At 72.4% G+C, this 56,701-nt stretch carries 50 protein-coding genes, 3 pseudogenes and 1 riboswitch (1 of these 54 cut by a window edge); of the genes and pseudogenes, 19 read left to right on the forward strand and 34 right to left on the reverse strand.

Annotation, left to right across the window (positions count from 1 at the left end; all coding sequences use genetic code 11):
• Positions 1–216 precede the first annotated feature (216 nt).
• Positions 217–747, reverse strand: a complete 531-nt coding sequence (locus tag ABZ261_RS14740; RefSeq protein WP_356859021.1) for a GntR family transcriptional regulator — start codon at positions 745–747, stop codon at positions 217–219.
• Between the two features lie 564 nt (positions 748–1,311).
• Here ABZ261_RS14740 and ABZ261_RS14745 point away from each other — a divergent pair.
• The 4 genes from ABZ261_RS14745 to ABZ261_RS14760 are packed head-to-tail and all read left to right on the forward strand — an operon-like array spanning position 1,312 to position 4,766.
• Positions 1,312–1,761, forward strand: coding sequence for a helix-turn-helix transcriptional regulator (locus tag ABZ261_RS14745; RefSeq protein ID WP_356859023.1), 450 nt, complete (start codon positions 1,312–1,314; stop codon positions 1,759–1,761).
• On the forward strand, positions 1,762–2,370 hold the full coding sequence (locus ABZ261_RS14750; RefSeq protein WP_356859025.1) for a hypothetical protein: 609 nt from the start codon (positions 1,762–1,764) through the stop codon (positions 2,368–2,370).
• A 2-nt stretch (positions 2,371–2,372) separates the two neighbouring features.
• Positions 2,373–3,524, forward strand: a complete 1,152-nt coding sequence (locus ABZ261_RS14755) for an MAB_1171c family putative transporter (RefSeq protein WP_356859027.1) — start codon at positions 2,373–2,375, stop codon at positions 3,522–3,524.
• A gap of 6 nt (positions 3,525–3,530) precedes the next feature.
• Positions 3,531–4,766 carry an amidohydrolase family protein gene (locus ABZ261_RS14760; protein WP_356859029.1) on the forward strand — a complete coding sequence of 412 codons (1,236 nt, stop codon included), beginning with the start codon at positions 3,531–3,533 and terminating at the stop codon, positions 4,764–4,766.
• A 94-nt stretch (positions 4,767–4,860) separates the two neighbouring features.
• Here the strand turns inward: ABZ261_RS14760 and ABZ261_RS14765 are convergent, their stop codons facing one another.
• The 8 genes and pseudogenes from ABZ261_RS14765 to ABZ261_RS14800 all read right to left on the reverse strand — a co-directional run bounded on the left by ABZ261_RS14765 (position 4,861) and on the right by ABZ261_RS14800 (position 14,098).
• On the reverse strand, positions 4,861–5,073 hold the full coding sequence (locus tag ABZ261_RS14765; protein ID WP_356859031.1) for a hypothetical protein: 213 nt from the start codon (positions 5,071–5,073) through the stop codon (positions 4,861–4,863).
• Positions 5,074–5,484: 411 nt separating this feature from the next.
• Positions 5,485–6,248: pseudogene (locus ABZ261_RS14770) on the reverse strand (DUF4839 domain-containing protein).
• A gap of 142 nt (positions 6,249–6,390) precedes the next feature.
• A complete protein-coding gene (locus ABZ261_RS14775) occupies positions 6,391–6,840 on the reverse strand; it encodes a tyrosine-type recombinase/integrase (protein WP_356859033.1) in 450 nt (149 codons plus the stop codon).
• Positions 6,723–7,202, reverse strand: coding sequence for a hypothetical protein (locus ABZ261_RS14780; RefSeq protein WP_356859035.1), 480 nt, complete (start codon positions 7,200–7,202; stop codon positions 6,723–6,725). Before ABZ261_RS14780 ends, ABZ261_RS14775 begins: the two co-directional genes overlap by 118 nt.
• A 279-nt stretch (positions 7,203–7,481) precedes the next feature.
• Positions 7,482–7,688, reverse strand: a complete 207-nt coding sequence (locus ABZ261_RS14785) for a helix-turn-helix domain-containing protein (protein WP_215176221.1) — start codon at positions 7,686–7,688, stop codon at positions 7,482–7,484.
• 704 nt (positions 7,689–8,392) lie between these two features.
• A pseudogene (locus ABZ261_RS14790) lies at positions 8,393–8,725 on the reverse strand (putative dsRNA-binding protein); the annotation flags it as partial.
• 1,613 nt (positions 8,726–10,338) lie between these two features.
• Positions 10,339–11,667, reverse strand: coding sequence for a TRAM domain-containing protein (locus ABZ261_RS14795; RefSeq protein ID WP_356859037.1), 1,329 nt, complete (start codon positions 11,665–11,667; stop codon positions 10,339–10,341).
• 382 nt (positions 11,668–12,049) lie between these two features.
• The gene (locus ABZ261_RS14800) at positions 12,050–14,098 is read right to left on the reverse strand and encodes an APC family permease (RefSeq protein ID WP_356859039.1); all 2,049 of its coding nucleotides are present in this window, start codon (positions 14,096–14,098) and stop codon (positions 12,050–12,052) included.
• A 161-nt stretch (positions 14,099–14,259) separates the two neighbouring features.
• On the opposite strand from ABZ261_RS14800, the gene ABZ261_RS14805 reads away from it, so the two are divergent.
• From ABZ261_RS14805 to ABZ261_RS14815, 3 genes are all read left to right on the forward strand, one after another.
• Positions 14,260–14,397, forward strand: coding sequence for a hypothetical protein (locus tag ABZ261_RS14805; RefSeq protein ID WP_356859041.1), 138 nt, complete (start codon positions 14,260–14,262; stop codon positions 14,395–14,397).
• A gap of 63 nt (positions 14,398–14,460) precedes the next feature.
• The gene (locus ABZ261_RS14810) at positions 14,461–15,132 is read left to right on the forward strand and encodes a TrkA family potassium uptake protein (RefSeq protein WP_225827021.1); all 672 of its coding nucleotides are present in this window, start codon (positions 14,461–14,463) and stop codon (positions 15,130–15,132) included.
• Positions 15,132–15,803 (forward strand): TrkA family potassium uptake protein, encoded by a 672-nt coding sequence (locus tag ABZ261_RS14815; RefSeq protein WP_356859043.1) that lies wholly within the window; start codon positions 15,132–15,134, stop codon positions 15,801–15,803. Before ABZ261_RS14810 ends, ABZ261_RS14815 begins: the two co-directional genes overlap by 1 nt.
• 74 nt (positions 15,804–15,877) lie before the next feature.
• Here the strand turns inward: ABZ261_RS14815 and ABZ261_RS14820 are convergent, their stop codons facing one another.
• From ABZ261_RS14820 to ABZ261_RS14840, 5 genes are all read right to left on the reverse strand, one after another.
• Positions 15,878–16,645: a DUF3159 domain-containing protein gene (locus ABZ261_RS14820; protein ID WP_356859045.1), complete on the reverse strand. Its 768-nt coding sequence runs from the start codon at positions 16,643–16,645 to the stop codon at positions 15,878–15,880.
• Positions 16,646–16,648: 3 nt separating this feature from the next.
• Complete coding sequence (locus ABZ261_RS14825) at positions 16,649–17,047, reverse strand: OB-fold nucleic acid binding domain-containing protein (protein WP_093474051.1); 399 nt, start codon at positions 17,045–17,047, stop codon at positions 16,649–16,651.
• An 873-nt stretch (positions 17,048–17,920) separates the two neighbouring features.
• Positions 17,921–18,679: a DUF3710 domain-containing protein gene (locus tag ABZ261_RS14830; protein ID WP_356859047.1), complete on the reverse strand. Its 759-nt coding sequence runs from the start codon at positions 18,677–18,679 to the stop codon at positions 17,921–17,923.
• 1 nt (position 18,680) lies between these two features.
• On the reverse strand, positions 18,681–19,247 hold the full coding sequence (dut, locus tag ABZ261_RS14835) for a dUTP diphosphatase (protein WP_356859049.1): 567 nt from the start codon (positions 19,245–19,247) through the stop codon (positions 18,681–18,683).
• Positions 19,244–19,828 carry a PaaI family thioesterase gene (locus tag ABZ261_RS14840; RefSeq protein WP_356859051.1) on the reverse strand — a complete coding sequence of 195 codons (585 nt, stop codon included), beginning with the start codon at positions 19,826–19,828 and terminating at the stop codon, positions 19,244–19,246. The genes dut and ABZ261_RS14840 overlap by 4 nt, the downstream gene beginning before the upstream one ends.
• A gap of 58 nt (positions 19,829–19,886) precedes the next feature.
• On the opposite strand from ABZ261_RS14840, the gene ABZ261_RS14845 reads away from it, so the two are divergent.
• The gene (locus ABZ261_RS14845; protein WP_356859053.1) at positions 19,887–20,351 is read left to right on the forward strand and encodes a DUF3093 domain-containing protein; all 465 of its coding nucleotides are present in this window, start codon (positions 19,887–19,889) and stop codon (positions 20,349–20,351) included.
• Here the strand turns inward: ABZ261_RS14845 and ABZ261_RS14850 are convergent.
• The 4 genes from ABZ261_RS14850 to ABZ261_RS14865 all read right to left on the reverse strand — a co-directional run bounded on the left by ABZ261_RS14850 (position 20,348) and on the right by ABZ261_RS14865 (position 23,872).
• Positions 20,348–21,262, reverse strand: coding sequence for a hypothetical protein (locus ABZ261_RS14850; protein WP_356859055.1), 915 nt, complete (start codon positions 21,260–21,262; stop codon positions 20,348–20,350). The genes ABZ261_RS14845 and ABZ261_RS14850 overlap by 4 nt on opposite strands.
• A 13-nt stretch (positions 21,263–21,275) precedes the next feature.
• A complete protein-coding gene (locus ABZ261_RS14855) occupies positions 21,276–21,572 on the reverse strand; it encodes a DUF4193 domain-containing protein (protein WP_003997302.1) in 297 nt (98 codons plus the stop codon).
• A gap of 392 nt (positions 21,573–21,964) precedes the next feature.
• Positions 21,965–23,212, reverse strand: coding sequence for a HAMP domain-containing sensor histidine kinase (locus ABZ261_RS14860; RefSeq protein ID WP_356859057.1), 1,248 nt, complete (start codon positions 23,210–23,212; stop codon positions 21,965–21,967).
• Between the two features lie 6 nt (positions 23,213–23,218).
• Positions 23,219–23,872 carry a response regulator transcription factor gene (locus tag ABZ261_RS14865; RefSeq protein WP_356859059.1) on the reverse strand — a complete coding sequence of 218 codons (654 nt, stop codon included), beginning with the start codon at positions 23,870–23,872 and terminating at the stop codon, positions 23,219–23,221.
• Positions 23,873–24,287: 415 nt separating this feature from the next.
• Here ABZ261_RS14865 and ABZ261_RS14870 point away from each other — a divergent pair, with 415 nt between their 5' ends.
• Positions 24,288–24,461: a hypothetical protein gene (locus ABZ261_RS14870; RefSeq protein WP_023546087.1), complete on the forward strand. Its 174-nt coding sequence runs from the start codon at positions 24,288–24,290 to the stop codon at positions 24,459–24,461.
• An 86-nt stretch (positions 24,462–24,547) separates the two neighbouring features.
• Here ABZ261_RS14870 and ABZ261_RS14875 read toward each other — a convergent pair whose 3' ends face one another.
• Entirely contained in the window at positions 24,548–25,363 is an 816-nt protein-coding gene (locus ABZ261_RS14875) for an inositol monophosphatase family protein (protein ID WP_356859061.1), read from the reverse strand.
• An 8-nt stretch (positions 25,364–25,371) separates the two neighbouring features.
• The gene (locus ABZ261_RS14880; protein WP_356859063.1) at positions 25,372–26,499 is read right to left on the reverse strand and encodes a ferrochelatase; all 1,128 of its coding nucleotides are present in this window, start codon (positions 26,497–26,499) and stop codon (positions 25,372–25,374) included.
• A 167-nt stretch (positions 26,500–26,666) separates the two neighbouring features.
• On the opposite strand from ABZ261_RS14880, the gene ABZ261_RS14885 reads away from it, so the two are divergent.
• The 3 genes from ABZ261_RS14885 (at position 26,667) to sepH (ending at position 30,687) form a co-directional block, all read left to right on the forward strand.
• Positions 26,667–27,905, forward strand: coding sequence for an MFS transporter (locus tag ABZ261_RS14885; protein WP_356859065.1), 1,239 nt, complete (start codon positions 26,667–26,669; stop codon positions 27,903–27,905).
• Positions 27,865–29,184, forward strand: a complete 1,320-nt coding sequence (locus tag ABZ261_RS14890) for a D-arabinono-1,4-lactone oxidase (protein WP_356859067.1) — start codon at positions 27,865–27,867, stop codon at positions 29,182–29,184. Before ABZ261_RS14885 ends, ABZ261_RS14890 begins: the two co-directional genes overlap by 41 nt.
• Before the next feature lie 462 nt (positions 29,185–29,646).
• Positions 29,647–30,687, forward strand: coding sequence for a septation protein SepH (gene sepH / locus ABZ261_RS14895; RefSeq protein ID WP_356859069.1), 1,041 nt, complete (start codon positions 29,647–29,649; stop codon positions 30,685–30,687).
• A gap of 48 nt (positions 30,688–30,735) precedes the next feature.
• Here sepH and ABZ261_RS14900 read toward each other — a convergent pair whose 3' ends face one another.
• On the reverse strand, positions 30,736–31,587 hold the full coding sequence (locus ABZ261_RS14900; RefSeq protein ID WP_356859071.1) for a sulfurtransferase: 852 nt from the start codon (positions 31,585–31,587) through the stop codon (positions 30,736–30,738).
• A 319-nt stretch (positions 31,588–31,906) separates the two neighbouring features.
• Between ABZ261_RS14900 and ABZ261_RS14905 the strand changes: the two genes are divergently transcribed.
• Positions 31,907–32,698: a VOC family protein gene (locus ABZ261_RS14905; protein ID WP_356859073.1), complete on the forward strand. Its 792-nt coding sequence runs from the start codon at positions 31,907–31,909 to the stop codon at positions 32,696–32,698.
• A gap of 459 nt (positions 32,699–33,157) precedes the next feature.
• Entirely contained in the window at positions 33,158–33,325 is a 168-nt protein-coding gene (locus tag ABZ261_RS14910; RefSeq protein WP_356859075.1) for a hypothetical protein, read from the forward strand.
• Between the two features lie 263 nt (positions 33,326–33,588).
• On the opposite strand, the gene ABZ261_RS14915 is transcribed toward ABZ261_RS14910, so the two are convergent.
• From ABZ261_RS14915 to ABZ261_RS14950, 8 genes are all read right to left on the reverse strand, one after another.
• On the reverse strand, positions 33,589–34,407 hold the full coding sequence (locus ABZ261_RS14915) for a lasso peptide biosynthesis B2 protein (RefSeq protein ID WP_356859077.1): 819 nt from the start codon (positions 34,405–34,407) through the stop codon (positions 33,589–33,591).
• Positions 34,404–36,302, reverse strand: a complete 1,899-nt coding sequence (locus tag ABZ261_RS14920) for an albusnodin/ikarugamycin family macrolactam cyclase (protein ID WP_356859251.1) — start codon at positions 36,300–36,302, stop codon at positions 34,404–34,406. Before ABZ261_RS14920 ends, ABZ261_RS14915 begins: the two co-directional genes overlap by 4 nt.
• A gap of 17 nt (positions 36,303–36,319) precedes the next feature.
• Complete coding sequence (locus ABZ261_RS14925; RefSeq protein WP_356859079.1) at positions 36,320–36,529, reverse strand: hypothetical protein; 210 nt, start codon at positions 36,527–36,529, stop codon at positions 36,320–36,322.
• Between the two features lie 466 nt (positions 36,530–36,995).
• Positions 36,996–38,198 (reverse strand): ROK family transcriptional regulator, encoded by a 1,203-nt coding sequence (locus tag ABZ261_RS14930; RefSeq protein ID WP_356859081.1) that lies wholly within the window; start codon positions 38,196–38,198, stop codon positions 36,996–36,998.
• Between the two features lie 242 nt (positions 38,199–38,440).
• Positions 38,441–39,091 (reverse strand): thymidine kinase, encoded by a 651-nt coding sequence (locus ABZ261_RS14935; protein ID WP_356859083.1) that lies wholly within the window; start codon positions 39,089–39,091, stop codon positions 38,441–38,443.
• A gap of 42 nt (positions 39,092–39,133) precedes the next feature.
• Complete coding sequence (locus tag ABZ261_RS14940) at positions 39,134–40,330, reverse strand: nucleotide pyrophosphatase/phosphodiesterase family protein (protein ID WP_356859084.1); 1,197 nt, start codon at positions 40,328–40,330, stop codon at positions 39,134–39,136.
• Positions 40,330–40,926 carry a DUF5998 family protein gene (locus ABZ261_RS14945; protein WP_356859086.1) on the reverse strand — a complete coding sequence of 199 codons (597 nt, stop codon included), beginning with the start codon at positions 40,924–40,926 and terminating at the stop codon, positions 40,330–40,332. The genes ABZ261_RS14940 and ABZ261_RS14945 overlap by 1 nt, the downstream gene beginning before the upstream one ends.
• Before the next feature lie 336 nt (positions 40,927–41,262).
• A complete protein-coding gene (locus tag ABZ261_RS14950; protein ID WP_356859088.1) occupies positions 41,263–44,133 on the reverse strand; it encodes a GNAT family N-acetyltransferase in 2,871 nt (956 codons plus the stop codon).
• A gap of 178 nt (positions 44,134–44,311) precedes the next feature.
• Here ABZ261_RS14950 and ABZ261_RS14955 point away from each other — a divergent pair, with 178 nt between their 5' ends.
• The gene (locus tag ABZ261_RS14955) at positions 44,312–44,593 is read left to right on the forward strand and encodes an HPr family phosphocarrier protein (protein ID WP_356859090.1); all 282 of its coding nucleotides are present in this window, start codon (positions 44,312–44,314) and stop codon (positions 44,591–44,593) included.
• A 109-nt stretch (positions 44,594–44,702) separates the two neighbouring features.
• On the opposite strand, the pseudogene ABZ261_RS14960 reads toward ABZ261_RS14955, so the two are convergent.
• The 4 genes and pseudogenes from ABZ261_RS14960 to ABZ261_RS14975 form a co-directional block, all read right to left on the reverse strand.
• A pseudogene (locus tag ABZ261_RS14960) lies at positions 44,703–44,882 on the reverse strand (GntR family transcriptional regulator); the annotation flags it as partial.
• A gap of 97 nt (positions 44,883–44,979) precedes the next feature.
• Positions 44,980–45,747, reverse strand: coding sequence for a M23 family metallopeptidase (locus tag ABZ261_RS14965; protein WP_356859092.1), 768 nt, complete (start codon positions 45,745–45,747; stop codon positions 44,980–44,982).
• Positions 45,748–45,759: 12 nt separating this feature from the next.
• Positions 45,760–45,922: riboswitch (cyclic di-AMP (ydaO/yuaA leader) on the reverse strand.
• Between the two features lie 220 nt (positions 45,923–46,142).
• Positions 46,143–47,531 carry a pitrilysin family protein gene (locus ABZ261_RS14970; protein WP_356859094.1) on the reverse strand — a complete coding sequence of 463 codons (1,389 nt, stop codon included), beginning with the start codon at positions 47,529–47,531 and terminating at the stop codon, positions 46,143–46,145.
• Positions 47,528–48,931 carry a pitrilysin family protein gene (locus ABZ261_RS14975; RefSeq protein ID WP_356859095.1) on the reverse strand — a complete coding sequence of 468 codons (1,404 nt, stop codon included), beginning with the start codon at positions 48,929–48,931 and terminating at the stop codon, positions 47,528–47,530. Before ABZ261_RS14975 ends, ABZ261_RS14970 begins: the two co-directional genes overlap by 4 nt.
• A gap of 264 nt (positions 48,932–49,195) precedes the next feature.
• Between ABZ261_RS14975 and ABZ261_RS14980 the strand changes: the two genes are divergently transcribed.
• Positions 49,196–51,655 (forward strand): DNA topoisomerase IV subunit A, encoded by a 2,460-nt coding sequence (locus ABZ261_RS14980; protein WP_356859097.1) that lies wholly within the window; start codon positions 49,196–49,198, stop codon positions 51,653–51,655.
• Positions 51,656–51,749: 94 nt separating this feature from the next.
• Here ABZ261_RS14980 and ABZ261_RS14985 read toward each other — a convergent pair whose 3' ends face one another.
• Positions 51,750–52,835 carry a GTP-binding protein gene (locus ABZ261_RS14985; RefSeq protein WP_356859099.1) on the reverse strand — a complete coding sequence of 362 codons (1,086 nt, stop codon included), beginning with the start codon at positions 52,833–52,835 and terminating at the stop codon, positions 51,750–51,752.
• Positions 52,836–53,070: 235 nt separating this feature from the next.
• Here ABZ261_RS14985 and ABZ261_RS14990 point away from each other — a divergent pair, with 235 nt between their 5' ends.
• The 3 genes from ABZ261_RS14990 to ABZ261_RS15000 all read left to right on the forward strand — a co-directional run.
• Positions 53,071–54,324 carry a citrate synthase gene (locus tag ABZ261_RS14990; RefSeq protein WP_356859101.1) on the forward strand — a complete coding sequence of 418 codons (1,254 nt, stop codon included), beginning with the start codon at positions 53,071–53,073 and terminating at the stop codon, positions 54,322–54,324.
• A 54-nt stretch (positions 54,325–54,378) separates the two neighbouring features.
• Positions 54,379–55,320, forward strand: coding sequence for a sucrase ferredoxin (locus ABZ261_RS14995; RefSeq protein ID WP_356859103.1), 942 nt, complete (start codon positions 54,379–54,381; stop codon positions 55,318–55,320).
• Between the two features lie 119 nt (positions 55,321–55,439).
• Positions 55,440–56,701: the 5' portion of a sensor histidine kinase gene (locus ABZ261_RS15000; protein WP_356859105.1), read on the forward strand. It continues 430 nt past the right edge of the window; the window shows 1,262 of its 1,692 coding nt (coding positions 1–1,262); it begins with the start codon at positions 55,440–55,442; its stop codon lies off the right edge, out of view.

The following is a 56,701-nucleotide window of genomic DNA, read 5'->3' on the forward strand; positions in this document are numbered from 1 at the left end:
GCTGGTTGACCAGTTGACTTGGCCAATCTCGACGGGCGGCGTTCATGGCGTATGAAGTGGAGCCACCGAAGTACGTGCGCCTCGCGCAGACGCTTGACCAACTGGTCGCCGGCACCCGACGGGCATCGAGAGGGACTGGTACGGATCGCCGACCGCGTTGGCACCGGAGACATACGGCGCCACGCACCCCGGAGTTACGGTCGAGCCGCCCCGAGGTCAGGTGAGGGCGGCGCGGGCACCGTGGCCCACCACGGCGCGCGCGGACGCCGCCCGCGGTATGCGCTGCACGGCAGAGATGATCATTGAGCGGGGTATGCCCGAGGCGTCCGCAAGGTTGACCACCGCTTGGAGCTGTTCGGAGATATCGGCGAGACCTACGGGTCGCGCCGAGCGGGTGACGACCGCTCCTCGCCCCCGGCCGAAATCAATTATTCCCTCGCTGCGCAGCATGCGCAGGGCCCGAAGTATCGTGTTCTTGTTCGCTCCGTAGGTGTTCCCCAGCTCACCCGCCGATGGAAGATGACTCCCTTCCGCGTACGCACCGGTCAGTATTTCCCACCGCAGTCTGTTCTTTATTTGAACGTATACCGGCACTTCCGCGTTCGGCGAGTTCCCCTGGTGCGTGAAGGGCGAGGAGTCACGACAGGGACTCGGCGCCCCGTCCGTGCGTAACGCAGGTGGCGCTTTCTTACCGGTACGTCGAAGGTGTTCCGCCTTGGCCTCGGTCTGCCCCAGTGTCGATGTCATTCGCACCTTCCCTCTCACGCCGTTCCCCCAGGGCCCGGCACACCAGGAGACGAGCCACCAGGCGCCTTCCCCCGTGGCACAGGCCCTGCCTCGCACCGTCGCGATGAGTCAGTCGCGACCGGAGGCATGATTCGTGCGATGCCCCAGCATCAACTCACGTACCAGATATCGATGTCAACAGCCTTCACCGCAGTCTAAGATCCGAACGCTGCGGCACCCTGCCCCACCATGACCTGCTCCAACTGGACTTTTTAGAGACCGGTTGAGGCGTCACATGGAACGGCGGCACAGGAATCACCGCTGCCGTCCGGCCTCCGCTCGCCCCCGCCCGGGGAGACCGACCTCGGGTTCCATGGCGCGGTTGCGGCGTTCCCACGGCGGCAACCGCGCAGGGACCCTCGTGTCACGACGACCGGGCAGGCCGGCGCTCGGCGCACGCCGTGGCGCAGGGCATGGCTGACCCATCTACCTCCGTGGAGTTGACGGGCTCCGACCTTTATGAGGACACTCCCAGGCACACGAATTCATCAGGGTGGAAGCCGCAGTTGCGGCGGAGTGGGTGCCATGTCACAGCTTCCGAGCCGTAGCCTCGCCGACAAGCTCAACCAACTCTTCGCGACTGTCCGCCCCGACGCGAGCCACGAGTACAGCAACGAGCGGGTCGCTGCGTCCATCCGGGAGACCGGCGTCTCCATCTCCCAGAGCTACATCTGGCAGCTACGCAAGGGCAAGAAGACCAACCCCAGCCTCAAGCATCTCGAGGCGCTGGCCGACTTCTTCGGCGTGCCCGCCGCCTACTTCTTCGAGGATCAGACGACCGCTCGCATCACGTCCCAGCTGGAGCTCCTCGCCGCGGAGCAGGCTCGGCTGCAACAGGCGTCCCACGACGATGACGTCAGGCTGATGGCGATGCGGGCGGGGCAGCTCTCCCCGGAGCACCGCAAACAGGTCATGGACCTCCTCGACATCGTCTACCGGCTGGAACAGGCCGAGCGTCTCGACGCTCAGGAGTGAATGGCCAGATTGCTGCTGGTATGCCGCGCGCCGCCAGATGTTCACTTCACGGTGAACACAGACAGGACGCGGGTACGCCGGCGGAGAGGTTCCTTGAAAGAGCGAGAATTACGACGGCACTGCAAGCGCACCCTCCGCGCCCTGGGCATCCAGCCGCCCTTGCAGGTGCATGGCCTCTGCCGACTGCTGGGGGAACACCGTGGCCGACCCATTCATCTGATGCCCTACTCGCTGCCGATCCCCGGCCCGTTCGGCCTCTGGATCGCCACGAAGAAGGCCGACTACATCTTCTTCCAGAGCGAGACGAGCAAAGCCCACCAAAACCACATCGTCCTGCACGAAGTGGGCCACATCCTGGCCGGCCACCAAAGTGGTGCGTCGGACCAGTATTTCTGGCAGAGCATGCTGCCCGACATCTCTCAGAAGGCCATCATCAGCGCGCTGCAGCGCACGTCCTACGACGAGGAACGTGAGCGCGAGGCCGAGCTCGTCGCCACCATCATCCTGGAGTGGGCGTCCGTGCTCGACCTCGTCAGCCCGCGGAAGCCGGCGGACCCCATGACGGATCTCGTGCAGTCGGCCCTGGTGGACCGGCAAGGGTGGATGTGACGGTGCTGTCCTTGGTACTCGGGGCTGTCCTGTGCCTGACGCTGGTCTGGAAGATCAGCCAGCTCGTCAAAGCCCCCTCCGACAAGATGCTCCACGCATTGACCCTGTGTATCGTCTGCGCGTCCCTGTCCTTCCCCTTGGGCACGAAGGGCGGCAGGCGATGGCTCGACGCGCTCATCGGCACCGGAACCGCCAAGCTGCTCCAGAACGTCTTCCTGCTCCTCGCTCTCTACTGCCTGAGCTGGTTCTTCCTCCAGTCCGCGGCGGACCACGGCACCGGAAGCAGACGCGCCCGGCGGGAACTGATCCCGCTGGGAGTCACCGTCGTCGCCATCACTCTGGCGACGGTGGCGACGCCGCGGGGCGAACGCGGCCATGTGTACGCCACGGCGAACATGCATCTGACCGGAGTCTTCGTCTTCTACCTGGCGGCCGGGCTCTACCTCGTCTACGCGCTCACCATGAGCCTGTGGTGGACGGTGCGCCACCTGCGCTCGGCCACCGGCCCGTTGGCCACAGGTCTGCGGATCGTGGCCGTCGCACTGGCGGGCATGGTGGTGGCCGGTTCCGTCCGCGCCGCGCTCACCGTGGTCCGCCGGCTCGGCAGTGAGGTTCCTTCACCCGTACTCATGGGCGCCAAGCTCGTGCTCGACCTGGCGATCCCCCTCTTCGTCCTGGGGCTGATCTACCCGCCGATTGCGGTCAGGTGGGCGAGCGCGCGCCTGTGGTACCACCGCTACCGCACCTACCACCGCCTGACTCCGCTGTGGACCGCACTGCACCAGACGTTTCCCGAGGATTCCCTCGGCAAGCCGCCGACCGACACCTGGCGCGACGCCCTGCGGCTCACCGGGGTGCACCGCCGCTGCTACCGGCGCGTCATCGAGTGCCGGGACGGCCTGGTGCGGGTGAGCCCGTACATCGCGCAACTGGCGGCGGAGCAGGAGCCCTTGGACGAGATCGGACTCGACGTGGCCGCACGGCATCTGCGTGCGGCCCTGAGCGCGTACGCCGCCGGTGACCCCGCGCCCTCCCAGGCGGTCCCGGTGGTCCTGCCCGGCAGTGACGACTTCGAGGACGACCTGCGTCAGCTCACGGCACTCTCCGACGCTCTGAAAGCCGCCCCGCGGACGCTCGCGCACAACACGAGGTGACCTTTGATGGACGCACTTATCACTGCGGGCCGGGTGGCGACCGGCCCCCTCGGCCGGCATGTCGTCGACGGAGCGGTCCTGGTCCGGCAGGGCGCCATCGCCGAGGTCGGGCCCCGCGCGGAGGTCGAGCGCAGGGCGTCCGAGGACGTTCCCCGCATCGCGCATCCGGACGCCACCCTGCTTCCCGGCCTGATCGACTGCCACGTCCATCTGGCATTCGACGCCGGAGGGGACCCGGTGTCCACGCTCGGCGAGGCGGAGGACGCCGATCTGCTGCCCGGCATGGCCGACAGGGCGAGGCGGGCGCTGAACACCGGCGTCACCACGGTGCGCGATCTGGGTGACCGCAACGGGCTTACGCTGCGACTGCGCGACGCCTTCGCGGCCGGCACCGACCCCGCGCCGCGCATCCTGGCCGCGGGCACTCCCCTCACCAGGCCAGGTGGGCACTGCTGGTTCCTCGGCGGCGAGGTCGACGGGAAGAACGCCATCCGGGACTTGGCCCGCCGCAACGCCGAGAGCGGCGTGGACGTCATCAAGGTGATGGCCACCGGTGGAGGCATCACCAAAGGCGGTCCCCCCATTTGGGAGGCCCAGTTCACCACCGAGGAACTGCTCGTCGTGGTCGAGGAGGCGAAGCGGGCCGGGCTGCCCGTCGCCGCTCACGCCCACGGCACCGCGGGCATCGCCGCGGCGGTGGCCGCCGGTGTGGACACGCTGGAGCACTGCACCTGGATCACCAAGGACGGCTTTGACCTACGGGAGGACCTGGTCGCCGAGATCGCGGCCAAGGGTATTCGGGTGTGCCCGGCGGCCAGCCCCGACTGGCGCGGCTTCGCCGAACGTTTCGGGGCCGAGCGGGCCGAAGAGATGTTCATCGGCTTTCGCCGGATGAGCCAACAGGGGGTACGCCTTATCGCCGGCACGGACGCGGGCGTGTCCGGTGCCGTCTTCGACGACTTCGTTTCGAGTCTCGAGTTCTTCGAGCACATCGGCTTCTCCGCCACCGAGGTCGTCGACCTGGCCACGTGCGGAGCCGCCCACGCCGTGGGCATCGGCCACGACACCGGGCTGATCGCGCCCGGGTACCGCGCCGATCTCCTCGTCGTGGGCGGCGATCCGTTCGACGATGTCCAGGCTCTGCGTGCCGTCCGACTCGTCATGGCGGCCGGTCGCCTGCACATACCCCCGGGAGCGGCGCCGGCCGCCCCTGTCCCGCCCCGGGTGGCACCGCGCTGCTGAGAGGGGACCGGGCGCGCCCCGGCCCTGTCCGTGCCATTGCCCGCCTGCCATCGGGTCGATCCCCTCCGGACGGCGCCGTCCAGGAGAATCGTTTCTACCGTTGAGCAGCGTTCTCCGTGAGGTGCAGGGCCGGATCCGCGTACTGCTCCGGACGCCCGAACCGCGCGGGATGGGCCGCCTGGTCGCCGAGCGCGGCGAGAGCCTTCTCGGGAACGCCGGCGAGCAACGGGGTCCGGAAGAGCCCTGGAGCGATGGTGACGACACGAACCATCAGGGGCACGAGGTCGCGCGCGGTCGGCAGGGTCATGCCCACGATGCCGCCCTGGAAGCGGTGCAGGCGGTCTGCCCGGACTGCCCGTCGAACGCGACGATGGGCGCCGTGTTGATGATGACGCCGCGGTCCCAGCTGACCTCCTCGGCCTCGCCGATACGCTCCGCCGCCGGCCGAAGCACATTGAACGTGCCCCACAGATGGAGGAGCCGCGGTCGGAGAGTCCTCTCGTACTTGCACGGGGCTGGAAGCTGACGTCGCAGATAACAGCACCCATGTCGGTCCACCCGCCGGGCTGGGGAAACGGACCGCTGCCGAGTAGATGTTGAACGTGGTCGGCGAGCCGCCGGGCAGGGCTGGATGTGTGCAAAAATTGGAACGGATGGGGCGATGAAGGCGTCGTTCCATCGCGCAGCCCCTCCATGACGGGAAGTCTTCCCATTTCGGCTAACGGGCCTCCGTCGAGACCGGGGCGAGGCGGAAGACGCACTGGACCGTGTTGAACTCGATCACCTTCGCGACGAAGCGGAACGTGTCGCCAACTGCAACGGTGGCAGGGACCTGCTGACCAGTCACAGGTCGCCGGTGTTGACGTCCTCGTACTTGAAGTTTGGGCCGTCCGTCGTCTGCGGTCCCTTGTCGCCTGGGCCGAGAAGGAAGTCGTAGCGGGTCTGATCATCCCCATAGGACGCCATGTGCCTGATTGACCCGTCGAAGGCGATTGTCTGCCCCTCGTGCTTGCTTGCGAAGTCCACGTTCGCTTCGCTGCACGGGTCCGCCTTCAACAACGCTGCGAACTCGTGATTGTTTTGCTCCGTGATCACCCCTGCGGCAGTCGGCCCACCTGCGAGGAAGGTAGCGGAAGGCTCTTCGCCGACGGCCGTCGAACTGGCTGACGCGCCCTTCTCCTCGCCTCCGTCGCCGAGCGCAACGCCAGTGACGATGATGGCGGCCAAAACCACGAGGACGGCAGCCACCGCCCCGATCAGACGCCACGGTAGTGGCCTCTTCGGCCGACGAAAGTTGAGGGTGGTGCGAAGTCTGCCTGGGAGCTGTTCCACAAGCTCCCAGCCGTCCTTCAGCATCTTCGAGATGACCAAACCGTCGGTGCCCCGAACCGTCTGCACGACCTTGTACTCATACTTGATCTCATCGGCCATGCGGCTCCCCGCCCCTGAAGCGAACTGATCATTCCAACTGGGGGCGAGCATAGATGACCACGCGCGTAGCCCGGCATCGGGAACTTTCCGCTCACCAGCGGCATTTGCAGCACGCCGTGAGGCGGGCGTGGCCTGCTTTCAAACGCCTCCACCCCCGTCCTGCACGGACAGGGGTGGAGGAACGTTCATGCAGCTACAGTGAGGCGGGGCTTCCATTCGCTCCCAGGACTGCCTTGTGAGCGTCCGGCGGCAGGTGGGCGTAGCGCTGCGTGGTCTGGAAGCTTTCATGGCCGAGGAGGTGCTGGACCTCGTAGAGCGAGACTCCCTGCTGCACCAGCCACGAGGCGCAGGTGTGACGCATGGAGTGCGGCGGGTAGTCCGGGACGAGCTGCTGCTCACCGTCGCCGTCAAAGTAGTAGGCGCCTTCTACAGCCGGCCACCAGGTCTGCCTCCGCCAGTTGCCGTCATCAAGAAGTCGTCCGGCCCTGCCCTTGGTGATGGTGGTAAATACCACCGCGTCACGGTCTAGCCCGTAGATGTGGCGCTCAAGTGCCTCCAGGACATGGGATGGCAGCGGAACTTCCCGGCGGCTCTTGGAACTCTTCGGGTACTTCTTGATGCCGCTCTTAGTGTCGACCTCCACCACGAACCACCCCAGCGCAGCCCAGTGTAGAAGCCGAGCAGGCACATCGTCCGCCAGGGGGACGGCAGTTCGTCCAGGACGCTCTGCGCTTGATCGAGTGTGAACCACTGCGGCGGTTGAACTGCGATCTTGAGCAGGTCGATGCTGCGGCAAGGACTCACCGTGATCACGTCGTCGTCGACGGCCGCGCCCATGATCGAGGACGTCAGGTTGTAGGCCCGCTTGATCGCGGCAGCACCCGCGCCCTTTTCGACCAGGGAGCGGATCCAGCTCTGGATGTCCATTCGGGTGATGGCGTGCATCTCCCAGTCCGCCCAGTAGGGCATGACGTGGTTCTTGATGCAGGAAGCGTCGCCTCGCATGGTGTGGCGCTCGACCACGCGGGCGCTCCACCAACGGTCGTGCCACTCACGGAACGCCATTTCGCCGGCCCTCGGATCGCGCATGCCTCCGCGGGCGAACTGGGTTTCCATCTCGATGCCCCAAGCTTGCGCCTGAGCCTTGAGAGGGAATGACTCACTGAACCGGTCTCCTGCCCGGTTGCGTACGGTCGCCTGCCACTTGCCGGACTTCAACTTGCGCAGGTACGCGGCACTACTCCTTTGTTCCAGGGACGGTGAGGACCAGGCTGACAGCGAAGGTCAGCGGCGGGCGCGCGGGGAAGGGACTGATCTGCTGGTAATGAACTCCTCCAAGCCGGATGCGGGGACACGGACGCGCGAGCGGCCCGTTCCGGTGCGCAGGTCGACGACCGGAAGTTCCCCGGCCGCAATGAAGCGGTAGACAGTGCGGCGATCGACGTCCAAGGCGGCGGCGACAGCGGGAATGGACAGCAGACGGGCAGGCATGGTGAGTCCTTGAGAGTGGGATGCGAAAGGAGCCGACGCATCGGTTCAGCTGGCCTGTTGAGCAGGAAGAGGCATTGCCACCCCTCAGCGAGGGCGTGCTGTTGATGCCAGAAGGTCACAGGCCAGCGACGCTCTCGCTCTCCAGTCGTCGAGGATGGCGGGCCGGCGCCTAAGCAGCCGAGGCCCGTGGATGCGCCAGGCCGCGGCAACGACCGCCTGGGTGGCGTCCGACACGCTGTGCGGCTCTGTCCGCTCTCACCGCGGCTCGTCAGCAGCCCTTCCGCGAGCTGGAGGGTCGCACCGAGCCGGGATGTGTCGTCGTCAGAAGTGGTGAGGATGCGTGCCTCGTCCTCGTTGGGGGTGAGGCCGTGCGCGAGGGCCTGGCGGACGCGGACGTGGGCGGCGAGGTGGTTCACCACGTGCGAGCCGTGGTGGGCGAGGAGGTGGTTGTCGCGCTGGCGGGCGGCGGTAACCGCCGACTGGTTCTCGTGGACCCAGGAGGCATGGGTGAGGGCCTGGGCGAGGAGCCCGTCCGCGCTATGGCCGAGTTCGAACATGGCCGCCAGGTCGCTCACGGCGTCTCTGTGCCGGTTGCCCGGCTGCGCGTACGGCAGCGGCGACGCTGCTGGCAGGGTCGCGGGTGCCGCCTTCCGCTCGGCGCCCGCCGCCCTGGCCACCTGCGGGTATGCGTCGAGCAGTGCTCGTGCCGCCGCTGCCCGCGCCGCCTTCTTGGACTGACCGGCGCCTTCCGCCGTGCGGCCGGTTCCGGTGCGGACGGTGGCGCGGAAGATCTTGCGGTGGTCCGGGCCCTCCTCGTTGTAGTCGTAGGTCAGTCCTTTCTTGTGGAAGGCCGTTTGCGCCAGGGTGACGGGATCGGCTCCCGTCTCCACGGACGGGCGGTCGAGGTCGGCCCACACGGAGGAGACCAACCTCCGGGCGATCTCGTGCTCACCACAGAGGCTGAGCACGCCGACGATCCGCCGGGCCACCCCTTCGAAGACGGATCTGGCGGGTTGCTGCGCCTCCCCCGCGCCCATGCGCACCAGGCCCTGCTTGGTCGCCCAGGCGCCGAGCGCGAGGTCGGCGGCGGCGCGTCGACGGGCGTGTTCGCTCGACTGTTCGCCCGCCTTCCGAGCGGTCGCCCGCCGCACGTAAGCGTCGAGCAGGATCACGTCGAGCGCGGTGGCGCCGAGCCGGTCGAGCAGGCCGAGCACGTGCGGTGAGACCTGGTCGGCGTAGTGGCTTCGTAGAGGTGACTGCGGTGTTCGGCGGCCAGGCCGAGCCAGGCGGTGAACTCGGCGTCGGCGCCCGTAAGTGCCCACCAGCGACACGGGCGGCTCGCACAGCGCCGGGTACGTGACGTCGTGGACGTCGAGTCGCCGTTCGGCGCGGGAGTAAGGCTGGACCGGCTCGGGCGACGAACGCTGCCCGGCCGCGGGCGGGGCTGACCGCGCGGGCCGGGCCGGGCGGGTGACTTCGGGCGGTGTGGTCCGGCCCACGCGCGTGGACGTCGGGCGCTGGTGGGCAGGACGCGAGACAGTGCGCCGAGGGGTCTCCTGCACCCTCCGCCCGCCGGTCGGCGGTGTGCCGGACCTGCCGTCCAGGAGATTCTGGAGTTCGTTGGTGAGCCAGGAGGGCAGTCCCGTTGGGGGTGGCCGCCGTCGAAGAAGTCGCCGGCCAGGTCGATGCAGTACGCGTACCGCTCCCACTCATGGTGGCGCGCGTGCTCCTGACCGAGCGTGCGCAGCGCCGACCGCATCCGCGCGTACGGCACCGTCTGGTCGGCCAGTTGGTACGACGTCCGGTTCCGCGCGGCGTCGATGGCGAGCGCGATGCGGTGCACGGGTGTCGGCGGCGCGGTCTCGCGCAGCGACACGATGCCGACCCAGCGGTTCGTGGCCCTCCCCCTGCCGGGTGACGCGGCCCTGCCCGGCCACAGCACGCGCTCTCCCGGGTGGCGTCGGTGCGCTGTCCCGGTGCTTGCGTACGGGCGGCGGCCTGCCCCCGGTCCTGCTGTCCTTCCTCCGCCGCGTCTCCTGGGGCTCCCGGTGATCACGGCGGCACTGGCTGGCCAGCGTATGCCGCCGGGCGCGGGACCGGGGAGGGTTCACTCGACACGGATCTTTCCGTGTGACTCGCAGCATGAGGTGGCGGGCCGCGCGGTCCGCCAGGGGCAGGAGAGCGGCCCGTGGGCGCGCGGGAGAACCGAAGGAGAGCTCCGGCTCTGGTGATTACGGCTGATCGGCATCGCGTGGCGCCTGCACAAGCTGCATAGAGCCGAAAGAGTGGCCGCGGACCGTGGGAGTCCCCTGGGCCATTTCTGGGACTTCCAGCTGCATCAACGGGCACGGGCGTGAAACAACCAAAAGACCATTTTTGCAGGTTAGCGACCCGTGATGGGCAATCGCTGCAGGTCGCAGCGCTGGCTGGTCTCTTCCGGGACCTCTGATCAGCCCGACTCAGTAGGTCTGCGCTCAGCGTCGCCTGCTCTCGGCGCCCCATGGATGCTCGTCACCTCGACCGGGTCTGACCTGTCCGACAAGGTGCCTGACACCCCATCAGAACGAGCGTCAAATGAGCGTCATTTGAGCGTCAAGATATCGCCCGTAACGCCCACACCGCACATAATGCGCACACACAAAACCGCAGGTCAGGAGCCCTTCGCGGCCGGTTCAAGGATCGCCACGCACTCCACGTGGTGGGTCATCGGGAACAGGTCGAACGCCCGCAGCGTCCGCACCCGGTATCCGCCCTCCCGGAAGTACCCCAGGTCTCGGGCCAGCGCGGCGGGATCGCAGGCCACGTAGGCGATGCGGCGGGCGCCGAGGGAGGCGAGGTGGGCGACGGTCCTGCGGCCGGCGCCCGCCCTCGGGGGGTCGAGGACGATGAGGTCGACCTCCGTGATGCCTGTGCGGGGCAGGACCGACTCGACCTTGCCGTGTTCGATGCGGACCCGCGGGAAGTCGGCCAGGTTGTGCCGCGCGTCCTCCACGGCCCGCTTGCCGGACTCGATGCCGAGGACCGCGCCCTTCTCGCCGAGGCGGTCGGCGAGCGCGCCGGCGAAGAGGCCGACACCGCAGTACAGGTCGAGGGCCGTCTCGCCCTTGCGGGGCAGCAGGCCCTGCATGACCGCCGTGACGAGGGTGTCCGCGGCCTTGGGGTGGACCTGCCAGAAGCCGCCGGCACCGACCCGGTACGTCCGGCCGTCCGCGCGTTCGCGGACGAAGGGGCGGCCGTGGACGCGGTGCACGCCGCCGGAGTTCTCGTCGACCCGGAGCACCGACACCGGCTTGTCCAGTTCGACCAGCGGCAGCCGCGCGCCCGGCCTCGGCGTCAGCACCACCTGCCGGTCCTGCGAGCCGGTCGCCGCGATCGCCTCGACCGACTCCATGCCGGTCCAGTCCCGCTGCTCGATGCCCAGCTCGCTCACGCCCGCCGCCGCGATCATGCAGTGGTCGATGCGCTCGACGTCGTGCGAGCGGTGCCGGCGCAGACCCGCGTGCCCCTCGGCGTCGACGGCGTACTGGACGCGGGTGCGCCACTGCGGGACCTGTCCGGCGGGGAGCTTGTCGCCCTCGGCCGGGACCACCGTGCCGTCCCAGCCCGCCTCCTCGGGTGTGAGGCCCGCCAGCCGCTTGAGCTGCTCGGCGATGACGTCGGCCTTGAGGCGGCGCTGGGCGCCCGGCTTGGCGTGCTGCCAGTCGCAGCCTCCGCAGCGGCCGGGGCCGGCGAAGGGGCAGGGCGCCTCGATGCGGTCCTTGGACGCCTGGAGGATCTCCACCGCGTCGGCGCGCAGGAAGCGGGCGCCCTGCTCGCCCTCCGTCACCCGGGCCACCACCCGCTCGCCCGGCAGCGCGTGCCGGACGAACAGCACCTGCCCCTCGGACGTGCGGGCGATGCAGTGGCCGCCGTGGGCGACGGGGCCGATCTCGACTTCGTACTCCTCGCCCACCAGAGACGTGGTCGGTTCTGCCTGCATGGTGGGGTGACTCCCGATCGAAGAGGAAGAGAGGGACCGGCCGCACACCGGCGGCCGACAACAGCCCACCAGTCTACGGCCTTCCCGCGCCCCGCCCGTCCCCGGCCGGCGGCGCTCCCGGGCTCCCGCCCGGCGCCCGTCCGCAACAGAGGACTCTCGGCCACCGGACGACGGCCCTACGCCACCCGGACGACGGCCCACCGCTCCCGACGACGGCCCCACGGCACCCGGCCACGGACGACAGCCCCGCACCGCCCGGCACGGGGCGAAGCCCCCAGGCCCGGACGGCGGCTCTCAGGCCCCGGCCTACTCCACGCAGGACCGACGGCTCCGCGCCCGCCGACGGCGGCCACGCCGACCGCCGCCGGCGGCGGCAGCGCGCTCAGTCCCTGGCCGACGGCTCCTTGGCCCGTTCCACGGCCGGGCCGCGCCGGACGGCGCCCGGTGCGTTCCACTCCTGCCGCTTGCGGGCGCGGGCCTTGGCGGCCTCGGAGGAGGCGAGCTGGTAGGGGACGGAGGTGACCATCACGCCGGGGGTGAACAGCAGGCGGCCCTTCAGGCGCAGGGCGCTCTGGTTGTGCAGCAGGTGCTCGTACCAGTGGCCGACCACGTACTCGGGGATGATCACGGAGACCGCGTCGCGCGGGGACTCCTTGCGCAGGCTCTTGACGTACTCGATCACCGGGCGGGTGATCTCCCGGTACGGCGAGTCCAGGACCTTCAGCGGCACGTCGATCCCGCGCCTCTCCCACTCGTCGCGCAGGACCTTGGTCTCGGCCGGGTCGACGTTGACCGTGAGCGCCTCCAGCGTGTCGGAGCGCATCAGCTTGGCGTAGGCCAGGGCGCGGAGGGTGGGACGGTGGATCTTGGAGATCAGGACGACCGAGTGGACGCGGGACGGGCGGACCATGTCGTCGCTCGGGCCCTCGGGGGCGGCGATCTCCTCGGCGACGCGGTCGTAGTGCTTCCGGATCGCGGTCATGGTCGCGTAGAAGATGCACATGCCGAGCAGGGCCACCCAGGCGCCGTGCGTGAACTTGGTGACCAGGACGACGACGAGCACCAGCCCGGTGAAGAAGGCGCCGAACGCGTTGATCGCGCGGGAGCGGATCATGTGGCTGCGCTTGGCGGGGTCCTTCTCGGCCGCGAGGTGGCGGTTCCAGTGCCGGACCATGCCGGTCTGGCTGAGCGTGAAGGACACGAACACGCCGACGATGTAGAGCTGGATCAGGCGCGTGGAGTCGGCGCCGTAGAGGAACACCAGGAGCATCGCCGCGCCCGCGAGCAGCACGATGCCGTTGGAGAAGGCGAGCCGGTCGCCGCGGGTGTGCAGCTGGCGCGGGAGGTAGCGGTCCTGGGCGAGGATCGAGCCGAGCAGCGGGAAGCCGTTGTACGCCGTGTTCGCGGCCAGGAACAGCACCAGGGCGGTGGCGGCGGCGAGGAGGACGAACAGGAAGCTGCCCTTGCCGAAGACCGCCTCGGCGACCTGGGAGATCACCGGGTTCTGGACGTAGCCGGAGCCGAGCGGCACACCGTTGTGCAGCAGGTCGGTGGCCGGCTTCTCGGCCATGCGGACCTTCGTGGTCATGGCGAGCGCGATGATCCCGCAGAACATGGTGACGGCCAGCAGGCCCATCAGCGCGAGCGTGGTGGCCGCGTTCCTCGACTTCGGCTTCCGGAAGGCCGGGACGCCGTTGGAGATGGCCTCGACGCCGGTGAGCGCCGCACACCCGGAGGAGAAGGCCCGCAGGAGCAGGAAGACGAGCGCGAAGCCCGCGAGGCCCTGGTGCTCGGCCTTGATGTGGTAGTCGGCCGTCGGGGCGCGCATGGTGTCGCCGAGGACCAGCCCGCGGAAGGCGCCCCACGCGATCATGATGAAGACGCCGGCGACGAAGACGTAGGTCGGGATCGCGAACAGCGTGCCGGACTCCCGCACGCCGCGCAGGTTCATCAGCGTCAGCAGCACGATGACCGCGGCCGCGCAGAAGACCTTGTGCTCGACGACGAAGGGGATGGCGGAGCCGAGGTTCTCGATGCCGGAGGAGATCGAGACGGCGACGGTCAGCACGTAGTCCACGAGCAGGGCGCTGGCCACGGTCAGGCCCGCCTTGGGACCGAGGTTGGTGGTCGCGACCTCGTAGTCGCCGCCGCCGCTCGGGTAGGCGTGCACGTTCTGCCGGTAGGAGGCGACGACGGTGAACATCAGCACGACCACCGCGGCGGCGATCCAGGGGCTGAAGTGGTACGCCGACACGCCCGCGATGGACAGGACCAGCAGGACCTCCCCCGGCGCGTAGGCGACGGAGGACAGCGGGTCGGAGGCGAAGACGGGGAGTGCGATGCGCTTCGGCAGGAGCGTTTCGCCCAGCCGGTCACTGCGCAGTGCGCGCCCGATCAGGATCCGTTTGGGCACGTCGGTCAGTTTGGACACGAGAGAGGATCGTAAGCCTTCGAACTGGCACCCGCCCACCCGGCGTGCTGGTTCTGCCTCACGAGTGAAAACGGGCGCCCACTGAACTGCGGATTCCGTGGACCGTGTGCCCTGCGTGTGGAGATGACAAACCCCGCCTCTGATCGCACTTCGGAGGTTCCATGCCCGCGACCGCAGAGCCGATCGAGGCGGCCGTCGCCCTCGCCGGCCTCGGCATCCTGACCCTGTGCAGCGTGCGCGGCATCACCCGCCGGCAGGCCCCGGCACGGGGGTGCCCGCCGCACGGTGCCCGTGTGTAGCTTTGGGCGTCGGTCTGAGACCCTGATGCGGAGCAGTTACTTTTGGACACCGGAAGGACGGTCGTGCACATCGTCATCATGGGCTGCGGAAGAGTAGGTTCCGCTCTCGCCCAGACCCTGGAGCAACAGGGACACACGGTCGCCGTGATCGACCAGGACCCCACCGCCTTCCGCCGGCTGGGCCCGGGATTCGGGGGCCGCCGGGTCACCGGGGTCGGCTTCGACCAGGACACCCTGCGCGAGGCGGGCATCGAGGAGGCCGGCGCCTTCGCCGCCGTCTCCAGCGGTGACAACTCCAACATCATCTCCGCGCGCGTGGCCCGCGAGATGTTCGGCGTGGAGAACGTGGCCGCCCGCATCTACGACCCCCGCCGTGCCGAGGTGTACCAGCGCCTGGGCATCCCCACGGTGGCCACGGTCCGCTGGACCGCCGACCAGATGCTGCGCCGTCTGCTGCCCTCCGGCGCCGAGCCGCTGTGGCGGGACCCCACCGGTGGGGTCCAGCTCGCCGAGGTGCACGCCTCCCCCAAGTGGGTCGGCCACAAGATCAGCAAGCTGCAGGAGGAGACGGGCGTCCGGGTGGCGTTCCTGACCCGTCTGGGCGAGGCGATCCTGCCGACCTCGCAGACGGTGCTGCAGGAGGGCGACCTCGTGCACGTGATGATGCGGACGGACGACGTGGAGAAGGTCGAGGCGGCGTTCGCCGGTGGCCCGGAAGAGGAGGGCGGTCACTGATGAGGGTCGCCATTGCCGGGGCCGGCGCCGTCGGCCGCTCGATCGCGGGCGAACTGCTCGAGAACGGTCACGAGGTCCTGCTGATCGACAAGGCGCCGACCGCCATCTCGGTCGAGCGCGTCCCGCAGGCGGAGTGGCTGCTGGCCGACGCCTGCGAGATCACCTCCCTGGACGAGGCGGCGCTGCAGCGCTGCAACGTCGTCATCGCCGCCACCGGCGACGACAAGGTCAACCTGGTGGTGTCGCTGCTCGCCAAGACGGAGTACGGCGTTCCGCGGGTCGTGGCGCGGGTGAACAACCCGAAGAACGAGTGGCTGTTCAACGAGGCCTGGGGCGTGGACGTCGCCGTCTCCACCCCGCGTCTGATGTCCGCCCTGGTCGAGGAGGCGGTGAGCGTCGGCGACCTGGTCCGCCTGCTCCGTTTCAGCCACGGCGACGCCAACCTGGTCGAGCTGACCCTGCCCGAGGAGTCGGCCCTGGCCGGCACCCAGGTCGGCGACGTCCAGTGGCCCGAGGACACCTCCCTGGTCACGATCATCCGCGGCACCCGCGTGCTGACCCCCTCCAAGGAGGACTCGCTGGAGCCCGGCGACGAACTGCTCTTCGTGGCCGCCCAGGCCCGGGAGGAGCAGCTGGAGGAGCTGCTGTCGGTGCGGCGCGAAGAGGCCTGACCGCAGCGGCCCGCACGCACGGAGAAGGGCGCCCTTGCCGGCAAGGGCGCCCTTCGTCGTCGTACAGCGGCCGGCTACGCCCCCCGGCGGTGCCGTCCGCCCGTCGGCTCGCCGCCCCCCGCGGTCCGCGCGGCCGCGCGCTCCTCCTCCGCCCGCTCCTCGGCCTCCATCTCCGCGAAGACGTCGATGGGGGGCGGGGCCTTGGCGAGGAAGACCCAGGTCAGCCAGACCGCCAGCAGGAACGGCGGGATCTTCAGGGCGACCAGGACCCAGCCCAGCTGGGTGGTGTCGGCCCACCAGTACAGCGGGAAGAGGATCGCGCACTTGGCCAGCAGGATCAGGCCCCAGGCCCAGCTGGCCTTCGCGTACGCCTTCTTCCGGCCGGGATTGCGGGTGCGCCAGGAGAGGTTCTCCTTGAAGACCGGGCCGAGGATCAGACCGAGCAGCGGCACACCGGCGAGGGTCGTGACGATGTACGCCAGCGCCAGGCCCAGGGTGTAGAGCATCCCCGGGAGGTAGAAGTCCTTGGCCTTGCCGGTGAACATGGCGAACACCACGCCGAACGCCACGCCGAAGACCCCGCTGAAGGCGTGCTTGACGGTGTCCTTCCTGACCAGCCGGACCACCACCAGGACCAGCGACACCGCCAGCGCGGCGATCGCGGACAGGTGCAGGTTCTTGTTGATCGTGTAGATCGTGACGAAGAGCAGACCGGGCAGGACCGTCTCGACCATGCCGCGGACACCGCCGAACGCCTCGAACAGCGCGGCCTCGGTCACCGCCCGCGCGTCGTGGGTCTGCGCCTCTGCGGCGTCTTCGGTCGGCTTGTCGAGTGACGTCACCGGCTACTCCCGTCCGAGGGGTCGCAATTCGTATTTCGGATTGAACAGCACCCGGCGGCCCCGGCTCATCGAGATCCGGCCCGATGCGATCAGCTTGCGCCCCGGTTCTATGCCGACTATCGAGCGCCTGCCGAGCCACACCACGTCCAGCGCGGCGGAACCGTCGAACAGCTCGGCCTCCAGGGCCGGGACGCCGGCACGCGGACGCAGGGTGACCGTGCGCAAGGTACCAGTTACGGTGACGATCTGCCGGTCACGGCAGTCACCGATCTTCGTACAACCCGCCGTCTCGGCGTCCTCCCGCAGCTCCTCGGACTCCAGGTCCTCCTGCGACGAGGAGAGCCGGTCGAGCATGCGCCGGAACCGGCCGGCCGGCTTTTCGGAACGAGGAACAGCACTCATACCTGAAGCCTACCGGGGCGCGCCGACAGGACCGCAGCCCAGCTCACTCACCCTCCGGGCGGGCTGGCTCACCGGGTCGCCGACCCCGACGCGGCGCCCCCTGTGCACCGGGAGGAACACGCCGGGCGGCCGGGCGGGCCGGCGCTCGGTGACGCCCCGTCGTGCGGTTCCGGCACCCGGTCGGCGGAGGGCCGGCACGGTCGCGTGGTGCGCGGCCGTCGCGGGCTGTGACGTGCTCGCCGTAGGGGCGGCCGGCGACAGCTCCGCGACCACGGGCCCGGGCTCGGCGCCGAGCCGGCCGGTGGGCTCGCCCGCGCGGACGCGGGCCGGGCGCCCGACGGGGCCCCGGCGAGTCGCACCCGCCGCTGGAGGCCGCCGCGCCGCACGCCGCGCCGCTGCGCCGAGTGACCGCTGAGCCCCGCGAGGAGAGCGGAAGCGGCCCCGGACACGGACCCGGAGGGGCGCGGGGCGGAGCCCGTCCAGGTCATGGGCAGCCGCGGCGGCTTCGCCGGGTGCCGGCTCGGGAGCGTCGCCGCTCGGCGCCGCGAAGGACAGCCTGCGGTGCGCGGACGACGGCGGCCCCCGCCCCCCGCCCCCCGCCCCCCGCAGGACCTGGGGGACGTCCACGACCCGCGCCATGACGTCGGTGACCGTCCGACCGCTCGCGCCGTCCGACCGCTCGCGCCGCCTCCCCGCCCGGCCGGCCGCCGCCGAGCCGGACAGCGCTCCTGGGGGCGGCACACGGGACGGCCGGCATCCGCAGGCGGCGCGGGGAGCAGCGCACCCGGCCACGGCGAGGCCGCGCGGCCCGCGCGGAACGGGCCGCGCCCCCGAGGGGCACGGCCCGTGTGGAACGGCTGAACCGCCGCGGCGCTAGCGGACCTCGGTGATCTCCGGTCCGCGCTGCAGATGCCCCATGCCGCCGGAGAAGCGGGAGGACTCGTCCTGCTGGACGCCCTCGGGGACCATCTGCGCGTCGTTCGGCAGCTTGAGCACGATGGGGTCGCGCGGAGCCATCGGGCCGTCGCCGCGGACCACGACGGTGTCACGGAAGATCTGCTCCAGCAGACCGGCGGCCTGCGGCTGCACGGCGCCCTGGCCGGAGATCACACCGCGCAGGAACCAGCGCGGGCCGTCCACACCGACGAACCGCACGACCTGGAAGCCGCTGGTTCCGTCCGGCAGCTGCACCGGCACCTGGGCGCGCAGCTCCCAGCCGAGCGGGCCCTCGACCTCGTCGACGATGCCGCCCTGCTGGGTGATGCCGCCCGCGATCTCCTCGCGGACCTCGGTCCAGATGCCCTCACGCTTGGGCGCGGCGAACGCCTGGAGCTGGATGGCGCTGTCGTGCAGCACCACGGTCGCCGCGACGATGGCGTCCCCGGCGACCTCGACCCGCAGCTCCATGCCGTCGACGCCCGGCACGAACAGCCCGCCGAGGTCCACGCGCCCCTCGGCGGGGTCGCGCACCTCGCTGCTGTCCCACGGCCCGTCGGGCCGGGGCCCGGGCTCCAGCCGGACGCGCTCGCGCTCGGCCTCCTCGTCCGCCTCGGTGTCGACGCTGTCGACGACCTGCTCGGCCTCGCCGGCCGCGTCCTCGGCGGCACCCTTCTTCTTGCGACGTCCGAACACGTCACTGTCCTTCCCGGTCGGATACGACCGAAGCGTATCGATTCCCACCCGTCGGACCGCCCTCGGCGGCCTGACCGCTTGTGCCGCTTACGCCGCCCATCGCGGCGTGGCCACCGGTGGACCCGAAGCCCCCCTCGGCCCGCGCCGAGCCGGGAAGTTCCGCGACCTCCTGGAAGCGGACCCTCTCGACCTGCTGGACGACCAGTTGGGCGATCCGGTCGAAGCGCTCGAACCGCACGCTCTCGCGCGGGTCGAGATTCACCACGATCACCTTGATCTCCCCACGGTACCCGGCATCCACCGTCCCCGGGGCATTGACGAGGGCGACACCGCAGCGGGCGGCGAGGCCGGAACGCGGATGCACGAAGGCCGCGTACCCCTCGGGCAGGGCGATCGACACTCCCGTGGGCAGAACGGCCCGCTCACCGGGCCCCAGCTCGCACGGTTCGGTGGTGCGCAGATCGGCTCCCGCGTCCCCGGGACGCGCATAGGCCGGAAGCGGTACGTCCGGGTCGACGCGCCGGATGAGCACGTCCAGGGGGCCGCGCCCGGCGCCCGCCCCGGTCACGGGTTCACCTCGAAGGCGCGGGCACGCCGCATCCGGTCGGGGTCGTTCATGACGGCCTCGATCTCTTCCTTGCGGCCGTGGTCGACGAAGTGGTCCACCTTGACCTCGACGAAGAGGGCGTCGGCGCGGACGGCGACCGGTCCGTCGGGGCCCTCGATGCGTCCGGTGGCGGTGCAGTAGATCTTCCGCCCGGCGACGGCGGTGACCTCGGCCTCCAGGTACAGCGTGGTGCCGACGGGGACGGGCCGCAGGAAGTCCGTCTCCAGCCGTCCCGTCACGGCGATGGTCCGCAGCAGCCAGTTCAGCGAGCCGAGGGTCTCGTCCAGGGCCGTGGCCAGCACTCCGCCGTGGGCGAGGCCGGGGGCGCCCTGGTGGGCGGGCTGCACGGTGAACTCGGCGGTCAGCGAGACGCCCTCGCCCGCACGGGCCTGGAGGCGCAGTCCGTGCGGCTGACCGGGGCCACAGCCGAAGCAGTGGTCGTAGTGGGTGCCCAGGAGTTCCCCGGGCGGGGGCGCGTCGGGGTGCCGTACCGGTTTCGCCGCGCCGGCGGGGGGCTGAAGAGCTGCGGAACTACCACTCACAGCCGCAGACCTTACCCGTGCGCCGGGCCGGTGCGGGTCCCGTGCCAAGCTTGGCGGCATGCAGCTCTCCGCCACCCCCTACGAAGAACGCCTCACCGCCCCCCGCTCGTGGTGGCTGATCAGCTTCCTGGTGGGCGTCTCGTTCGCCCTGATCCTGCTTCCCTTCGGCACGCTGCCGCTGCTCGGCGGCCTGGTCGGCGGCACGGCCGCGGCGGCGGTGGTGGCCAGCGCCTACGGCTCGCCGCGCATCCGGGTCGTGGGCGACTGCCTGATCGCGGGCGAGGCGAAGGTTCCGGTGTCGGCGCTCGGGGCGGCGCAGGTGCTGGACGCGGAGGAGGCCCGTGCCTGGCGGACGTACAAGGCCGACACCCGTGCCTACCTGCTGCTGCGCGCCTACATCCCGACAGCGCTGCGGGTGGAGGTCACGGACCCGCAGGACCCGACGCCGTACCTGTACCTGTCGACGCGTGAGCCGGAGAAGCTGGCCGCGGCGATCGAGGCGGCGCGCGCGGCGAACGCCTAGAGCTCCTTCGGGAGGTCGCGCATCTCCAGCGGATCGGCAGGTTCCTCCAGGGGCGGGAGCTGCGGCAGCTCGTCCCAGGGGACCTGGTTCCTGCGCAGGTCGGCCCGGATGCGGGCCGCGAGCTTCCTGGTGTCGCGGCGGTTCATGACCGCGCCGACCGCGGCTCCCACCATGAACGGCACCAGGTTGGGCAGGTTGCGGACCATCCGCTTCATGATCTGCTGGCGCAGCTGGCGTTTCACACGGCCCCCGAGGGCCGTGTCGTACGACGACGGCTTCATCACGTCGATCCCGCGCTCCCCCGACCAGGAGGACAGATACGCGGTGCTGCGGGCCTTGAGGCCGCCCGGCGGCCGCGCGCCGTAGACCTCGTGGAGTTCCGCGACGAGCTTGAGTTCGATCGCGGCGACCCCGGTGATCTCCGCGGCCAGTTCGGCCGGCATGGCCGGCGGCACCGGCAGCATCGCCGCGGCTCCGATCCCGGCGCCGACCGCCGAGGTGCCGGCCGCCGCGCCCGCCACCAGCTTGTCGGCGAGTTCCTCGGGCCCGAGGCCGGGGAACTGTCTGCGCAGGGTGGCGAGGTCGCGTACGGGAACACGCGGGGCCATCTCGATGATCCGGTCCGCGAGGTACGCCAGACCCGCGCGGGCCCGGCCGCCGCCCCTGCGGGCGCCTTCCCGGGCCAGGTCCCGGGCCTTCTCACGCATCACCGCAGCCCGGCGCGGCGCGACGGGTGCGGGCTGCTGCGCCGGTGCCGGCAGGTCCTCCCGGCCGGTCGCCGGTCCGAGCGGGGCTCCCGCCGCAGGCGAGCCCCGCTCGTCGTCACGCGCGCCGTGCGGGCCGTCCGACGGCCCTTGGTCCGCTTTCCGCCAGGGGAAGCGGCGCTTCCGTGGAGGGGTCGAGCCAGACACGGCCGACCCGTCCTCAGTCGCAGTCGCGGCAGATCGGCTGGCCGTTCTTCTCCCGGGCCAGCTGGCTGCGGTGGTGCACCAGGAAGCAGCTCATGCAGGTGAACTCGTCCTGCTGCTTGGGCAGCACCCGGACGGCCAGCTCCTCGTTCGAGAGGTCCGCACCGGGCAGCTCGAGGCCCTCGGCGGCCTCGAACTCGTCTACGTCCACCGACGAGGTGGACTTGTCGTTCCGCCGCGCCTTCAGCTCTTCGAGGCTGTCCGAGTCGACGTCGTCGTCGGTCTTGCGTGGAGTGTCGTAATCGGTTGCCATAACGCTCTCCCCCTCTGGGTGTCTGCGGTGTCTCCAGCGCACGTAACGCGTGAGAGGCCGGACTTGTGCCCGACCTGAGGCGGAGATTTTGCCTCACATCAAGGTCTGTTACTGAATCGACACCCAACCCGGCCCCTCATGAGGGATCGGCTTGGCTGGCGGTGAGGACCGTACACGGTTCGAATGCCGCACCTCAAAGGCGCCTCACCGTGTACTTCCCGTGATCAAGAGCCCTGAAAACCAGGACTTTCCCGGCTTTCCACCTTCTGTCATGATCACCGTGCGTACATGGCCGGAAATCCGCCCATGTGATCGATCACACAGGAACAAGCCTGCGGACCGGTCCGGATATTCCGCGCGCAGCGAACAATCTCCGCGCGTGTCCCGTCGGATCACAGCGGCAGGGTGACACGCATCACCAGGCCGCCGCCCTCGCGGGGCTCCGCCAGGATGTGCCCGCCGTGCGCGCGGGCCACCGAGCGCACGATCGACAGGCCGAGGCCCACGCCCTTGTCGCTGCCCGTGCGCTCCGTGCGCAGCCGCCGGAACGGCTCGAAGAGGTTGTCGATCTCGTACGCCGGCACCACCGGACCGGTGTTCGTCACGGTGAGCACCGCCTGCCCGTGCCGCACCTCGGTCTCCACCTCGACCCAGCCGTCCTCCGGCACGTTGTACCGCACGGCGTTCTGGACGAGGTTCAGCGCGATCCGCTCCAGCAGCACGCCGTTGCCCTGCACCACGGCCGGCTTGCGTTCGCCGCGCAGGGTCACGCCCTTGGCCTCCGCCTCGGCGTGCACCTGGTCGATGGCCTGCGCGGCGACCTCGGCGAGGTCGACCGGCTTGCGCTCGACGATCTGGTTGTCGCTGCGGGCGAGCAGCAGCAACCCCTCGACCAGCTGTTCGCTGCGTTCGTTGGTGGCGAGCAGCGTCTTGCCGAGCTGCTGCAGCTCCACCGGCGCGTTCGGGTCGGACAGGTGCACCTCCAGCAGCGTGCGGTTGATCGCCAGGGGGGTGCGCAGCTCGTGCGAGGCGTTGCCGACGAAGCGCTGCTGGGCGGTGAAGGCCCGCTGCAGCCGCTCCAGCATGTCGTCGAAGGTGTCCGCCAGCTCCTTCAGCTCGTCGTCCGGGCCGTCCAGCTCGATCCGGCGGGAGAGGTCCGAGCCGGCCACCTGGCGGGCGGTGCGGGTGATCCGGCCGAGCGGGGACAGCACGCGGCCGGCCATCGCGTAACCGAACGCGAAGGCGATCACGGCGAGCCCCAGCAGGGCCAGCAGGGAGCGGCTGAGCAGGTTGTCCAGGGCCGCCCGGCGCTGCTGGTCCACGCACTGGGCGATGGCGTCGTTGAAGTCCGACAGCGACAGGCTGGTGGTGTTGATCGCGGGGCAGCTGTCGCTGGAGACCTTCAGCTCCTGGAAGCCGACGATCTTGAACAGCGGCTGGTTGCCGGTGCTGATCGCCTGCGCCGCCAGCAGGTAGATGATCGACAGCAGCAGGATGCCGGCGATCAGGAACATGCCGCCGTACAGCAGCGTGAGCCGTATGCGGATGGTCGGGCGCAGCCACGGGAAGGGAGCCTGCGGCCTGCGGGGGTCCCAGGTGGGCTTGGGGGGCGCCTGCGGCGGCGCGGGTGTCGTGGCCACAGGGGATCAGATCCGGTAGCCGGAGCCGGGGACGGTCACGATGACGGGCGGCTCGCCCAGCTTGCGGCGCAGGGTCATCACCGTCACCCGCACCACGTTGGTGAACGGGTCGGTGTTCTCGTCCCAGGCCTTCTCCAGCAGCTGCTCCGCCGAGACGACCGCGCCCTCGCTGCGCATCAGCACCTCGAGCACGGCGAACTCCTTGGGCGCCAGCTGGACCTCCCGGCCGTCGCGGAAGACCTCGCGGCGGTTGGGGTCGAGCTTGATGCCGGCCCGCTCCAGGACCGGCGGCAGGGGGACGCTGGTGCGGCGGCCGAGGGCGCGCACCCGCGCGATCAGCTCGCTGAACGCGAACGGCTTGGGCAGGTAGTCGTCGGCGCCGATCTCCAGCCCCTCCACCCGGTCGCTGACGTCGCCGGCGGCGGTGAGCATGAGCACGCGCGTGGGCAGGCCCAGCTCGACGATCCTGCGGCAGACGTCGTCGCCGTGCACGAGCGGGAGGTCCCGGTCGAGGACGACCACGTCGTAGTCGTTGACGCCGATGCGCTCCAGGGCGGCCGCACCGTCGTACACGACGTCGACGGCCATGGCCTCCCGGCGCAGTCCGGTGGCCACCGCATCGGCGAGCAGCTGCTCGTCCTCGACGACGAGTACGCGCACGTCGCTTGTCCTTCCTGTGTCCACCCGCGCAGCGCGCCGTGGGCGCGTGCGGGCAGGGGTGTTCGTGGGGTCCGACCTCCATCCTGCCCTTTTCGGTCATAAGTCGGCTGTAAACCGGGGGGGCCGGGGTGCGCAGCCGGGGGCGGCGGGCGGGAATGACGAGAAGTTCTCCGCGGGTTGAGGTTTCCGGGGAAGAGAGCGGGGGGAGGACGGCTTTACACCCCGCGATCACGCTCTGCATGTGCCGCAGCACCATGCGGTACTCCGCGATCCGCTTCGCAGAGTGGGCGCGGGCGTCCGGCACCGTCGCCGCCCGGCAGGGCAGTGCTGGGCACCCGCAGGAGACGTGATCGCCCCTTCACCCAACGGCACACCCCGTGCCACCGACCCACGACCCAGGACGAGGGGGCGCAGCATGGACGCTTTCACCGCAGGACTTCTGCAGCGCATAAGGGCGACCGAGTCCGACCTGTCGCGGGCTCGTGACGAAGGCGACGACTTCCTCGTCGAGGTGGAGCAGGCAGAGCTCGACGACCTGCGCCGCCTTGCCGCCGAACACGGTGTGGAGGTCGGCGCGTCACGCGTCTGATCGGCAACGAGTGCACGTAGGGGACCCCCGGCGGATCCAGTGCCGGGGGTCCCCTGCGTGCCCGACGCCGCTCGCCGGGGCGGGCGTCAGTCGTGCCAGGCGCCGAAGTCCTCCAGCAGCCGCTGGAGGGGCTCGAAGACCCCGGGCGTGCCCGCGACCGTCAGCTCCCGTGAGGGACGCTCACCGGGGCGTCCACCGGTCAGGGCGCCCGCCTCCCGGGCGATCAGGTCCCCGGCCGCGTAGTCCCACGCGTTGAGGCCGCGCTCGTAGTACCCGTCGAGGCGGCCGCAGGCCACGTCGCACAGGTCGACCGCCGCCGAGCCGCTGCGCCGGATGTCCCGGAGCAGGGGGAGCAAGCGGGCGGCCACCTCGGCCTGGCGGGCGCGGACCCCGGCGACGTAGTTGAAGCCGGTGGCGACCAGCGCCTGGTCCAGCGGGGGCGCCGGGCGGCAGGACAGCGCCCGCTCGCCCTCCCACGCGCCCGTGGCCCACGCGCCGCCGCCGCGGACGGCGTGGTACGTCTCGCCGCGCATCGGCGCCGCGACGACCCCGACGACGGTCTCGCCGCCCTGCTCGGCCGCTACGGACACCGCCCAGGTCGGCAGGCCGTACAGGTAGTTGACGGTGCCGTCGAGGGGGTCGATCACCCAGCGGACGCCGCTCGTGCCCTCGACGGAGGCGCCCTCCTCGCCGAGGAAGCCGTCGTCGGGCCGGCGCCGGGAGATCAGGTCGGTGATCAGCTTCTCCGCCGCGATGTCCATCTCGGTGACGACGTCGACGGGGCTGGACTTGGTCCGTGCCACGGCCAGGTCGGCGGGGCGGCCGTCCCGCAGCAGTTCGCCGGCGCGGCGGGCGGCCTCCTGGGCCAGTGCGAGCAGGTCGCGGTGCAGGGCGTCGGTCACGTCTCTCCTCACGCGTAGGGGCTGTCGGCGCCCGCGGCGGCCGGGCGGGGCGTACGGGCCGGGCAGCAGCCGGCCGGGCACACGTGGTGGCTCGGGCCGAGGGCGCCCAGGGCGCAGGGGGCGACGTCCTGGCCGCGCTCCACGGCGGCCCGCTCCAGCACCAGCTCGCGCACCGCGGCCGCGAACCGCGGGTCGGCGCCGACGGTGGCCGAGCGGCGGACCGGCAGGCCCAGCTCCCCGGCCTTGGCCTTCGCCTCGGTGTCGAGGTCGTAGAGGACCTCCATGTGGTCGGAGACGAAGCCGATCGGGGCCATGACGACGGCGGGTGCGCCCGCCGCGTGCAGCTCCTCCAGGTGGTCGCAGATGTCCGGCTCCAGCCACGGGATGTGCGGGGCGCCGGAGCGGGACTGGTAGACGAGCCGCCAGGGGTGGTTGACGCCGGTGCGCTCGCGGACGGCGCCGGCGATCAGCCGGGCCACGTCCAGGTGCTGCGCGACGTAGGCGCCGCCGTCGCCGTGCGCCTCGGCGGGGCCGGAGGCGTCGGCGGCGGAGGTGGGGATGGAGTGGGTGGTGAAGGCGATGTGGGCGCCGGCGCGGACGTCCTCGGGGAGGTCGGCGAGGGAGCGCAGCACGCCGTCGGTCATGGGCTCGACGAAGCCGGGGTGGTTGAAGTAGTGCCGCAGCTTGTCGATCCTCGGCGGTTCCGCTCCCTCGGCCTGCAGGGCGGCCAGGGCGTCGGCGAGGTTCTCCCGGTACTGGCGGCAGCCCGAGTAGGAGGCGTAGGCGCTGGTGGCGAGGACCAGGACGCGGCGGCGGCCGTCGGCGGCCATCTCGCGCAGGGTGTCGGTGAGGTACGGCGCCCAGTTGCGGTTGCCCCAGTACACCGGCAGGTCGAGGCCGTGCTCGGCGAAGTCCCTGCGCAGAGCCTCCAGCAGGGCGCGGTTCTGGCCGTTGATGGGGCTGACCCCGCCGAAGAGGAAGTAGTGCTGCCCGACCTCCTTCAGGCGTTCCTTCGGGATGCCGCGCCCGCGCGTGACGTTCTCCAGGAACGGGACGACGTCGTCGGGGCCTTCGGGGCCGCCGAAGGAGAGCAGCAGGAGGGCGTCGTACGGGGTGGCATCGAGCGCGTCTGGCATGACTCCGATCCTGCCACCCGGCGCCGACAGCGCGGAAACGGTGGGGCCGCGCCGTCGACCGGCGGGTTCCGGACAGGTCGCGGGACATGGACGGGTGCGGGGAAGCCGCCGCGCCCGTAAGCTGTACGAGCCGCTTTCGCGCCTTACCGAGTCGCTTCGGAGACCACGTGCCCAGCCCCTACAGAGCCCTGTTCGCCGAGCCCGGCACCAAGGGCTTCTCCGCTGCGGGATTCCTCGGCCGGATGCCGCTGTCGATGATGGGCATCGGCGTCGTCACGATGGTCTCCCAGCTGACCGGCCGCTACGGCCTCGCGGGCGCCCTGTCCGCGACGATCGCGCTGTCCTCCGCCGCGATCGGGCCGCAGATCTCCCGGCTGGTGGACCGGCACGGGCAGCGCCGGGTGCTGCGCCCCGCGACGCTGGCGGCGCTGGCCGCGGCGGCCGGGCTGCTGCTCGCCGCGCACCTGCGGTGGCCGGACTGGGTGCTGTTCGTGTGCGCCGCCGGGATCGGCTCGGTGCCCAGCCTGGGCGCGATGATCCGGGCCCGCTGGGCGGCGCTGTACCGGGGCACCCCGAAGCTGCACACCGCCTACTCGTTCGAGTCGGTCGTGGACGAGGTGTGCTTCATCTTCGGGCCGATCCTCTCGATCGGCCTGTCCACGGCCTGGTTCCCGGAGGCGGGTCCCCTGCTGGCCGCCTGCTTCCTCGCGGCGGGCGTCTTCTGGCTCACCGCCCAGCGCGCGACCGAGCCGGAGCCGCACCCGCGCGAGCGGGGCGGCGGCGGCAGCGCCCTGCGCTCGCCCGGGCTGCAGGTGCTGGTGGCGACCTTCACGGCGACCGGGGCGATCTTCGGAGCGGTGGACGTGGTCACCGTCGCCTTCGCCGACGAGCGCGGCCACAAGGGCGCCGCGAGCGTGGTCCTCGCGCTGTACGCGGCCGGCTCCTGTGTGGCGGGCGTGGTCTTCGGGCTGCTGCGCTTCACCGGGGCGCCGGAACGCCGCTGGCTGCTGGGCGTGGCGGCCATGGCCGTGAGTATGATCCCCCTCCTACTGGTCGGAAGCCTGCCGCTTCTGGCCGTGGCGCTGTTCGTTTCGGGGCTGTCCATCGCACCGACGATGATCACCACCATGTCCCTCATCGAAGAGCACGTACCTCGCGCGAAGCTCACCGAGGGCATGACCTGGGTGAGCACCGGCCTCGCGGTCGGTGTCGCGCTGGGCTCGTCCATGGCCGGCTGGGTGATCGACGCGGCCGGGGCGCGGGCCGGGTACGGGGTTCCGGCCGTGTCCGGGACCGTCGCGGTCGTGGTCGGTTTCCTCGGGTACCGCCGGCTGTGCAGGCCGGCCACGGGTCGGGGAGGCACCGTTGAGCAGCACGGCGAACGGGAAGAACGGCACGTGGCGTAACTGGGGCGGCAATGTCTCCGCCCGGCCGGCCCGGCAGGTGGCGCCGGCCTCGGTGGAGGAGCTGGCCGCGGCGGTGCGCCGGGCGCACGAGGACGGCCTGAGGGTGAAGGCGGCCGGGACCGGCCACTCCTTCACGTCGATAGCCGCCACCGACGGGGTGCTGATACGGCCTCACCTGCTGACCGGCATCCGCTCCGTGGACCGGGACGCCATGACGGTCACGGTGGAGGCGGGCACCCCGCTCAGAAGACTCAACGCCGCTCTCGCGCGCGAGGGCCTGTCGCTCACCAACATGGGCGACATCATGGAGCAGACCGTCGCCGGGGCCGTCAGCACCGGAACGCACGGCACGGGGCGCGCGTCCGGCTCGATCGCCGCGCAGATCACGGCGCTCGAACTGGTCACCGCGGACGGCTCGGTGCTCACCTGTTCCAGGACGGAGAACCCGGAGGTCTTCGCGGCGGCCCGCATCGGCCTGGGCGCCCTCGGCGTCGTCACCGCGCTGACCTTCGCCGTGGAACCGGTGTTCCTGCTCGCCGCGCGCGAGGAGCCGATGCCCCTTGAGCGGGTCCTCGCCGAGTTCGACCAACTGTGGGCGGAGAACGAGCACTTCGAGTTCTACTGGTTCCCGCACACCGGGAACACCACCACCAAGCGCAACAACCGCAGCGCCGGCCCCGGACGGCCGGTGGGGCGGCTCGCCGGCTGGTTCGAGGACGAGTTCCTCTCCAACGGCGTCTTCCAGGTGGCCCAGTGGGCCGGCCGCGCCGTCCCCGCCGCCGTCCCGGCGATCGCGGCGGTGTCCAGCAGGGCCCTGTCCGCGCGCAGGTACACGGACATCCCCTACAAGGTGTTCACCTCGCCGCGCCGGGTGCGCTTCGTGGAGATGGAGTACGCCGTCCCGCGCGCGGCCCTGACCGAGACGCTGCGCGAACTCAAGGCCGTGGTCGACCGCTCGGGCCTGCGCGTCAGCTTCCCGGTCGAGGTGCGCACCGCACCGGCCGACGACATCACCCTGTCCACCGCCTCCGGCCGGGACAGCGCCTACATCGCCGTGCACATGTTCCGGGGCACGCCCTACCACGCGTACTTCACCGCCGCCGAGCGCGTCTTCACCGCGCACGAGGGGCGTCCGCACTGGGGCAAGGTGCACACGCGGGACGCGGCGTACCTCGATCGCGTGTATCCGCGTTTCGGCGAGTTCACCGCGCTGCGGGACCGTCTCGACCCGGACCGGCTCTTCCAGAACGACTACCTCCGGCGGGTTCTGGGGGCGTAGCGGCCCAACCCGTCCGACGCCCGCGGCGCAAGGGAGGGAAGGCGAAGGCGACGCGCGGACGCGGATTCGGCCCCTTTCCGGGGGGTGCGTGAGGTGCGCCACTTCCTTGATCCGCGCCTTCGGCCGCGCACGGCCAAGTCGCGCCCCTTGCCGAAACTCGGGCGGCGTGCCGATCCACGCAGGTGGTCCGAATGGAGTACTGTTGCGAGCCCTGGGCCCGGCCTCCCACCAGGGTGCCCGCGGCCTGCAGGACCGCAGGGGGGGGGCTAGTTGCACAGGGTGATGGAGTTGGTCACTTAGCGTTGCGAACAGGTAACCGTGCCATAACGGCGGACTCGGGCCCGCGCCCGACACGCCGGGCAACTCGGCAAGGTTGTGGCAGGCTGCACCCGGGCAGGCCACACTCGACTAGCGGAAGCAGCGACGCACGTGACGTCGGCAGGCACCACCCGGGAGGTCCCCATGCCCGAACTGCGTGTCGTGGCCGTCTCGAATGACGGCACACGGCTGGTGCTGAAGGCTGCCGACTCCACGGAGTACACGCTACCGATCGACGAACGGCTGCGCGCCGCCGTCCGCGGCGACCGGCCCCGCCTCGGCCAGATCGAGATCGAGGTCGAGAGCCATCTGCGCCCGCGTGACATCCAGGCGCGTATACGAGCCGGTGCCACCGCCGAGGAGGTCGCGCAGCTCGCCGGCATCCCCGTCGACCGGGTACGGCGCTTCGAGGGGCCGGTGCTGGCCGAGCGCGCCTTCATGGCCGAACGGGCCCGCAAGACTCCGGTCCGCCGCCCCGGCGAGAACTCCGGTCCCCTGCTCGGCGAGGCGGTGCAGGAGCGGCTGCTGCTGCGCGGCGCCGAGAAGGACACCGTGCAGTGGGACTCCTGGCGCCGCGACGACGGCACGTGGGAGGTGCTCCTCGTCTACCGGGTCGCGGGCGAACCGCACTCGGCGAGCTGGACGTACGACCCTCCCCGGCGGCTCGTGCAGGCGGTGGACGAGGAGGCGCGCTCGCTGATCGGCGAGTCCGACGACCTGGCCGTGCCCGAGCCCAGCTTCCCGTTCGTCCCGCGCATCGCCCGGCTGCCGCGCGAGCGGTCGATGGACCGCGCCCTCGACCGCGGCGACCGCGAGCGTCCCGGTCTGCCCGCCCCGCCCGCCGAGCCCGCCGAGGAGGGCGCGGGCGAACGCGACTCGCTGACCAGTCTGCTGGAGGCCGTGCCGAGCTTCCGGGGCGACCTGGTGGTCCCGGAACGCGCGCCGGACTCCGAGGAGGAGCCCGGCGACGAACCGGCCGTCGAAGAGCCCCCGGCGCCCGCCGCGTCGGCCGGTTCCGCCTACGCGGACGTCCTCATGCCGCGCTCCGTCGGCAGTCACCGCGACCGGCTCGTCGGCGCGACCGACCGGCAGGCCGAGGCGGACGGCGTCCGCCCTGGCCGCCGCGCCGCCGTGCCGAGCTGGGACGAGATCGTGTTCGGCACCCGCCGCAAGAAGCAGGAGTAAGTCCCGTCCCGGTGCGGGGGCGAGCGTGCCCCCGCACCGGCTGCGTTCCTACCGCGGGTCCGCCCCGACGGCCACCGGCCGGGACGGGTCCGACGACCACTCGGACCAGGAACCGACGTACAGGGCCGCCGGGATGCCCGCCACGGCCAGCGCGAGCACCTCATGGGCGGCCGATACGCCCGAACCGCAGTAGACGCCCACCTCGGTGTCCTCCGACACGCCCAGGGCCTTGAAGCGGTCCTTCAGCTCCGCCGCGGGCAGGAAGCGGCCGTCGGGGCCCACGTTCTCGGTCGTCGGCGCCGACACCGCGCCCGGGATGTGCCCGCCGACCCGGTCGATCGGCTCGACCTCGCCGCGGTACCGCTCCCCCGCGCGCGCGTCCAGCAGCACCCCCGTCCGGGCCAGCTCCGCGGCCGCGTCGGCGTCGAGCAGCCCCGCCGCCCCCGGCGACGGCTCGAAGTCGCCCTCGGCCGGGGCGGGCGCCCGGGTGGACAACTCCCCCCGCCAGGCCGGCAACCCGCCGTCGAGGACCCGCACGTCCGGGTGACCCGTCCAGCGCAGCAGCCACCACGCGCGGGCGGCGGCCCAGCCCTGCCCGCCGTCGTACACGACGACCGGCCGGCCGGACGTGACGCCCGCGCGGCGCATCGCGGCCCCGAACTCCGCCAGGTCGGGAAGCGGATGCCGGCCGCGCACGCCGGGCGCGCCGGCCAGCTCCCGGTCCAGGTCGACGAAGACCGCGCCGGGAATGTGCCCGGCCGCGTACTCGGCCCGGCCGTCGAAGGCGGGTGCGCCCGCCGCCTTCGCCACGCCGAGCTGCCAGCGGACGTCCAGCAGCACGGGCGGACTGTCCCCGGTCAGGTCGTGTGCGAGTGCGGCTGCGGAGATGATGGCTGTCATGGCGTCCATCCATACGCCAGGGGTGGCCGCGGCGTCCAGGTCCGGCTACTCTGCTCGGCCGGACAGGCTCGATCACGAGGCGTAGGGGATCGAGCACGTGCTGTATCGCCGACGGACACCCGCCGGCCCTTGTCAGGAAGCGGCGAAAGACGGCAGAGCGGGCATCCTCCCCGAGGCAGCGCGCCGAGCGGCTCGGTTCGGCCCGCGGCGACCGCGGGTGGGTGCGGGCACCGGCACGGGTACGCGCCGACGGCGTTCACCTCCCTTTCGCCGCGCGGATGCGACACGGCCCCGCGAGGGGCCGAGGAGAGAGTGATCGATGACCGAAGCACCGGAACCGGCAGATCCGCACGCGCGGCGCGCGCCCGGCACGCCCTGCTGGGTGAGCCTGATGGTGCACCGGCTCCAGGCCACCGAGGCGTTCTACGGTGAGCTCTTCGGCTGGGAGTTCGAGCCGGGCCCGCAGCAACTCGGCCCGTTCGTGCGGGCTCTGCTGGACGGTCGCGAGGTGGCGGGGATGGGCCAGCTGCCGCCGGACCGCCGGCTGCCGGTCGCCTGGACGCCGTACTTCGCCTCGGACGACGTGGACCGGACCGCGCACACGGTACGGGTGTGCGGCGGCACGGTGGCCGTCGGCCCGCTGGACGCGGGCCAGGCCGGCCGGATGGCCCTCGCCTCCGACCCGTCCGGAGCGGTGTTCGGCGTCTGCCAGGCGTCGGCGCACGTCGGCACGGCGGTCAGCGGCCTCCCCGGCACTCCCGTCTGGGACGAGTTGCTCACCTACGAGACCCTGAGCGTCGCCAAGTTCTACGAGACGGTGTTCGGTTACGAGGAGGAGCCGGCGGTCTCCGCCGACCGGGACTACGTCACCCTGCGCGTCGACGGCCGCCCGGTGGCCGGGATCCACGGCCTGGGACACGGGCTGCCCCGGGACCAGGGGGCGCACTGGCTGACGTACTTCCAGGTCGCGGACGTAGGCGAAACGGTGCGGCAGGTGGCGGGGCTGGGCGGGCGTGTGCTCCGGCCGGCCGGGGACGGCGCACGCGGCCGTGCGGCCACGGTGGCGGACCCGGAGGGTGCGGTGTTCTCGGTGGTCCAGCGTCCGAGCTGACGCGCGAGCCGCATCAGGGGGATGTGACCAGCATCACAAGCGGGTGGGCCGGCGTCTCCGGGCGGGACGTGAGGGGCCCGGCCGCACGGCTCGACGGTCCATTCGCGGCTCCGGGTGAGCGCCCGAGGGGGTCCGGCCTTCGATTCGGTGCCGAGTGCGCCCCCGGCCGCCGCCGGTGACGACGGGAGAGGGTCGGGGGCGCATCCCGCCGGCCCTCCGCCACGGGCCCGCGCCGCCGTACGCGGCGGGACGGCCGGAGCGGGGGGCACGCTTTTCGATTTCCGGCCCTCGGGCCGTCCTGCCGGACCTGTGTTCCGCGAATTGAATTCCCGCCCCCTGCAAAGCGGGGGTGCGGGGCTCGCGTAAGCCTGACATAAGCCCCGGAAAGCACGATTGATTTCGTACCGGTTGCGGAGAACACTGGATTGCGCAAGGAGGCGGATCTGTACCGGAAAGGAGGTGAACGTCATGGGTGCCGAGATGACGATGACCACCCGCTGCTCGATCTCCCTGCGGCGGGAGCACGTGCGGATGGTCATCATCGTCGTCGTCCTCGTGCTCTGGAGCTTGCTGGCGCAGGGGCACGGGGGTTCGACGCCGATAGACGCGCTGTTCGGGCGCGTCTGAGGGATGTGGTGATCCCTCGCGGAGGGCGGTTGCCGGGGCCGGCGGCCGCCCTCTCGCCATGTCAGGCTAGCGCAGGACGGACGGCGATTGAAGGCACTTCGCAGACCGGCTCCGCATTCTTTCTTGAAACCGCCGGGTAGCCTTCGCGGCGACGGCCGGCGATCTCGCGAATCGAAGACGTCGGATCGAGGCATCAGACGGAGACATCAGATGGGGGAAAATCAGATCGGAGAAATCAGAACGGCGAAGTCAGAGCGGCGAAGTCAGACGGAGAGAATCCGCTGGAAGTTCTCGACTCCGTGCTCGTCGGCCGTCTTGATCGGAACTCCCCGCGCCTCGATCCAGGCGTGGAAGCGGTACGGATCGACGGCCGTGCCGATGCACCACACCACCCGGCGCCTGCGGAGGGCCAGCGTCATCAGTGCGGCGAGCGAGGTCTCCAGGCAGGCGGCGCGTCCGGGGTACCGGGCGGCGGCCTGCCGCACCGCGGCGAGCGATGCAGCCCCCTGCTCCGCGGTGGCCTCCTGCCGGCACCACCGGTGCCCGGTCCACTCCACCACCCGCACAAGGACGCGGAACGGCAGGCGGATGAGCAGCAGGGCGATCAGCAGGCCGAGCAGGCCGGGGACCGGCGTGCGCCGGGCGGGCAGGCCGCTCGCACGGGGCGGCCGTGCCGGGGGGTCCGCCGCCATGGCGACCTCCGCCCCGACTGGGGCGCGCGCCGCGCCGGCCGGGTTTCTCGTGCCGGACGCGTCGTGCGGGTCGCCCGGTGGGGCGGCGTCACCCGGGACGGCCGTCGGCGTCCCGCCCGCGGGGGCCACGGCGAGCAGCCCGCGGCGGACGAGGGCGCCGGCGAGCTCCCGGGCGTCCTGCTCGATCCGCTCGTGGCAGGGCTCGGGGTACAGACGCGCCATCATCCGCACCCCGGCCTCGAAGTCGCGGCTGCGTCGCCATTCCTGCCACAGCGCCCGCGCCACGGGATTCATCGCGAAGCAGTGGCCCGAGCGGGCGTCCAGCAGCACGGTCCCGCCGTGGGCGCCGTGGCTCTCCCGGACGTAGCCGGGCACTTCCAGCCGGGTCATCCCGCCTCCCCGGTGTGCAGGACGCCGTGCAGCCACAGGTCCGCTCCCAGGAGGCGGTTGAGCGCCGGGAAGGGAGCGGCGAGACCGTTCACCGCCCCCTCGACGGCGGCGACGACCCGCGCGGGTTCCACGATGCCCAGGTCGGCGAGCGGCGACCGGGCGAGACGGGCCCGGAGGTCCGCCGCGGCCCGGCGCACGCCCAGGTAGTCCTCGGCCGCGTAGTCCCCCTTGGTGCGCCGGGCCAGCACGGCGCCGGGGACCGCGCCGGCCAGTGCGGTGGCCAGCAGCGGCTTGACGGTGCAGGCGTCCGCCTTCGCCGGCACCGGCAGGCTGGTGCAGGCTCGTACGACGTCGGCGTCGAGATACGGGGCGTGCGGCCACACTCCGAACGGACGTGCCAGTTCGATGAGCTGGCTGTGCAGGGCCGCGGATGCGCGCAGCTCGCACAGGGCCGCGCGGGCGCCGGGGCCCGGCAATGGTCCGTCGCGGTGGGCCCGCTCGGCGCGTTCCGCGGCCAGCCGGGCCAGTTCGGCGAGGTCGCGCCGGGCTCGCGGGGTCAGCCAGGCGGCCTCCACCCCCGGAGGCGGCCACCAGGCCACGGCGTCCAGCCACTGCGGCGGCTGCGCCGCCGGCCGCTCCAGCTGACCGGCCAGGTCGCGCAGTGCCCGGTCCAGCGGGGTGCGGGCCAGGCGCAGGGCGCGGTGGGCGACCCTGGCGGGGGAGACGCGGCGCAGCCTGCCGAGGGCGAGTGCGTCGTGGGCGAGCCGGCGCGCCCCGCGGGCCGCCGCGACCTCCCCGAGGTGCGCGGGCGGCGCGGTCAGCAGGGCGTCGCCGCCCTCGCCCGTGAGATGGACGCCTCCGCCGGTGCTCGCGATGTGCGCGAGGCGCAACCGGAGCCGGGCCACGACAGCCGTGGCGGGATCGGGCTGGTCGGCCGCACCCCGCGCGTCCAGACCGGCGTACGGCAGCGATGTGTCGCCGCCCCGGGTGAGGCGCAGCCGGATCGCGGTCGTGCCGTCGGCGTGGCGCAGGGCGTGTTCCAGGTCGCCCGCCGGAGCGGCGGGGTGGTGGTAGACGAAGGCGTCCAGTGGTGCGCGGCACGCGTCCGCGGCGAGGAAGGCCAGCGAGGTGGAGTCCAGCCCTCCGCTGAAGTCCGCGGTGATCCGGGCGGCACCGCGGGCGCGCAGTGCGACGGCCTGCCGCAGGGCGGGCCGCAGGCGGGCCGCGCCGTCCTGGAGACGTGCGTCGGCGTCGGGTTCGAGCGCTGCGTGGGTCCAGCGGGCAGGGGCGCCGGCGCCGGGGTCGATGCGCAGCGCTTCGCCGGGGCCCAGCCGCCGTACGCCGGCGAAGGCCGTCCGGTCGTCGACGAGTTCGGGCACGCCGGGGCAGACGATGTGCGCGGCGAGCGCCGGGGCGTCCACGGCCTCGCCGCGTCCCGTCATCGCCGCCACGGCCGCCGCCCGTGTGGAGAGGACCGTACGGCCGCCTGAGCGCGCGTAGTACAGCGGGAACTGCCCTGCCGGGTCGGCGTAGGCGGTGGTGCGGCCGCCGTTCTCCAGCACCAGCAGCAGGTAGGCGCCCGGCCAGCGGGTCAGGCTCTCCCAGTCCCCGTCGCGGGCCGCGCGCCCCAGGTCGTCCCGCATCCGTGCGGAGCCGGCCAGGCACTGGCCGACCGCGACGACCCGGGCCCGCGGACAGTCCGCGGTGCGCACCTCGCCCTCGTGCCACGGGCCCCAGGACCACAGCCGGGTGTCCGCGGGCCACACCTCGGAGGCGGGGGCCGGTAACCGGGGACCGGGCGGCAGGAGTCCGGCGATCGCCGGGCCCGGCGGCAGCCGGACCGCGAGCCCGCCGGGGTCCGCCGCCGAGCCGGCCGGGCCGGCGCTGACGGGCATGACGGCCACGACGACTCCTACCAGTAGTACTGCGCGTTGGCGTCGGCGTTGCCGCTGGGCGAACTGCCCAGCGTCAGGGCGCGGATCCGGCCGAGATACAGGAGCGCCGGCGACACATAGGCGAGGTCCTCGCCGAAGGGGAGCGGCCCGTCGGTATGCGCTCGCTGTTCCTGTCCGTCGTCCGCCGCGGGGGCGGACGGGTACTCGGGAAATGCGTCGTATGTCATCGGGCCGCCTCGGGTCAAGGGCACGACTGCCTCGGAAGGAAGAACGGGAATGCGGCAAGCGGCCTTTCGGCCACCGGGGTACCTCCGCAGTGTAGTCAGGAGCGCTTCGGGCGCAGCCGGGATCCGGAAAGCCGTCAACGCGTTCGCGACCAGGGCTTTTCCCTGTACCGCACATTCTGTCGAACGCCCTGGGCGCGGCCCGGCGCCCCGTCCGCGGGCGGGGCCCTTGTGCAGGTCGATGAATGGGGCCCACGCATTCGAACCGGGAACACGACGGGGTGTCCGACGCCTCTTTTTTTTGAAGAAAGAAGGCAGGCGATTCGTTCGGGCCGGTTCGAGTGCTGCGCCGCGCGGTGCCGCAGGCCCCCGGGGCGGCGCATGTGCGGCGTCCCGAAGGCGGACCCCGAGGGCCGCACCGGGCGCCCTCCCCGGCCCGGGGCGCCGGGCGTGCTCCCGGGCCCCGCCGCTAACCGTCGGCCGGCCAGGTCTCCTGGCGGCGCAGTCCCAGGACGAGGGCTCCCTGCGCCTCGGCCTTCGTCCCCAGTCGGCTCAGTTCCAGGACGAAGCCGGAGCGCTCGGCGACCGCGCCGGGAAGCGCGAAGCGGGGCAGCGTCTCCCTGCAGCCTTCGAGGAGCAGGTCGCACTCCGTCAGCTGGCCGCCCACGACGACGACGTCGGGGTTGATGAGGTTGCACACCTGGGCGAGGAAGGAGCCCAGGGTCCGTCCCGCGTCCTGGATGACCCGCATGCAGACGGGGTCGCGCTCCCTGGCGGCCCGGATGACGTCCTCCAGCTGCTCGAAGTCCGCGGCGCCGGCCCGGGGCCGGGCCCGCCGCACCTGCTGCACCAGCGCTTCGGCGCCGATCACGGTCTCCAGGCAGCCCCGCCCGCCGCACCGGCACAGCGCACCGTCCGGGTCCAGGGTGACGTGGCCGATCTCCCCGGCCATGCCGCCGTGCCCGCGCAGCAGGAGGTTGTGGACGATGATCCCGGCTCCGACGCCGGTGGACACCTTCACGTAGATCACGGTCTCGGCGTGTTCGCGGTTGCCGTAGGTCTGCTCGGCCAGCGCACCGAGGTTGGCGTCGTTGTCGATGGGCGCGGGCACGCCCAGCCAGTCCCCCAGGTCCTTCGCCGGGTCGTCCCCCGGCCGCCAGGGGTGGAGGACGGGCTCGGTGAACGCGTTGGTGCGCGGATCGATCATGCGGGGCACGGCGATGCCGAGCGAGAAGACGTCGCGCAGGGCGCAGCCGGTGTCCCTGACCGCCTCCCGGACCATGTCCTGCACGGCGGGCAGGGCGCGGTTCCAGCCCCGGCCGACGCCTTCCGAGTCGACGCGGACGGACACCGCTTCGAAGTCCTTGTCGAGCCGGCGCGCGACCACCGTGGCGTGGTTGAACCCGAGATGCACGCCCACCCCGACCAGGTCCGTGGGAAGGAGGGAGACCTTGCCGGCGCGGCCGCCGTCCGCCCGGGCGCTGCGCACGATGCGTGCCTTCTCGAGTTCCCGGACCGCGGTGGAGACGGTCGCCTGGGAAAGCGTGGTGCGGCGGGCGATACCGACCTGGGTGTCCGCCTTGATCGCGACGGCGAGCAGTACCTTCCTGCGGTTCTCGTTGCGTTTCGGCGATCCGGCTAACCCGTTGAAGAAATCGCGTATGTCAGCCATGACGCCCCCCTTGTCACCGCCTGCCCCCGCAGGTTGACCGATTCCTTCTCCGACCGTAGCAGGTGGATCTTCGAATTGAAGGAGGGGCGGCTTCGATTGACAGGACGATCATTACCGCCGTCCGGCGTCCGGCATCCGAACACGATCAATGCCGCTGATTCGAATTGACCGAAAATGTCATTCGAGAGTTGAAAAACTCGCCTTGCAGATCGAAAAGGATCAGTCGGCGTTCGGCGGCCGGGTCATCCGGGGGACACCGGCAGCACGTCCGGGGACAGGGCCGCCGCACGGGCGGACGCGGCGGTCATCCGGCGCCGGTGGTGACGGCGGCACAGGACCTCGTAGCCGACCTCGCCGGCGGCCTGGTTGACGTCGCCGACGACCACCTGGGCGCCCTCGACCACCATCTCTCCACCCACCGTGCGGGCGTTGTGCGTGGCACGGGCGCCGCACCAGCACAGCGCCTCGACCTGGAGCACCTCGATGCGGTCGGCGAGCTCCACCAGCCGCTGGGAGCCGGGGAAGAGCTTGGAGCGGAAGTCGGTGGTGATCCCGAAGGCGAACACGTCCAGGCCGAGATCGTCGACCACGCGCGCGAGCTGGTCGATCTGTCCGGGCGCGAGGAACTGCGCCTCGTCCGCGATCACGTAGTCGGCCCGGCCGCCCTGCGAGAGGTGGTCCACGAGATACGCGTACAGGTCCTGGTCGTCCGCCACCTCCACCGCGTCGGTGACCAGGCCGAGCCGGGAGGACAGCTTGCCCTCCCCCGCGCGGTCGTTCCGGGTGAAGATCATCCCAGCGAGGCCGCGCGCGGACCGGTTGTGCTCGATCTGCAGAGCCAGCGTCGACTTCCCGCAGTCCATCGTTCCGCAGAAGAACACCAGTTCGGGCATGAGGAGTCGAGCACCTTTCGGCGAGATACGGGGCAGGGGGCGTCAGGAGCGTACTTCGAGCAGCGGGACCAGTTGCTCGGCGGGGGTCATCGAGCCGTGGTTGCCGACCAGCGCCGACTCCTTCGGCTCGCGCTCGGAGGCGATGAGCAGGACGTCGTCGTGCGCCGCGGCGATGACGTCCCCGAGGCGCGCGTACACGCGCTCGTCGCACTCGCCGGGCCGCCCGAACCAGCCGGCCGCGATCGCCTCGTCCCGCGAGGCCACCCAGAACTGCTCGCCGAGCACCTCGCGCCAGACGGTCAGGACGTCGTTCTCGGCGCCCGGCACCGCGTACACGTGCCGGGCCCGGCCCTCGCCGCCGAGCAGCGCGACCCCGGCGCGCAGCTCCCAGTCCTCGTCGAAGTCGATGCGGTGCCGCTCGTCGAAGGGGATGTCGACCATGCCGTGGTCGGCGGTGACGTACAGCGCGCTGCGCGGCGGCAGTTGCTCGGCGAGGCGCTGGGCGAGCCGGTCGACGTGCATCAGCTGGCCGCGCCAGGTGTCGGAGGCGACGCCGTAGCGGTGTCCGGCGCCGTCCAGCTCGGCGTAGTACGTGTACACCAGCGAGCGGTCCCCGGCCGCGAGTTGCTCCGCCGCGAGGTCGACGCGCTCCTCGCCGGAGAGCCGCCCGTGGAAGGTGCCGCCGCTGAGCGCCACCTTGGTGAGCGGGGTCTGCGCGAAGGCGGGCGAGGACACCTGCGCGGCGTGCACTCCGGCCTCGTGGGCCAGCCGGAAGACGGTGGGGTACGGCTGCCAGGGGCGCGGATCCGTGTAGGGCTGCCAGCGGAGCTGGTTCATCAGCTCGCCGGTGGCCGGGTTGCGGACCGCGTACCCGGGCAGGCCGTGCGCCGCGGGAGGCAGTCCGGTGCCGACGGAGGCCAGGGAGGTGGCGGTGGTGGCCGGGTAGCCGGCGGTGAGCGGGCGGCCGGTGCCGCCGCGCGAGCTGCCGAGCAGGGAGTGCAGGAAGGGCGCCTCGTCCGGGTGGGCCCTGAGCTGCTCCCAGCCGAGCCCGTCGATCAGGAAGACACAGACCCGGTCGGTCGCGGTCAGTTCCTCGATCGTGGCGGTCAGGCCGGGGACGCCCATGCCGGCGGCGAGGGTGGGCAGCAGGTCGGCGAGGGAGCCGCTGCCGTACTCGGGCAGCGGCGCCGTGTCCAGGGCGAGGGGTTCCGGGTGGTCCCAGGCGGAGAGCTGGGACATCAGCGCGTGAGGTCCGCGGTCGCCTCCGAGATGGCCTGCGCGAAGGCGAGCGCCTGGCGCACCGTCTCCGGCCCGTCCCCGGCCTCGCTGACGCGCAGGCTGAGGTCGTCCGCCGTGGAGTTGCCCGTGTAGCCGTGGTCCGCGTCGCAGTTGGGGTCGCCGCAGGCGGCGGGCTCCAGGTCGATGCGGCTGACCGCGCCCCAGCCGATGGTCAGCACCACCTCGCGGGGCAGCGTGCCCGGGGTGTACTGCTCGGGATTGGCCACCACCCGGCTGACCACGACCGACGAGATGCGGTCCAGCTTCACGGACTCGGTGGAGGTGGTGGCGTACGGCGTCGGGGAGGTGCCGTCGGCGGCCTGCTCGTCGGTGTGGCTGACGATGAAGCGGTTGCCCGTCAGGACCAGCACGGTGACGTGCCGGCGGACCTCGTTCTGGTCGAACGTCGTCTCCTGGTGGACCAGGTACGACCGGACGGGCTCGCCGCCGACAGCGGCCTCCACCGCCTCGGCCACGAGGGCCGGGTAGTAGCCGCTGCGCTCGATCGCCGCGCGCAGCCCCTGGGTCGTCGTACTGGTCTTGGCCATGGCGTCCATCCTAATCCGTGGGCAACAGCGCTCCGGGCCAGTCGCACGGACCGGCAGCGGCCCGTGCGCCCGCGCACCGGGGCTTCGGCGCCCGCCCCGGGCGGACCGTCCGCCGGTCGGCCCGGCGGGGGTGAGACGCACTCCGGACCGCCCGGCGGCGGCCGGGCCGGGGCTGCCCCCGGTGCGGGTTCCGGCGGCCGCCTCCCCCGCACCCCTGGGCGCGGTGCACCGCACGTGAGGCGTCACCGGGCGGGCCGGGCGGACGCCTTGCGTCCCAACGGCTCCGCCGGTGCGTCCGACCGGCTCCGCCGGGCGCGGCCGCGGGCCTCGGTACCCCTCCCCCGCTCAGTAGACCGGCAGGGTCCGCGGGCCGTGGTCGTCGCGGGCGGGCGGGGGTGCGAGCCGCACGGTCGCGCCCAGGACGCTCACGCCGTGCGGGGCGACGACGACCGGCTCCAGGGTGACCGCCACCACCTCCGGGTGGTCGTCGACCAGCCGGGACACCCGCAGCAGCAGCTCCTCGAGCGCGGGGGTGTCCACGGGCGTGGAGCCGCGCCAGCCGAACAGCAGCGGCGCGGTGCGGATGGACCGCACCAGCGAGGCCGCCTCCCGGTCGGTGACGGGGACCAGCCGGTGGGCCATGTCCCCGAGCAGCTGCGAGGCGGCCCCGGCGAGCCCGAAGGACAGCACGGCCCCGGCCGCCGGATCGATCACGGCCCGTACGACCGTGTCGACCCCGCGCGGCGCCATCTGCTGCACCACCGGCCGCAGCCCCTCCGGCTGCCCGAACAGCCCGGTCAGCTCGGCGTACGCCCGGCGCAGCTGCTCCTCGTCCGCGAGGTCCAGGCGTACGCCGCCCAGGTCGGCGCGGTGCCTGAGGTGCGGGGCGGTGGCCTTGAGGGCCACCGGGTAGCCGAGCGCGCGGGCGGCTTCGGCGGCGGCGTCCGGGGTGGGCGCGGGCAGCGCGCGGCGCACCGGGATGCCGTACCTGCCGAGCAGTTCGCAGGTCTCCGCGTCCGGGATCGTGAGCCCCTCGCCGCGCGCCAGCAGGCCCGCGATCAGCCCGGCGGCCCCCTTCTCGTCGATGTCGTCGTACTCCGGGACCTTGCCGGGATCGGCGGCGTCCCGCCGCCACTGCGCGTACCTCACGGCTTCGGAGAGGGCCCGGACGGCCCGCTCGGCGGCCGGGTAGGCCGGGATGAGCCGGGTGCCCTCCGGGGGGTTGCGCCAGGCGGTCCGCGCGCCGGGTGGCCGGTCCGCGGCGCCGCCGCCCGCCCGGACCCCGGCGTCCTGGAGCGGGTGGGCGCCGTCCTCGGCGCCGGGGGCCGGCTCGGCGGCCTGCGGTGCGGTGCTCGCCGCCGCCGACAGCGCCCGGGCGAGCCCTCCGAGCTCCACGTGCACCACCAGGACCGGCTTCCCCGGCGCCGCGGCGGCCGCCGAACGCAGCGCCTCGGCCAGCTCGGCGTCCCCCGGCGACCCCTCGCCGATGGCCGGTATGGCGGTGACCACGACGGAGTCGCACGCGTCGTCCGCCAGCGCGGCCGACAGCGCCCGGTGGAAGTCCACCGCCGTCGCCCCGGTCGTCAGGTCCAGCGGGCGCAGCGGCTGCAGCCCCTCGGCCAGGCACCGGTCGTACGTCAGCACGCCCAGCGACTCGGAGTTCCCGAGGATCGCCACCCGGGGCCCGGCGGGCAGTGGCTGGCGGGCCAGCAGCAGCCCCGCGTCGACCAGTTCGGTGATGGTGTCGACGCGGATCACCCCGGCCTGCCGGAGCAGCGCGGAGACGGTCGCGTGCGGCAGCCGCGTGGCCCGTACCGTGTGCCCCTGGGGCGCGGTCCCGGTGCCTTGCACCACCACCAGCGGCTTCGCCGCCGCCGTGCGCCGGGCCAGGCGCGTGAACTTGCGGGGGTTGCCGATGGACTCCAGGTACATCAGGACGACGTCGGTCTCGGGGTCGTCGTACCAGTACTGCAGGACGTCGTTGCCGGAGACGTCCGCGCGGTTGCCGGCGGACACGAAGGTGGACACGCCGGTGACCCCGGTCACTCCTCCCCCGCGCCGGTGCAGCCGGGACAGCAGGGCGATGCCGATGGCGCCGGACTGGGCGAACAGCCCGATCCGGCCGGGGCGGGGCGGTTCGGGGGCGAGGGAGGCGTTCAGGCGGACGTCCGGGGCGGTGTTGATGATCCCGAAGGCGTTGGGGCCGATGATCCGCATGCCGTACGCGCGGGCCTGCCGCACGAGGGCGCGCTGCCGTTCGCGTCCCGCGGGCCCGCTCTCGGCGTATCCGGCGGACAGCACGACCAGCCCCTGGACGCCGTGCTCGCCGCACTCGGCGACCACCGCGGGCACGTGCTCGGCCGGTACGGCGACGACGGCGAGGTCCACGTGCCCCTCGATGTCCCGCACCGAGCGGTGGGCGGGCACCCCGTCGACCTCCTCGAGGTCGTCGGGGAAGGCGCTGTTCACGGCGTGCAGCGGCCCGGCGTAGCCGGCGGCGCGGAGGTTGCCGAGGACGCTGCGGCCCACCCCGCCGGGGGCGCGGCCCACCCCGACGACCGCGACGGAGCCGGGCGCGAGGAGCCGCCGGACCGAGCGCGCCTCCGCGCGCTGCTCCCGCGCGCGCTGCACGGCGAGGGAGCGGTCGGTCGGCTCCAGGTCGAGTTCCAGGCGGACGACGCCGTCCTCGAAGCTGCGCTTCTGGGTGTAGCCGGCGTCCGTGAACACCTTGATCATCTTGGTGTTGGCGGGCAGCACCTCGGCGGCGAAGCGGCGGATGCCCCGCTCGCGCGCGACGGCCGCGATGTGCTCCAGCAGGGCGGAGGCGACCCCGCGGCCCTGGTGGGCGTCCTGCACCAGGAAGGCGACCTCGGCCTCGTCGGCCGGCGCGGAGGCGGGCAGGCCGTCGGCGCCGATGCGGTCGTAGCGTACGGTGGCGATGAACTCGCCGCCCACGGTGGCCGCGAGTCCCACCCGGTCCACGAAGTCGTGGTGGGTGAAACGGTGCACGTCCTTGGCGGACAGCCGGGGGTACGGCGCGAAGAAGCGGTAGTACTTCGACTCGTCGGAGACCTGCTCGTAGAAGCTGACCAGGCGGCCGGCGTCATCGGCGGTGATGGGCCGGATGCGCGCGGTGCCGCCGTCGCGCAGCACCACGTCCGCTTCCCAGTGGGCGGGGTACTCGTGCCGGTCCTGCCGGTCCGCCGGGCTCTGCATGGGCCCCAGAGTACGGCTCGCGTCGGACGACGGCGCGAGGCAGTCTGTGGAGGACGAGCAGCCGGACCGAGGCCGCGGTCCGGCCGCGCACCGGCGCGCGCGGAAGACCGCTTCCGGGCGCGCTCCAGGTATGGAAAACTGGTCTAGACAACCCTGAGCACTGAAGGGCAGCAACACCATGGCTGAGCGCCGCGTCAACGTCGGCTGGGCCGAGGGCCTCCACGCCCGCCCCGCTTCCATCTTCGTCCGGGCCGCCACGGCCGCAGGCGTCCCCGTGACGATCGCCAAGGCCGGGGGCGCCCCCGTCAACGCGGCCTCGATGCTGGCCGTCCTCGGCCTGGGCGCCCAGGGCGGCGAGGAGATCGTCCTGGCCTCCGACGCCGAGGGCGCGGACGCCGCCCTGGACCGGCTGGCCAAGCTGGTCTCCGAGGGCCTGGAGGAGCTGCCCGAGACCGTCTGAGCACCCTCGCGCGCAGCGGCGGAGCCGCGTTCGCCCCTCGGGGCGGCGCGGCTCCGCCGCATGCGCTCCGCCCCGCCGAACGCGCAGCTCGCGGGCTCCTGCTCGGCCGCTCGGCCACGCACGCGCCGGCGTGCCGGCGGGTCACCGGGAAACCCTCCGCCTCCGGGGTGCGCGGCGCCTCCCGGACGGGGACGCGTGCGCCGCCGTAGCGGCGGGCCGGGACCTCAATAAGGCGGCTGCCGCGCTCGTGGGCACCTGCGACGACGCCGTACCGCGGGGCGGTGCACACCGGGTGCGCCGGAACCGGGCAGCGGGTGGTGCGGGCACCGCGGAAAGAAGAAGCCCCGGCTCGGTGAGACGGGGCTCCGGATTCCGCGCGAGGGGCGTCAGAGATCCACGCCGTGCTGGCGGAGGTAGGCGACGGGGTCCACGTCTGAGCCGTACTCGGGGGTCGTGCGGGCCTCGAAGTGGAGGTGCGGGCCGGTGACGTTGCCCGTGGCGCCGGACAGGCCGATCTGCTGGCCGGGGACGACCTTCTGGCCGACCGTGACGCCGATGGACGACAGGTGGCCGTACTGGGTGTACATGCCGTCGGCCATCCGGATCACGACCTCGTTGCCGTACGCGCCGCCCCAGCCGGCGGAGACGACCGTGCCGGCGCCCACCGCGTGGACGGGGGTGCCGCTGGCCGCGTGGAAGTCGACACCGGTGTGCGAGCCGGAGGACCACAGGGAGCTGCCGGCCTGGTAGGCCGTGGAGACGTACGAGTGCGCGATCGGCGCGACGTAGGCGTTCAGCAGCTTGCGCTCGGCCTCGCGGGCGGCACGGGCCTTGGCCTCGCGCACCTCCTGCGCGCGCTTCGCGGCTGCCTCGGCGGCCGCCTTGGCCGCGGCCTCCTCGGCCGCCTTCTGCTCGGCGGCCCGCTGCTGGGCGACGGCCTGCTCGTCGATGCGCTCGGCGACGTCGTCGCTCGCGGTGAGGACCGGGGTGAGGCCGGTCTCCTCGGGCGAGGGCTCGGCGGCGAGCGCCGGGGAGGCGGCGAGCGTTCCGATGACGCCGGTGGTGGTCAGGGCCGCGACACCGGCCGCCTGAGCGGTGGTGCGCTTGACCCGGCCGGGCTTGCGGTGCTTGCCCGTGGCGCACATGAACGCCATAAGGTGGCTGATCCTTTCCTTCCGTCTCGCCTACCGGGTTAGCTGACGGGTTCGGAGCAGGAAGGTCTCCTACGGGCCCCCTGCGCTCGCGCGCGGGCGCCCGATTCACCCCGGGGGACGGTGGGTCCCCGGCTCCCCTGGCTCGCGCCGTACGGGGATTCGGCGATGGCTGTCCGGTGCCGCGGGTGCGGCGCACTGCCTGACGAACAGCCTGCACGAAGGTACGGGGGCGTGCGTTCAATACCCAAACGCACGCGGGATTTTGTAGCGCATCCCACAGGGCAGACAGGCAACCTCCGCCGCAAACCGGGCATCTGGGCGGGCGAGTGGAACAGCAGGGGCCCTGACGACCCGTAGGTCGCCAGGGCCCCACGCGCGCGTGTGCCGTCGCCGGGCTACTCCGCGGAGACGACGGTGACTTCGCCGATGCCGAGCGCCTCGACCGGCGCCTTGATCTGCGCCGCGTCGCCCACGAGGACCGTCACCAGGCGGTCCACCGGGAAGGCGTTGACGACGGCCGCGGTGGCCTCCACCGTGCCCGTGGCGGCCAGCTGCTGGTAGAGCGTGGCCTGGAAGTCGTCGGGCAGGTGCTGCTCGACCTGGTCGGCCAGGGTGCTCGCGACGGCCGCCGCGGTCTCGTACTTCAGCGGCGCCACACCGACGAGGTTCTGCACGGCGACGTCCCGCTCGGCGTCCGTCAGGCCGTCCGCCGCGAGGGTGCGCAGCACCTTCCACAGGTCGTCCAGCGCCGGGCCCGTGTTGGGCGTGTCCACGGAGCCGCTGATGGCGAGCATCGCGGCGCCGGTGCCGTCGGGCGCGGACCGCAGGACCTGCGCGAAGGAGCGCACGCCGTAGGTGTAGCCCTTCTCCTCGCGCAGCACGCGGTCCAGGCGGGAGGTGAGGGTTCCGCCGAGGCAGTACGTGCCGAGCACCTGGGCGGGCCACACCCGGTCGTGCCGGTCGGGGCCGATCCGGCCGATGAGCAGCTGTGTCTGGACGGCTCCGGGCCGGTCCACGACGACCACGCGCCCGGTGTCGTCGGCGGTCACCGGCGGCACCGGACGGGCCTCGCCCGGGGTGCCGCTCCACGCGCCGAGGGTGTCGCCGAGCAGCGCGTCCAGATCGACGCCGGTCAGGTCGCCGACGACCACGGCGGTGGCGGTGGCGGGGCGCACATGGCGGTCGTAGAAGGCGCGCACGGCCGCCGCGTCGATCTTCGCGACCGTCTCCTCGGTGCCCTGACGCGGACGGGACATGCGCGAGGACGCCGGGAACAGCTCCCTGGAGAGTTCCTTGGCGGCCCGGCGGGCGGGGTTGGCCAGCTCGTGCGGGATCTCGTCCAGGCGGTTGCGGACCAGCCGCTCGACCTCGCTCTCGGCGAAGGCGGGCGCGCGCAGGGCGTCGGCGAGCAGACCGAGGCCCTTGGCCAGCCGGGAGGCGGGGACCTCCAGGCTGAGCCGGACGCCGGGGTGGTCGGCGTGCGCGTCGAGCGTGGCGCCCGCGCGCTCCAGCTCGGCGGCGAACTCCTCGGCGGAGTGGCGGTCGGTGCCCTCCGAGAAGGCGCGCGCCATGATCGTGGCGACGCCGTCCAGGCCCGCCGGTTCGGCGTCCAGGGGCGCGTCCAGCAGCACCTCCACGGCGACGACCTGCTGGCCGGGGCGGTGGCAGCGCAGCACCGTCAGGCCGTTGCCGAGCGTGCCGCGCTCCGGGGCCGGGAACGCCCACGGCCTGGCCTCGCCCGGCTGCGGCTGCGGGTGGAAGTCCATCGTGGCGAGCTCGGTCACTTGGCCGTCTCCTCGTTCTCGTTCCGGCCGGAGCCCGCCTCTACGGTCGCTTCCTGCTCCGGGTCCTGCGGGATCCCGGCGTCCTCGACGGCTTCCGGGGACTTCGGTTCGTAGACCAGGACCGCGCGGTTGTCGGGGCGCAGCCGGGCCTTGGCGATCTCCTGCACCTCCTCGGGGGTCACCTCCAGGACGCGCTGCACCGCGGTGAGGGCGAGCTGCGGGTCGCCGAACAGGACGGCGTACCGGCACAGTTCGTCGGCGCGGCCGGCGACCGTGCCGAGCCGGTCCAGCCACTCGCGCTCCAGCTGGGCCTGGGCGCGCTCCATCTCCTCCGGCGTGGGCCCCTCCTCGGCGAACCGGGCCAGCTCCTCGTCGATGGCGGCCTCGATGACCGGCACCTCCACGTCACCGGAGGTCTTCACGTCCAGCCACCCCATCGAGGGGGCGCCGGCCAGCCGCAGCAGGCCGAAGCCGGCCGCGACGGCCGTACGGTCGCGGCGCACCAGCCGGTTGTACAGGCGGGAGGACTCCCCGCCGCCCAGGACGGTCAGGGCGAGGTCGGCCGCGTCGCACGCGCGCGTGCCGTCGTGCGGCAGCCGGTAGGCGGCCATCAGGGCGCGCGCCGGGACCTCCTCCACGACGACCTCGCGCAGCTGCTCGCCGATGACGTCCGGCAGGGAGCCGTCGCGGGGCTCGGGCTTGCCGTCGTGCGCGGGGATCGACCCGAAGTACTTCTCGATCCAGGCGAGGGTCTGCTCGGGGTCGATGTCGCCGACCACGGAGAGCACCGCGTTGTTCGGCGCGTAGTAGGTGCGGAAGAACTGGCGGGCGTCCTCCAGGGTGGCCGCGTCCAGGTCCGCCATCGAGCCGATCGGCGTGTGGTGGTACGGGTGGCCCTCCGGGTACGACAGGGCGGTCAGCCGCTCGAAGGCGGTGCCGTAGGGGACGTTGTCGTAGCGCTGGCGGCGCTCGTTCTTGACGACGTCCCGCTGGTTCTCCATGGACTCCTCGTCCAGGGCGGCCAGCAGGGAGCCCATGCGGTCGGCCTCCAGCCAGAGCGCGAGCTCCAGCTGGTGGGCGGGCATGGTCTCGAAGTAGTTCGTGCGCTCGAAGCTGGTGGTGCCGTTGAGCGAGCCGCCGGCGCCCTGCACCAGCTCGAAGTGGCCGTTGCCCTTGACCTGCGCCGAGCCCTGGAACATGAGGTGCTCGAAGAGGTGAGCCAGGCCGGTGCGCCCCTTGACCTCGTGGCGGGAGCCGACGTCGTACCAGAGGCAGACCGCCGCCACCGGGGTCAGGTGGTCCTCGGAGAGCACCACGCGCAGACCGTTGGCCAGGCGGTGCTCGGTCGCTGTCAGGCCCCCGGAGCCTGCCTCGGCTGTGGTCGTGTGACCCATGGGCATGTACATCCCTTCGCGAGCGGAGGCGGTCGAAGAAACCGCGCTTTTCCTGCCGGTCCTGCCACTGTATGCAAAGCGTGCGGGGCCCCGGCGACGTTCCCGCCGGACGTACGCCCACAGCGGATCGCGTAGCCTGCGTGACGCGTGCCGCGGGACGGCTTCCCGGCACCGGTGCGGACCGCACGGACCGGGTCGTGCCCGCGCTGTCAGTGCAGCGGTCCACAATGGTCCGCGTCAGACCCGTCAGATCAGGAGGAGCCGGCAGCGATGGCCCGCCGCAGCACGAAGACCCCGCCGCCCGACGATTCGTACGAGGAAAAGATCCTCGACATCGACGTCGTGGACGAGATGCGTGGCTCCTACCTCGAGTACGCGTACTCGGTCATCTACTCGCGCGCCCTGCCGGACGCCCGCGACGGCCTCAAGCCGGTGCACCGCCGGATCGTCTACCAGATGAACGAGATGGGCCTGCGCCCCGACCGCGGCTATGTGAAGTGCGCGCGGGTCGTCGGCGAGGTCATGGGCAAGCTGCACCCGCACGGGGACGCGTCGATCTACGACGCCCTGGTGCGCATGGCGCAGCCGTTCTCCATGCGCGTGCCGCTGGTCGACGGCCACGGCAACTTCGGCTCGCTGGGCAACGACGACCCGCCGGCCGCCATGCGGTACACCGAGTGCCGGATGGCCGAGGCGACCGGCCTGATGACCGAGTCGATCGACGAGGACACCGTCGACTTCGCCCCGAACTACGACGGGCAGGAGCGGGAGCCGGTGGCGCTGCCCGCGGCCTTCCCCAACCTGCTGGTCAACGGCGCCTCCGGCATCGCGGTGGGCATGGCGACGAACATGCCGCCGCACAACCTGCGGGAGGTCGTCGCCGCCGCCCGCCATCTGATCCGGTACCCGAACGCGGACCTGGACGCGCTGATGAAGCACGTGCCGGGCCCCGACCTGCCGACCGGCGGGCGGATCGTCGGCCTGGACGGCATCCGGGACGCGTACGCGACCGGCCGCGGCACGTTCAAGATGCGCGCCACGGTCTCGGTCGAGAACGTCACGGCCCGCCGCAAGGGGCTGGTCGTCACCGAACTGCCGTTCTCGGTGGGCCCCGAGAAGGTCATCGCGAAGATCAAGGACCTGGTCAACGCGAAGAAGATCCAGGGCATCGCCGACGTCAAGGACCTCACCGACCGCGAGCACGGCCTGCGCCTGGTCATCGAGATCAAGAACGGCTTCGTGCCGGAGGCGATCCTGGAGCAGCTGTACAAGCTGACGCCGATGGAGGAGTCCTTCGGCATCAACAACGTCGCCCTGGTCGACGGCCAGCCGCTGACCCTCGGTCTGAAGGAGCTGCTGGAGGTCTACCTCGACCACCGGTTCGACGTGGTCAGGCGCCGCAGCGAGTTCCGCCGCGGCAAGAAGCGCGACCGGCTGCACCTGGTCGAGGGTCTGCTGACCGCGCTGATCGACATCGACGAGGTCATCCGGATCATCCGCTCCAGCGACAACTCCGCGCAGGCCAAGGAGCGCCTGAGGGAGCGCTTCTCGCTGAGCGAGGTGCAGACGCAGTACATCCTCGACACGCCGCTGCGCCGGCTCACCCGGTACGACCGGATCGAGCTGGAGGCGGAGAAGGACAAGCTCACCGCGGAGATCGCGGAGCTGACCCGGATCCTGGACTCGGACGCGGAGCTGCGCAAGCTCGTGTCGTCCGAACTGGCCGCCGTGGCGAAGAAGTTCGGCACCGACCGGCGCACGGTCCTGCTGGAGTCCGCGGGCGCGCCGGCGGCCACCGTCCCGCTGCAGGTGGCCGACGACCCGTGCCGGGTGCTGCTGTCCTCGACGGGCCTGCTGGCCCGTACGGCGACCGACGGGCCGTTCCCGGAGGCGGCGGGCGCCAAGCGGGTCAAGCACGACGTGATCGTCTCGGCGGTGCCGGCCACCGCGCGCGGAGTGATCGGCGCGGTGACCTCGGCGGGCCGCCTGCTGCGGATCGACGTCGTCGACCTTCCGCAGCTGCCCGAGACGGCGACCGCGCCGAACCTCTCCGGCGGGGCGCCGCTCGCGGAGTTCGTCTCCCTGGAGGGCGACGAGACGGTGGTCTGCCTGACCACGCTGGACGAGTCCTCGCCGGGTCTGGCGCTCGGCACCGAGCAGGGCGTCGTCAAGCGGGTGGTGCCGGACTACCCGTCCAACAAGGACGAGCTGGAGGTCATCACCCTCAAGGAGGGCGACCGGATCGTCGGCGCGGTGGAGCTGCGCACCGGCGAGGAGGACCTGGTGTTCATCACCGACGACGCGCAGCTGCTGCGTTTCCAGGCCTCCCTGGTGCGCCCGCAGGGCCGCCCCGCGGGCGGTGTGACGGGCATCAAGCTCGCCGAGGGCGCGAAGGTGATCTCCTTCACGGCGGTCGACCCGGCAGCAGACGCGGTGGTGTTCACGGCCGCGGGCTCGCGCGGCACGCTGGACGACTCGGTGCAGACGACGGCGAAGCTGACCCCGTTCGACCAGTTCCCGCGCAAGGGACGGGCCACGGGCGGCGTGCGCTGCCAGCGCTTCCTGAAGGGCGAGGACTGCCTGTCGCTGGCCTGGGCCGGCCCGGCTCCGGCGCGTGCGGCGCAGAAGAACGGCGCCCCGGCGCAGCTGCCGGAGCCGGACCCGCGCCGGGACGGTTCGGGCACGTCGCTGCCGAAGACGGTGTCGGTGGTGGCGGGACCGGTGCGCTAGGCGGCTTCCGTGCGGATCGGGCCGGATCGCGGCCCGGGCCGATCCGGAGGACCCCCTGGCCTCCGCGACGCCGGGACGCTCCGAGCGACGCGGCCTAAGCGCCGTACGCTTCCGCGTCCGGCTCCTCCTCGGAGCCCTGCACGTAGCGCAGGACGCCCCACATGCCGTGCTCGTCGGCGTGCGGGGCGTCGTTCCCGCACGCCTCCAGTTCCTTGCGGAGGGCGTCGGCGTCGATGCCGGAGCCGATCAGCACGAGCTGGGTGAGACGGCCGTCTCCGGCCGGCCAGGGCTCGGGGTAGAAGCGCAGGAACCGGCCGACGGCGTGGACGGCGTACCGGTTGAGCGGGTCGTACGGCCCGAAGTCGACGTATCCCTTGATCCGGTACAGCCCCTCGGGACGGCTGTCCAGGAACCGCATGAGCCGGCGGGGCTCCAGGGGCGTGTCGGAGGCGAAGGACAGGCTGTCGTAGCCGGTGTGCAGATGACCGGCGTGAGGGTGCTCGTCGTCCTCCCCGTGCTCGTGCAGGTCGTCGAAGGAGAGCTGCCCGATGCGTTCCTCGCCGGGCCTGCAGTCGAAGAGGAACTCGGGGTCGATGCGGCCGTAGGTGGCGGGGACGACGGCGGCGCCGTCGGTGAGCGACCGCACCAGGGCGAGCACCCGTTCGCCGTCCTCGGCCCGGTCGAGCTTGTTGACGACGACGAGGTCGGCGAGGGCGAGGTGCCGGTCGATCTCGGGGTGCCGTGCCCGCGTGGCGTCGAACTCGGCGGCGTCCACGACCTCGACGAGGCCGCCGTACACGACGCCCGGATGTTCGCTGGCGAGCACCATCCGCACGAGTTCCTGCGGCTCGGCGAGCCCGCTGGCCTCGATGACGATCACGTCGATGCCGGTGGCGGGCGCGGCGAGCCGGTCCAGGTACCGGTCGAGCTCGCTCACGTCGACGGCGCAGCACAGGCAGCCGTTGCCGAGGGAGACGGTGGAGTCGCCGAGGGCGCCGGCGACGGCCATCGCGTCGATCTCGATGGCCCCGAAGTCGTTGACGACGGCCCCGATCCTGCTGCCTCCGCTGCGGTGCAGCAGGTGGTTGAGGAGGGTGGTCTTCCCGGAGCCCAGGAAGCCGGCGAGCACGACGACCGGGATCTGCCGCGGACTGCGGCTGTCTGCCGGACTGTTCCCCAAGCTGTTCCCCAACGGGCGGCCTCTCTGACACTGCGGCGCACACCGGCTCGCGGTCCGGCGGTGCGGACGAGCACGCACTGGGCGTCCAGGATACGAGCAGGACGCGGCCGGCCGAGGCCGCCGGGCGGCCGATCAGTGATTGATCCGACAGTCCATTGTTGATGAATTGCATGTCAACATTGCTTGCATCAATCCCCTCCGATCAACGTGTGAAGAGACGGCTACGGTGGCCCTCATGCGCACTCAGGAACCCCCGCACCGCCCCGGGCGCCGGCTGACCACCAGGGAGGCGGCCGAACTGCTCGGCGTGAAACCCGAGACGGTCTACGCGTACGTCAGCCGCGGCCTTCTCAGCAGCCGACGCGAACCCGGCGGCCGGGCCAGCACCTTCGAGGCCGAGGAGGTGGAGGCGCTCGCCCGCCGCAACCGGCGGGAGGCGGCCGGGACCCCGGGCTCCGGCGGGGACCTGTCCGTCCGCACCCGCATCACGCTGATCGAGCAGGACCGGTACTTCTTCCGCGGCGTGGACGCCGTCGAGCTGGCCGCCCGCCACCCCTACGAGGAGGTCGCGGAGTGGCTGTGGACGGGACGGCTCGCTCCCGGGGCGACGTTCACCGCGCCCGGGGCCACCGTCGAGGTCGCCCGCCGCGCGGTGGCCGCCCTGTCCGAGCACGCCTCCCCGGTGGACCGGCTGCGGGTGGCGGCGATCGCCGCGGCGGCCGAGGACCCGCTGCGCTTCGACCTGTCCGAGGAGGCCGTGCTGAACACGGCACGGATCCTCATCCCCACCCTCGTCGCCGCGCTGCCGCCGGCCCTGCACGGCCACAGGGACGACGGCCCGCTCGCCCGGCGCCTGTGGGCCCGGCTGACCGGCCACCCGGCCGACGAGGCCTCCCTGCGCGTCCTGGACACCGCGCTCGCCCTGCTCGCGGACCACGACCTGGCCGCCTCCACGCTCGCCGTGCGGGTCGCCGCCTCGGCCCGGGCGCACGCCTACGCGGCCGTGTCGGCGGGATTCGGCGTCCTCGAGGGCCCGTTGCACGGTGCGGCCAGCGGCCTGGCGCACCGGATGCTGCTCGACGTGCTCGACCAGGGCACGGCGGTTCCGGTGATCGCCGACGAGCTGCGCGCGGGCCGTCGCATCCCCGGGCTCGGCCACCGGCTGTACGCGGGCGAGGATCCGCGCGCGCGGGCGCTGTTCCGCCTCCTGGAGGAGGTGCCGCACGCCGAGCCGGCGCTGCTGGCGGCCCGTGACGTCGTCGCCACGACCGCCCGGCACACCCCGCTGCACGCCAACGTCGACCTGGCCCTGGCGGTGTTCACCGCTTCCAGCGGCATGCCCGCCACGGCCGGCGAGACGATCTTCGCCGTCGCGCGGACGGCGGGCTGGATCGCGCACGCCCTGGAGGAGTACGGCGAGCGCCCGCTGCGCATGCGCCCCAGCGGGCACTACGTCGGCGCCCGCCCGCCGCAGCCGCTCCCGGAGTAGGACACACCCCCGGCCGGAAGTCGCCCCGTCGGAAGTCAGGTTAGGCTCGCCTCTGTGAGTACGTGCACGACCGTCTCCCGGAGCCTCGACGAGCCGATGTCCGGCACTGCGGCCACGGCGACGACATGGCTGCTGCTGGAGCAGCCCGGCCCGTGGGGTCCCAAGGCGCTCACTTCGAGCCACCTGGATCCCGCGCTGGGCCGGGCGCTGGAGGCGGCCGCCGGCGGAACCGGCGTCCGCGTCGCCCTCATCCGGCGCCCCGGACGGCACGCCGACCCCGGCACTCCCTCGGTACGGCGGGTGTACGCGGCCCACACCGTCCCGGGGCGGGTGTGGCTGCACAGTGCCGACACCCGAGACCCGCAGCGGCTCCTCGGACTCGACTTCGCCGCCCTCGGGGCGGGCGACCCCCGTTCCTTCGCCGCGGTGCTGGGCGGACGGCCGCACCGCGGCGACCCGCTCGCGCTCGTGTGCACCAACGGCAGGCGTGACCGCTGCTGCGCCCTCCTGGGCCGCCCCCTCGCCGCCGAGCTGATCGCCTCGGGGGTGCGCGGGGTGTGGGAGGTCACCCATCTGGGTGGACATCGTTTCGCGCCGACCGTGCTCGTGCTGCCGTACGGCTACGCCTACGGGCGCGCCGGGGCGCACACCGTCAAGGAGGCCCTGCACGGCGTGCGGGAGGGGCGGGTGGTCGTCGAGGGGTGCCGTGGGTGCTCCGCGTGGGAACGGCCCGGCCAGGCGGCCGAGCTGGCCGTCCGGTCGGCCGCGGGCGAATACCGGGCGGGGGTGCTCGACGTCACGCGGACCGACGGCACGGGCCCGCGCTGGGAGGTCACCGTCGCCCATGCCGACGGCCGCCGGTGGCGGGTCACCGTGGTGCAGGGGGCGTCGCTGCCGCCCCGCCCGGAGAGCTGCGGCGCCGCGGTGCTCGGTACGCCGGCGCGGATGGACGTGGTGGACGTGCGCGAACTGAGGCCGACGGCACTGGCGAGCTAGCGGCACGTCGGCGGTGGCAGGAGCGGTGGCAAGAATCGATCGCCCCGTCAAGGATTGATCAAGAGATCCGCGCCACACTCCCTGGGGCGCCTCAGGCCGGTCCCACTACGGTCGTGGGTATGAGCCCCACTGCCCCCGCTCGCCGCCTGCGCCTCGGTCTGCCACGGCGGGTGTTCTCGCAGGTGCTGCTGATGCAGGTGGCGATCGCCGCGGGGGTCGCGGTGCTCGCGACCGGGCTGTTCCTGGCGCCGCTGAGCGAACAGCTCGACGAGGAGGCGATGCGCCGCGCCCTGGCCATCGCCCAGACCACCGCGCAGGACCCGCAGATCGCCGAGGGCCTCCTCACCACCCGGCCCACGCGGGACGGCCCCGTGCAGAAGGAGGCCGAGCGCGTCCGCCGGGCCACGCACGCCGAGTACATCGTGGTGCTGAACCGGGACTGGGTGCGCTGGTCGCACCCCACGGCCTCGCAGATCGGCCGGCGCGTCTCCACCGACCCGAGCGACGCCCTGGCCGGCAAGGAGGTCATGGAGATCGACCGGGGCACCCTGGGGCGTTCTGCCCGCGGCAAGGTGCCGCTGTACGACGCCGACCACCGCATCGTCGGGGCGGTCTCCGTCGGCATCGCCTACGACAACGTGCGGGCACAGCTGACCAGCGCCATCCCGGGGCTGTTCGCGTACGCCGGCGGCGCCCTCGCGGCGGGCGCGCTCGCCGCCTGGCTGATCTCCCGCCGGGTCCAGCGGCAGACCCGCGACCTGGCGTTCTCCGACATCTCGGCGCTGCTGGCGGAGCGCGAGGCGATGCTCCACGGCATCCGGGAGGGCGTGGTCGCGATCGACCGCGGCGGCCGGATCCGGTTGCTCAACGACGAGGCGCGGCGGCTGCTGGGCATCGGCGACGAGGCCGTCGGGCTGACCCCGGACGAGGCGCTGGGCGCGGGCCGTACGACGGACGTGCTGGCCGGCCGGGTGACCGGCACCGACCTGCTCACCGTGCGCGGCCAGCGGGTCCTGGTCGCCAACCGCATGCCCACCGGCGACGGGGGTGCGGTGGCCACCTTGCGCGACCGCACCGAGCTCGAGCAGTTGGGGCGTGAACTCGACTCCACACGCGGGCTGATCGACGCCCTGCGCGCCCAGGACCACGAGCACGCCAACCGCATGCACACGCTGCTCGGGCTGCTGGAACTGGACATGTACGACGAGGCGGTGGAGTTCGTCGGCGAGGTGGTCGGCGACCACCGGGCCACCGCCGAGCAGGTCACCGAGAAGATCGATGACCCGCTGCTGGCGGCGCTGCTGGTCGGCAAGGCGACGGTGGCGGCCGAACGCGGGGTCGCGCTCTGGGTGTCGGAGCACACCCGGCTCCCGGACCGGCT

It is taken from the genome of Streptomyces sp. NPDC006193 (genome assembly GCF_040613915.1).
In the GTDB taxonomy this organism is placed as follows: domain Bacteria; phylum Actinomycetota; class Actinomycetes; order Streptomycetales; family Streptomycetaceae; genus Streptomyces.

Coding starts and splice junctions, on each gene's coding strand:
- ABZ261_RS14805 (WP_356859041.1), top strand. CDS start 14,260: ATGCCCGCGACCGCAGAGCCGATCGAGGCGGCCGTCGCCCTCGCCGGC.
- ABZ261_RS14740 (WP_356859021.1), bottom strand. CDS start 747: ATGACATCGACACTGGGGCAGACCGAGGCCAAGGCGGAACACCTTCGA.
- ABZ261_RS14905 (WP_356859073.1), top strand. CDS start 31,907: ATGACCGAAGCACCGGAACCGGCAGATCCGCACGCGCGGCGCGCGCCC.
- ABZ261_RS14935 (WP_356859083.1), bottom strand. CDS start 39,091: ATGCCCGAACTGGTGTTCTTCTGCGGAACGATGGACTGCGGGAAGTCG.
- ABZ261_RS14880 (WP_356859063.1), bottom strand. CDS start 26,499: ATGCCAGACGCGCTCGATGCCACCCCGTACGACGCCCTCCTGCTGCTC.
- ABZ261_RS14825 (WP_093474051.1), bottom strand. CDS start 17,047: ATGAGTGCTGTTCCTCGTTCCGAAAAGCCGGCCGGCCGGTTCCGGCGC.
- ABZ261_RS14845 (WP_356859053.1), top strand. CDS start 19,887: ATGCAGCTCTCCGCCACCCCCTACGAAGAACGCCTCACCGCCCCCCGC.
- ABZ261_RS14750 (WP_356859025.1), top strand. CDS start 1,762: ATGGCCAGATTGCTGCTGGTATGCCGCGCGCCGCCAGATGTTCACTTC.
- ABZ261_RS14760 (WP_356859029.1), top strand. CDS start 3,531: ATGGACGCACTTATCACTGCGGGCCGGGTGGCGACCGGCCCCCTCGGC.
- ABZ261_RS14975 (WP_356859095.1), bottom strand. CDS start 48,931: ATGCCCATGGGTCACACGACCACAGCCGAGGCAGGCTCCGGGGGCCTG.
- ABZ261_RS14980 (WP_356859097.1), top strand. CDS start 49,196: ATGGCCCGCCGCAGCACGAAGACCCCGCCGCCCGACGATTCGTACGAG.
- ABZ261_RS14795 (WP_356859037.1), bottom strand. CDS start 11,667: ATGCAGGCAGAACCGACCACGTCTCTGGTGGGCGAGGAGTACGAAGTC.
- ABZ261_RS14870 (WP_023546087.1), top strand. CDS start 24,288: ATGGACGCTTTCACCGCAGGACTTCTGCAGCGCATAAGGGCGACCGAG.
- ABZ261_RS14955 (WP_356859090.1), top strand. CDS start 44,312: ATGGCTGAGCGCCGCGTCAACGTCGGCTGGGCCGAGGGCCTCCACGCC.
- ABZ261_RS14855 (WP_003997302.1), bottom strand. CDS start 21,572: ATGGCAACCGATTACGACACTCCACGCAAGACCGACGACGACGTCGAC.
- ABZ261_RS14965 (WP_356859092.1), bottom strand. CDS start 45,747: ATGGCGTTCATGTGCGCCACGGGCAAGCACCGCAAGCCCGGCCGGGTC.
- ABZ261_RS14930 (WP_356859081.1), bottom strand. CDS start 38,198: ATGGCTGACATACGCGATTTCTTCAACGGGTTAGCCGGATCGCCGAAA.
- ABZ261_RS14815 (WP_356859043.1), top strand. CDS start 15,132: ATGAGGGTCGCCATTGCCGGGGCCGGCGCCGTCGGCCGCTCGATCGCG.
- sepH (WP_356859069.1), top strand. CDS start 29,647: ATGCCCGAACTGCGTGTCGTGGCCGTCTCGAATGACGGCACACGGCTG.
- ABZ261_RS14920 (WP_356859251.1), bottom strand. CDS start 36,302: ATGCCCGTCAGCGCCGGCCCGGCCGGCTCGGCGGCGGACCCCGGCGGG.
- ABZ261_RS14780 (WP_356859035.1), bottom strand. CDS start 7,202: ATGCGAGGCGACGCTTCCTGCATCAAGAACCACGTCATGCCCTACTGG.
- ABZ261_RS14785 (WP_215176221.1), bottom strand. CDS start 7,688: ATGCCTGCCCGTCTGCTGTCCATTCCCGCTGTCGCCGCCGCCTTGGAC.
- ABZ261_RS14950 (WP_356859088.1), bottom strand. CDS start 44,133: ATGCAGAGCCCGGCGGACCGGCAGGACCGGCACGAGTACCCCGCCCAC.
- ABZ261_RS14900 (WP_356859071.1), bottom strand. CDS start 31,587: ATGACAGCCATCATCTCCGCAGCCGCACTCGCACACGACCTGACCGGG.
- ABZ261_RS14990 (WP_356859101.1), top strand. CDS start 53,071: ATGCGCACTCAGGAACCCCCGCACCGCCCCGGGCGCCGGCTGACCACC.
- ABZ261_RS14745 (WP_356859023.1), top strand. CDS start 1,312: ATGTCACAGCTTCCGAGCCGTAGCCTCGCCGACAAGCTCAACCAACTC.
- ABZ261_RS14765 (WP_356859031.1), bottom strand. CDS start 5,073: ATGACCCTGCCGACCGCGCGCGACCTCGTGCCCCTGATGGTTCGTGTC.
- ABZ261_RS14925 (WP_356859079.1), bottom strand. CDS start 36,529: ATGACATACGACGCATTTCCCGAGTACCCGTCCGCCCCCGCGGCGGAC.
- ABZ261_RS14915 (WP_356859077.1), bottom strand. CDS start 34,407: ATGACCCGGCTGGAAGTGCCCGGCTACGTCCGGGAGAGCCACGGCGCC.
- ABZ261_RS14940 (WP_356859084.1), bottom strand. CDS start 40,330: ATGTCCCAGCTCTCCGCCTGGGACCACCCGGAACCCCTCGCCCTGGAC.
- ABZ261_RS14945 (WP_356859086.1), bottom strand. CDS start 40,926: ATGGACGCCATGGCCAAGACCAGTACGACGACCCAGGGGCTGCGCGCG.